This is a genomic window from Kitasatospora sp. NPDC048286, from assembly GCF_043201735.1.
Taxonomy (GTDB): Bacteria; Actinomycetota; Actinomycetes; order Streptomycetales; family Streptomycetaceae; genus Kitasatospora.
The window spans coordinates 1-56,588 of the sequence record NZ_JBICZE010000025.1 but is presented as its reverse complement, the minus strand read 5'-3'; the positions used below and the strand labels follow the sequence as shown (position 1 = coordinate 56,588).

At 73.3% G+C, this 56,588-nt stretch carries 51 protein-coding genes and 1 riboswitch (1 of these 52 running past the window's edge); of the genes, 32 read left to right on the top strand and 19 right to left on the bottom strand.

The window, feature by feature from the left end; genetic code table 11:
- The 3 genes from ACGF13_RS38125 to ACGF13_RS38115 all read right to left on the bottom strand — a co-directional run.
- Positions 1–77, bottom strand: partial view of a FecCD family ABC transporter permease gene (locus ACGF13_RS38125; RefSeq protein ID WP_392884041.1) — the start only. The gene continues 1,003 nt to the left of window position 1, outside the view; only the first 77 of its 1,080 coding nucleotides appear in the window; its start codon is at positions 75–77; its stop codon lies beyond the left edge, outside the window.
- Positions 74–1,018, bottom strand: coding sequence for an ABC transporter substrate-binding protein (locus ACGF13_RS38120; RefSeq protein ID WP_392884039.1), 945 nt, complete (start codon positions 1,016–1,018; stop codon positions 74–76). Before ACGF13_RS38120 ends, ACGF13_RS38125 begins: the two co-directional genes overlap by 4 nt.
- Before the next feature lie 139 nt (positions 1,019–1,157).
- A riboswitch (cobalamin riboswitch) is annotated at positions 1,158–1,363 on the bottom strand.
- Positions 1,364–1,484: 121 nt separating this feature from the next.
- The gene (locus tag ACGF13_RS38115) at positions 1,485–2,972 is read right to left on the bottom strand and encodes an alpha/beta hydrolase (protein WP_392884037.1); all 1,488 of its coding nucleotides are present in this window, start codon (positions 2,970–2,972) and stop codon (positions 1,485–1,487) included.
- 352 nt (positions 2,973–3,324) lie between these two features.
- Between ACGF13_RS38115 and ACGF13_RS38110 the strand changes: the two genes are divergently transcribed.
- The 3 genes from ACGF13_RS38110 to ACGF13_RS38100 all read left to right on the top strand — a co-directional run bounded on the left by ACGF13_RS38110 (position 3,325) and on the right by ACGF13_RS38100 (position 7,118).
- Positions 3,325–4,509, top strand: a complete 1,185-nt coding sequence (locus tag ACGF13_RS38110) for a hypothetical protein (RefSeq protein ID WP_392884035.1) — start codon at positions 3,325–3,327, stop codon at positions 4,507–4,509.
- 139 nt (positions 4,510–4,648) lie between these two features.
- On the top strand, positions 4,649–5,296 hold the full coding sequence (locus ACGF13_RS38105) for a hypothetical protein (RefSeq protein ID WP_392884034.1): 648 nt from the start codon (positions 4,649–4,651) through the stop codon (positions 5,294–5,296).
- Between the two features lie 148 nt (positions 5,297–5,444).
- Positions 5,445–7,118, top strand: a complete 1,674-nt coding sequence (locus ACGF13_RS38100; protein ID WP_392884033.1) for a phospholipase — start codon at positions 5,445–5,447, stop codon at positions 7,116–7,118.
- Positions 7,119–7,225: 107 nt separating this feature from the next.
- Here ACGF13_RS38100 and ACGF13_RS38095 read toward each other — a convergent pair whose 3' ends face one another.
- On the bottom strand, positions 7,226–7,816 hold the full coding sequence (locus tag ACGF13_RS38095) for a nucleoside deaminase (RefSeq protein ID WP_392884032.1): 591 nt from the start codon (positions 7,814–7,816) through the stop codon (positions 7,226–7,228).
- Between the two features lie 180 nt (positions 7,817–7,996).
- Complete coding sequence (locus ACGF13_RS38090) at positions 7,997–8,992, bottom strand: helix-turn-helix domain-containing protein (protein WP_392884031.1); 996 nt, start codon at positions 8,990–8,992, stop codon at positions 7,997–7,999.
- A gap of 161 nt (positions 8,993–9,153) precedes the next feature.
- On the opposite strand from ACGF13_RS38090, the gene ACGF13_RS38085 reads away from it, so the two are divergent.
- The 4 genes from ACGF13_RS38085 (at position 9,154) to ACGF13_RS38070 (ending at position 12,944) form a co-directional block, all read left to right on the top strand.
- On the top strand, positions 9,154–9,507 hold the full coding sequence (locus ACGF13_RS38085) for a hypothetical protein (protein WP_392884030.1): 354 nt from the start codon (positions 9,154–9,156) through the stop codon (positions 9,505–9,507).
- 154 nt (positions 9,508–9,661) lie between these two features.
- Positions 9,662–9,820: a hypothetical protein gene (locus ACGF13_RS38080; RefSeq protein ID WP_392884028.1), complete on the top strand. Its 159-nt coding sequence runs from the start codon at positions 9,662–9,664 to the stop codon at positions 9,818–9,820.
- Between the two features lie 209 nt (positions 9,821–10,029).
- Positions 10,030–11,367: an FG-GAP-like repeat-containing protein gene (locus tag ACGF13_RS38075; RefSeq protein WP_392884026.1), complete on the top strand. Its 1,338-nt coding sequence runs from the start codon at positions 10,030–10,032 to the stop codon at positions 11,365–11,367.
- Positions 11,368–11,396: 29 nt separating this feature from the next.
- On the top strand, positions 11,397–12,944 hold the full coding sequence (locus ACGF13_RS38070; protein ID WP_392884025.1) for an FG-GAP-like repeat-containing protein: 1,548 nt from the start codon (positions 11,397–11,399) through the stop codon (positions 12,942–12,944).
- A 130-nt stretch (positions 12,945–13,074) separates the two neighbouring features.
- On the opposite strand, the gene ACGF13_RS38065 is transcribed toward ACGF13_RS38070, so the two are convergent.
- Positions 13,075–13,995 carry a Rieske 2Fe-2S domain-containing protein gene (locus ACGF13_RS38065; RefSeq protein ID WP_392884023.1) on the bottom strand — a complete coding sequence of 307 codons (921 nt, stop codon included), beginning with the start codon at positions 13,993–13,995 and terminating at the stop codon, positions 13,075–13,077.
- Positions 13,996–14,697: 702 nt separating this feature from the next.
- Between ACGF13_RS38065 and ACGF13_RS38060 the strand changes: the two genes are divergently transcribed.
- From ACGF13_RS38060 to ACGF13_RS38050, 3 genes are all read left to right on the top strand, one after another.
- On the top strand, positions 14,698–15,072 hold the full coding sequence (locus tag ACGF13_RS38060) for a transglycosylase SLT domain-containing protein (RefSeq protein WP_392884022.1): 375 nt from the start codon (positions 14,698–14,700) through the stop codon (positions 15,070–15,072).
- 226 nt (positions 15,073–15,298) lie between these two features.
- A complete protein-coding gene (locus tag ACGF13_RS38055; protein WP_392884021.1) occupies positions 15,299–16,363 on the top strand; it encodes an ATP-binding protein in 1,065 nt (354 codons plus the stop codon).
- On the top strand, positions 16,360–18,150 hold the full coding sequence (locus tag ACGF13_RS38050) for a hypothetical protein (protein ID WP_392884019.1): 1,791 nt from the start codon (positions 16,360–16,362) through the stop codon (positions 18,148–18,150). The genes ACGF13_RS38055 and ACGF13_RS38050 overlap by 4 nt, the downstream gene beginning before the upstream one ends.
- A gap of 94 nt (positions 18,151–18,244) precedes the next feature.
- Here the strand turns inward: ACGF13_RS38050 and ACGF13_RS38045 are convergent, their stop codons facing one another.
- From ACGF13_RS38045 to ACGF13_RS38025, 5 genes are all read right to left on the bottom strand, one after another.
- The gene (locus ACGF13_RS38045; RefSeq protein WP_392884018.1) at positions 18,245–19,663 is read right to left on the bottom strand and encodes an alpha/beta hydrolase; all 1,419 of its coding nucleotides are present in this window, start codon (positions 19,661–19,663) and stop codon (positions 18,245–18,247) included.
- A gap of 346 nt (positions 19,664–20,009) precedes the next feature.
- Positions 20,010–20,651 carry a dihydrofolate reductase family protein gene (locus ACGF13_RS38040; RefSeq protein WP_392884016.1) on the bottom strand — a complete coding sequence of 214 codons (642 nt, stop codon included), beginning with the start codon at positions 20,649–20,651 and terminating at the stop codon, positions 20,010–20,012.
- Positions 20,652–20,780: 129 nt separating this feature from the next.
- On the bottom strand, positions 20,781–22,160 hold the full coding sequence (locus ACGF13_RS38035) for an erythromycin esterase family protein (RefSeq protein ID WP_392884015.1): 1,380 nt from the start codon (positions 22,158–22,160) through the stop codon (positions 20,781–20,783).
- Positions 22,161–22,513: 353 nt separating this feature from the next.
- Positions 22,514–22,837, bottom strand: coding sequence for a hypothetical protein (locus ACGF13_RS38030; protein ID WP_392884013.1), 324 nt, complete (start codon positions 22,835–22,837; stop codon positions 22,514–22,516).
- 154 nt (positions 22,838–22,991) lie between these two features.
- Positions 22,992–23,564 (bottom strand): hypothetical protein, encoded by a 573-nt coding sequence (locus ACGF13_RS38025; protein WP_392884011.1) that lies wholly within the window; start codon positions 23,562–23,564, stop codon positions 22,992–22,994.
- A gap of 155 nt (positions 23,565–23,719) precedes the next feature.
- Between ACGF13_RS38025 and ACGF13_RS38020 the strand changes: the two genes are divergently transcribed.
- The 5 genes from ACGF13_RS38020 (at position 23,720) to ACGF13_RS38000 (ending at position 27,914) form a co-directional block, all read left to right on the top strand.
- Positions 23,720–24,037, top strand: a complete 318-nt coding sequence (locus ACGF13_RS38020; protein WP_392884009.1) for a DUF6191 domain-containing protein — start codon at positions 23,720–23,722, stop codon at positions 24,035–24,037.
- Positions 24,038–24,325: 288 nt separating this feature from the next.
- Positions 24,326–24,742: a peptidase inhibitor family I36 protein gene (locus ACGF13_RS38015; protein WP_392884008.1), complete on the top strand. Its 417-nt coding sequence runs from the start codon at positions 24,326–24,328 to the stop codon at positions 24,740–24,742.
- Between the two features lie 292 nt (positions 24,743–25,034).
- Complete coding sequence (locus tag ACGF13_RS38010) at positions 25,035–26,237, top strand: cytochrome P450 (RefSeq protein ID WP_392884007.1); 1,203 nt, start codon at positions 25,035–25,037, stop codon at positions 26,235–26,237.
- A 241-nt stretch (positions 26,238–26,478) separates the two neighbouring features.
- Positions 26,479–27,687 (top strand): cytochrome P450, encoded by a 1,209-nt coding sequence (locus ACGF13_RS38005; protein ID WP_392884005.1) that lies wholly within the window; start codon positions 26,479–26,481, stop codon positions 27,685–27,687.
- Positions 27,681–27,914: a ferredoxin gene (locus ACGF13_RS38000; RefSeq protein ID WP_392884003.1), complete on the top strand. Its 234-nt coding sequence runs from the start codon at positions 27,681–27,683 to the stop codon at positions 27,912–27,914. The genes ACGF13_RS38005 and ACGF13_RS38000 overlap by 7 nt, the downstream gene beginning before the upstream one ends.
- Before the next feature lie 50 nt (positions 27,915–27,964).
- Here the strand turns inward: ACGF13_RS38000 and ACGF13_RS37995 are convergent, their stop codons facing one another.
- The gene (locus tag ACGF13_RS37995; RefSeq protein ID WP_392884002.1) at positions 27,965–28,579 is read right to left on the bottom strand and encodes a TetR/AcrR family transcriptional regulator; all 615 of its coding nucleotides are present in this window, start codon (positions 28,577–28,579) and stop codon (positions 27,965–27,967) included.
- A gap of 212 nt (positions 28,580–28,791) precedes the next feature.
- On the opposite strand from ACGF13_RS37995, the gene ACGF13_RS37990 reads away from it, so the two are divergent.
- Both ACGF13_RS37990 and ACGF13_RS37985 read left to right on the top strand, forming a co-directional pair.
- Positions 28,792–32,154 carry a hypothetical protein gene (locus ACGF13_RS37990; RefSeq protein ID WP_392884001.1) on the top strand — a complete coding sequence of 1,121 codons (3,363 nt, stop codon included), beginning with the start codon at positions 28,792–28,794 and terminating at the stop codon, positions 32,152–32,154.
- A gap of 189 nt (positions 32,155–32,343) precedes the next feature.
- Positions 32,344–33,465 carry an NADAR family protein gene (locus ACGF13_RS37985; RefSeq protein ID WP_392884000.1) on the top strand — a complete coding sequence of 374 codons (1,122 nt, stop codon included), beginning with the start codon at positions 32,344–32,346 and terminating at the stop codon, positions 33,463–33,465.
- A gap of 60 nt (positions 33,466–33,525) precedes the next feature.
- On the opposite strand, the gene ACGF13_RS37980 is transcribed toward ACGF13_RS37985, so the two are convergent.
- Positions 33,526–34,026, bottom strand: a complete 501-nt coding sequence (locus ACGF13_RS37980) for an HIT family protein (protein WP_392883998.1) — start codon at positions 34,024–34,026, stop codon at positions 33,526–33,528.
- Positions 34,027–34,207: 181 nt separating this feature from the next.
- Here ACGF13_RS37980 and ACGF13_RS37975 point away from each other — a divergent pair, with 181 nt between their 5' ends.
- Positions 34,208–34,918 (top strand): hypothetical protein, encoded by a 711-nt coding sequence (locus ACGF13_RS37975; protein WP_392883997.1) that lies wholly within the window; start codon positions 34,208–34,210, stop codon positions 34,916–34,918.
- Positions 34,919–34,922: 4 nt separating this feature from the next.
- Here the strand turns inward: ACGF13_RS37975 and ACGF13_RS37970 are convergent, their stop codons facing one another.
- The 3 genes from ACGF13_RS37970 to bla are packed head-to-tail and all read right to left on the bottom strand — an operon-like array spanning position 34,923 to position 38,107.
- Positions 34,923–35,936 carry a hypothetical protein gene (locus tag ACGF13_RS37970; RefSeq protein WP_392883996.1) on the bottom strand — a complete coding sequence of 338 codons (1,014 nt, stop codon included), beginning with the start codon at positions 35,934–35,936 and terminating at the stop codon, positions 34,923–34,925.
- A 36-nt stretch (positions 35,937–35,972) separates the two neighbouring features.
- The gene (locus ACGF13_RS37965; RefSeq protein ID WP_392883994.1) at positions 35,973–37,100 is read right to left on the bottom strand and encodes an MBL fold metallo-hydrolase; all 1,128 of its coding nucleotides are present in this window, start codon (positions 37,098–37,100) and stop codon (positions 35,973–35,975) included.
- A 32-nt stretch (positions 37,101–37,132) separates the two neighbouring features.
- Positions 37,133–38,107 (bottom strand): class A beta-lactamase, encoded by a 975-nt coding sequence (gene bla / locus ACGF13_RS37960; protein WP_392883993.1) that lies wholly within the window; start codon positions 38,105–38,107, stop codon positions 37,133–37,135.
- Between the two features lie 147 nt (positions 38,108–38,254).
- Here bla and ACGF13_RS37955 point away from each other — a divergent pair, with 147 nt between their 5' ends.
- The 3 genes from ACGF13_RS37955 (at position 38,255) to ACGF13_RS37945 (ending at position 41,905) form a co-directional block, all read left to right on the top strand.
- Positions 38,255–39,202, top strand: coding sequence for a LysR family transcriptional regulator (locus tag ACGF13_RS37955; protein WP_392883992.1), 948 nt, complete (start codon positions 38,255–38,257; stop codon positions 39,200–39,202).
- Positions 39,203–39,288: 86 nt separating this feature from the next.
- Positions 39,289–40,152, top strand: a complete 864-nt coding sequence (locus ACGF13_RS37950; protein ID WP_392884063.1) for a serine hydrolase — start codon at positions 39,289–39,291, stop codon at positions 40,150–40,152.
- Positions 40,153–40,411: 259 nt separating this feature from the next.
- A complete protein-coding gene (locus ACGF13_RS37945) occupies positions 40,412–41,905 on the top strand; it encodes an SDR family oxidoreductase (RefSeq protein ID WP_392883990.1) in 1,494 nt (497 codons plus the stop codon).
- Positions 41,906–41,979: 74 nt separating this feature from the next.
- On the opposite strand, the gene ACGF13_RS37940 is transcribed toward ACGF13_RS37945, so the two are convergent.
- A complete protein-coding gene (locus tag ACGF13_RS37940; RefSeq protein WP_392883989.1) occupies positions 41,980–42,351 on the bottom strand; it encodes a winged helix-turn-helix transcriptional regulator in 372 nt (123 codons plus the stop codon).
- Between the two features lie 92 nt (positions 42,352–42,443).
- Here ACGF13_RS37940 and ACGF13_RS37935 point away from each other — a divergent pair, with 92 nt between their 5' ends.
- Positions 42,444–43,283 (top strand): SDR family oxidoreductase, encoded by an 840-nt coding sequence (locus ACGF13_RS37935; protein ID WP_392883988.1) that lies wholly within the window; start codon positions 42,444–42,446, stop codon positions 43,281–43,283.
- Positions 43,284–43,616: 333 nt separating this feature from the next.
- Here ACGF13_RS37935 and ACGF13_RS37930 read toward each other — a convergent pair whose 3' ends face one another.
- Positions 43,617–44,564 carry an SDR family NAD(P)-dependent oxidoreductase gene (locus ACGF13_RS37930; RefSeq protein WP_392883987.1) on the bottom strand — a complete coding sequence of 316 codons (948 nt, stop codon included), beginning with the start codon at positions 44,562–44,564 and terminating at the stop codon, positions 43,617–43,619.
- A gap of 295 nt (positions 44,565–44,859) precedes the next feature.
- On the opposite strand from ACGF13_RS37930, the gene ACGF13_RS37925 reads away from it, so the two are divergent.
- The 3 genes from ACGF13_RS37925 (at position 44,860) to ACGF13_RS37915 (ending at position 47,617) form a co-directional block, all read left to right on the top strand.
- On the top strand, positions 44,860–45,444 hold the full coding sequence (locus tag ACGF13_RS37925; RefSeq protein ID WP_392883986.1) for a DUF6434 domain-containing protein: 585 nt from the start codon (positions 44,860–44,862) through the stop codon (positions 45,442–45,444).
- A gap of 199 nt (positions 45,445–45,643) precedes the next feature.
- Positions 45,644–46,093 (top strand): helix-turn-helix transcriptional regulator, encoded by a 450-nt coding sequence (locus ACGF13_RS37920; RefSeq protein WP_392883984.1) that lies wholly within the window; start codon positions 45,644–45,646, stop codon positions 46,091–46,093.
- A gap of 666 nt (positions 46,094–46,759) precedes the next feature.
- The gene (locus ACGF13_RS37915; RefSeq protein ID WP_392883983.1) at positions 46,760–47,617 is read left to right on the top strand and encodes a choice-of-anchor K domain-containing protein; all 858 of its coding nucleotides are present in this window, start codon (positions 46,760–46,762) and stop codon (positions 47,615–47,617) included.
- Positions 47,618–47,783: 166 nt separating this feature from the next.
- Here the strand turns inward: ACGF13_RS37915 and ACGF13_RS37910 are convergent, their stop codons facing one another.
- Entirely contained in the window at positions 47,784–48,002 is a 219-nt protein-coding gene (locus tag ACGF13_RS37910; protein WP_392883981.1) for a hypothetical protein, read from the bottom strand.
- A 414-nt stretch (positions 48,003–48,416) separates the two neighbouring features.
- Here ACGF13_RS37910 and ACGF13_RS37905 point away from each other — a divergent pair, with 414 nt between their 5' ends.
- From ACGF13_RS37905 to kdpB, 7 genes are all read left to right on the top strand, one after another.
- Positions 48,417–50,804: a DUF4118 domain-containing protein gene (locus ACGF13_RS37905; RefSeq protein ID WP_392883979.1), complete on the top strand. Its 2,388-nt coding sequence runs from the start codon at positions 48,417–48,419 to the stop codon at positions 50,802–50,804.
- A 521-nt stretch (positions 50,805–51,325) separates the two neighbouring features.
- The gene (locus ACGF13_RS37900) at positions 51,326–52,147 is read left to right on the top strand and encodes an SDR family NAD(P)-dependent oxidoreductase (RefSeq protein WP_392883978.1); all 822 of its coding nucleotides are present in this window, start codon (positions 51,326–51,328) and stop codon (positions 52,145–52,147) included.
- 751 nt (positions 52,148–52,898) lie between these two features.
- Positions 52,899–53,045 carry a hypothetical protein gene (locus ACGF13_RS37895; protein WP_392883977.1) on the top strand — a complete coding sequence of 49 codons (147 nt, stop codon included), beginning with the start codon at positions 52,899–52,901 and terminating at the stop codon, positions 53,043–53,045.
- 99 nt (positions 53,046–53,144) lie between these two features.
- Positions 53,145–53,300: a hypothetical protein gene (locus ACGF13_RS37890; RefSeq protein ID WP_392883976.1), complete on the top strand. Its 156-nt coding sequence runs from the start codon at positions 53,145–53,147 to the stop codon at positions 53,298–53,300.
- Complete coding sequence (locus ACGF13_RS37885) at positions 53,297–53,386, top strand: potassium-transporting ATPase subunit F (RefSeq protein WP_392883974.1); 90 nt, start codon at positions 53,297–53,299, stop codon at positions 53,384–53,386. Before ACGF13_RS37890 ends, ACGF13_RS37885 begins: the two co-directional genes overlap by 4 nt.
- A 1-nt stretch (position 53,387) precedes the next feature.
- On the top strand, positions 53,388–55,052 hold the full coding sequence (kdpA, locus tag ACGF13_RS37880) for a potassium-transporting ATPase subunit KdpA (RefSeq protein WP_392883972.1): 1,665 nt from the start codon (positions 53,388–53,390) through the stop codon (positions 55,050–55,052).
- Positions 55,053–55,099: 47 nt separating this feature from the next.
- The coding region (gene kdpB / locus ACGF13_RS37875) for a potassium-transporting ATPase subunit KdpB (protein WP_392884062.1) at positions 55,100–56,588 on the top strand (1,489 nt) is incomplete at its 3' end.

Genomic DNA, 56,588 nt, shown 5'->3' with positions numbered 1-56,588 from the left:
GCCACACCGATGGCCAGCGCCGCCGTCGCGCGGCCCGGACCGGAGGACCGCACGACGGGGTGGGGCGCGGTGGTCATGAACCCGGGTGCAGCCGGCCCAGCCCCGCGGACACCCGGGCGGCACCGTCGGCGAGCAGCACGCCGGGAGTCGACTCCGAGAACGGCACCACCACGAAGGCCTTGCGCTGCACGGCGCCGAGCTTGCTCAGCACCGGGTCGTTCTCCAAGTAGTCGATCTTGGACTGGGCGGTGTCCCAGCCTGCGTCCGCGAGCACGATGGCGTCCGGGTCCGCCGCGACGACCTTCTCCCAGCTCACGTTCTGCCAGCCACCGGGCAGGTCCCCGAAGACGTTGCGGGCGCCCACGGCATCGAGTACGAGTTGAGGTCCGCCGTGGCCGGCACCGACGAACGGCGTCTTGGTGTCCGAGTCGTACCACAGGACCTTCAGGCCCTTGCCCGCGGCCGTCGCGGTGAACCGGGCAAGCTGCTGCTCCTGCTGCTGCTGGATCGCGACGGCCCGCTCCGGGACACCGAAGACCTTGGCGACGTCGTTCAGTTCGCCCCACATCGCCTGCCAGGTCGTCGGCGGTACCTTGCTCTTGTCCGAGCAGCCGAACGGGGACACGTACGACGGGATGCCCTGGTTGCGCAGTTCCTCCCGGCTGCCCGCGACCTTGTCGGTGAACGCGCTGGCGTAGGAGGCGTACAGGAAGTCGGGACGGGCCGCGAGGAGCTTCTCCTTCGTCGGGTACTCCTTGGAGAGCACCGGGACGGAGTCGTAGGCCGCCTTCCACTTCTCCGGGACGGAGTCGTCGAGGTAGGCGGTACCGGCCATGCGGGACTGCAGGCCGAGGGCCAGGGCCACCTCGGTGGCACCCTGGTTGAGGGTCACCAGCCGCTCGGGCGGCGCGCCGACCGTCACGGTGGTCCCGCAGTTGTCCACGCCGACCGGCGCGGCACTCCCGGCCGTCCCGCCGGACGCGACGGGAGCCGGGGCGCCCGCGCAGGCGCCGAGCATGCCGGTGAACAGGACGGCCGCGACCGCCCGGCCGACACGTATCGGCCCTCTGGGACGTGCGGAATGTACGGAATGTGCGGAACGTATGGATCGAAACGGGTACGGCAGACCGCTGGGCACGTGTTCTCCAAAACCCTCGTGGAACATGTCGCGCCGTGGCCGGTCTCCTGGCTTCCGCATCGACGCGCCGCGGCCGACCTTCCCAAGCGGCTCTTCCAGCCCGCCCAGTGGCCCTGACCGGCGGCAGAGCCGGTCAGCGAGGGCCGCGGAACTCCGCGGCAACAGTGGCGAGGGCCGCACCGGAATTCGACCGGTTTCCCGAACACCACGGCGCTGGCAACATATCAGGGCTCGCGATCCCGCCGGCGAGCGGCCGGGCACCGCAGGGCGCGGACGGGGGAGCCGCGACGACCTGCGGATTCCCGCCGACGCAGCGCGGGCGGGGCCGCGCCGCGGTGGCGGTGGTTCATCGGGCGGTCGGCGCCTGGCAGGTGAGGTCGCCCCCCGGGAGCTTGCCCGTGGTCAGGTAGCGCGTGGCGGACTCGTCCGCGCAGGACCCCCTGCCGTAGACGCCGTGCCCCTCTCCTCCCAGGACGGTGATCATCCGGGAGCCGCGCAGGGACCGGTGCATGCCCTGGGCGGCGGTCAGGGGCGTCTGGGAGTCCCACTCGTTCTGCAGGATCAGCGCTTGGACGTCGTTGTCCACCGTGGTCGGGGCTTCGGCGCCGGGCTTCCAGAAGGCGCACGGCTTGATGCCGTACGCGAAGTCCCCGTACAGCGGGTACCGGGCCCTGCCGCGCACGGTGTCGCGCCGGTACTGCCCGGGGTCACGCGGCCACGATGCGGCGGTGTCGCCGCACATGACCGCCCAGAGGCCCGCGAGCTCGTTCTCCGGGGGGAGTTCGGGGGCGGGCGCCGGCGCGGCGGGCTTGTCGTCCTCGGCGGCCTTCTTCAGTTCGGCGATCCAGTCGGCGGCCTTCCGCTCCGTGAAGAAGATGTCGCGCACGGCGCGGATGTCGTCGCCGGTGAGGGGGCCGTCGCCGGTGTCGACGGGCTTGCGATCCGCCCGGGCGACGATGTCCCAGAAGGTGTTGCGGACTTCGGCCGGGGTTCGGCCCAGGTGGTACGTGGTGTCCCGCCCCGCGGTCCACTCGCTCCACCGCGTGAAGGCGGGCTCGGTCGCCTGCGCCATCTGCTGGAAGGTGCCCCGCCCGTACTGGGTGGGGTCGACCGCGCTGTCCAGCACGAACCGGTCGGCCCGCTGGGGGAACATCTGCAGGTAGACGGCGCCGAGATAGGTGCCGTAAGAGCCCCCGTAGTAGGAGATCCTCTTCTCGCCCAGGACGGTGCGGATGAGGTCCATGTCGCGGGCGGTGTTGCGGGTGGTGATGTGACGCAGCTTGTCGCCTTCCGCGGCGGCGCACTTGTCGGCCACTGTTCGCGCCCACCGCACGTCCTTCGCGAAGGTCTCGGCGTGGTATGGGCGGTCGATGTTCAGCTCGTCGGGCGTCAGACCGCAGCTGACGGGGGAGCTCTGCCCGATGCCCCTCGGATCGAAGCCGACGAGGTCGTACCGGTCCTTCACCTCCTGGGGGATGACCGGCTCCATGGCGACCGGCAGACCCAGACCCGACGCGCCGGGACCGCCGGGGTTGAACAGCAGCACGCCGCGGCGTTGTTGCGCACTGCTCGCCTTCAACCGGTTCACCACGACGTCGAGCTTCTCGCCGTCGGGGTTGCCGTAGTCCAGTGGCACCTTGACGGTCGCGCACTGGAAAGCGGCCGGCGTGTGCTCGTCGCAGTGCCCCCAGCGGAGCGTCTGCTGGGTGTACGGCCGCATCGGGTCCTCGGCGACGGTGCCGGACGTGGCGGAGGCCGTCGCCGGTGTCAGCGTCGCGGCCAGAACCACCGCAGCTCCGACGGTCACGAGAGAGGATATGGGTGTGTTTCGCATCGTCATGCTGATCCTTCGAATGATCGGATGATGAGCTCTCCGCGTCTCCGCGTCTTCGCTGAGGCCGACGAGCCCGGGAACGGGAGTGGGGGCCGGTCAACGCCCGGCGAGGAATCGGTGGGCCGGGCAGGACACGATCATGGCTTTCGGGTGACGGTCACACATCACGCGAAGTAGGGAAGGGTTCCTCCCCCGATCGGGGGAGGAACCCGGCGTGCTGAGGCCCTCGCGCAGGTGAGATCGGCCGGGCGCCGTCCCGCATCGCCCGCCGTGCGTCACCGCCGCCCGTACCGGTGGCCGAAAGCGAACGGCAGGATGCCGGGCAGACGGGGGCTGTGGAATGTTCGTGGCCATGGACGATCAGTGGCCGTCGGGCCGGTTCGAGTTGCGGTTGATGGAGTACGAGGTCCGGAGGGAGCTGGTGGTCGGCGGAACGGCCGCGGGGCTGCCGGTGACGCTGTCGCCCGACCGGGGCGTCGACGAGCAGCAGCGCTGGTACGCGGACCGGTACTCCTCGCGGCAGGCGCGGATCCGGCACGCGGCGAGCGGGCTGTGCCTGACGGCGGAGAGCGATGCGACCGGGGCGCGGTTGCGGCTGGAGCCCGCCCGCCGGGAGGGCGAGGAGGGTTGGGGGCTGCAGCTGTGGACGGTGGAGCGGCGGATGTTCGGCGAGACACTGGACGGAAGCGTCGTCGACCGGTGCCGGCTGCTGCACCTCGGCTCCGGCTCGCAGGTGGGGGTCCGGGGCCGTGACCTGATCCTGACGGCGGTCCCGAAGGAGGAGCCGGCCACCGCCTGGGCTCCGCTCGTGGACGATCCGAAGCTCGCGGGCCAGGCCTGGGCGCCGCCGGCGATCGGCTGGGAGGACCCCGAGGAGGTGTTCCAGGCCCGGGCGGCGCGGGACACCCCGGTGTACCGGCAGGTCACCGGTTCGGACGGCTGGCGGATGGAGGCGCTCACGACCACCAGTGGCGAGGTACTGGAGGAGCACGTCTTCCCGAAGGACATCGGGCTGACGACGGTGGACCAGAACAAGCCGATCCGCGGCTGGTTCACCGAACGCGGTCGGGACTGGATCCCGGCGAAGCCCGACACCGGAGGCGCCGTCGTCAAGACCTTCTACCGGGCGTCGGCGAGCCGGCGCGGCGGCTGGGTGGACGCGGACGCGCTGCGCGATCTGGTCGCCAACGCCGACTTCGACGCCGAGATCATCCGGCCGGGTGCCCGCCGCTGGGGCGCGGACGTGCGCGCCTACGGCTGGCCGGACCTGTCGATGAAGGTGTGGGTCGTGACCTGGAACGAGATCAACGGCTTCGTCCACACCGAACTCGACGGCCACTTCACCCAGGGCCACGGGGTGAAGCTCACCCGCCAGGGCGCGGAGGGCAAGTTCGCCCAGCGCACCCTGCCGAAGCAGAGCTGGTGGCAGCGCGGCGGCTCGACCCGCAAGACGTTCTACGAGACCACCGACTCCAGCGGAGGCCGCCGCTACTGGGTTGACGCCGACGACATCGAACTGCGCAACCCGCCGAGCTGACGGATCGGACACCTGGCGACCGGCGACGCACGGGCGCACGAGGGTCACGTACTCGGTCGGCAGGTCGGCAGGCCATCCCGGTTCGGAAGCCCCGGGGAGGCGTGGTCGGGTGTCAGGGGCCGCTCCTACACTCCGGCCCATGGGACTTTCGATATCAGTGGGACTCCTCTACGACCAGGCGCGCAATGACGCCGAGGGGCTCGACCACCACCGCTCCGCCTTCGCCCGCCTCAGCCGGGCGCTCATGGCGGAGGGGATCGGCTGGCACGAGCCGGAGATGACCGATCCGCCGCGCACCCGTACCTTCTCCGCCGGCTTCCCCTACGGGTATCTGACCCAGCTGCGCCGCATCCTGGTGCTCACGGACTTCGGCGAGCCCGTCACATCGGCTCTGGAGGTCAGCGAGAGCCAGTACGAGCGCGACTGCGAGAAGGTCCGGGACGAGATGTCGAGGTTCGACTCTCATCTGCTCTGTCACTCCGACAGTTCCGGCTACTACGTGCCGGTCGACTTCGAGGATCCGCTCTTCCTCCCTGACGAGGCGGACGTCGACGGCGCCGGCATCGTCGGTTCCAGTCAGCGCCTGCTGGCCGAACTGTCGGGTATCGCGTCGTCGATCGGCATCGAGCTCGACGGTGAGGGCGTTCCCTTCGATGTCGGGGCGGTCGGGCCGGCTGTGGATCCCGCGATGGACGGACCGTTCGAGACGGAACGTTTCGCCTGGCGTCAGCTCCATCGGGCGTGCCTGGCGAGCATCGAGGGCGGCCACGCCATCGTCTTCCACTGAGGCCCGGGGCCACCGGACCTCCAGTGGATGGCACGTCAGGCCGGATGCGCGGCCTTGATGGGACCCTGACAGCACCTCAGGTTACTTTGAGGTAATTTAGCGGTGTCGTCCGGGTGAACGTCCCCGGCCCCGCATGAAGGACTCGCACGTGCTCTCTCCCCAGTCCCGCCGTTCCGGCCGCCGTCTGGCCGGTTCCGCACTGGCCCTCGCCGCCGCCGTCGGTGTGCTGCCCGTCGCCCCCGCGTTCGCCGACCCGGCTCCGGCTCCGGCTCCCGCGCCGGGGGCGGCCCAGGCCGACGGTACTCCCCACCTGGACGCGGTGGAGCGGACCCTGCGCCAGGTGTCGCCCGGGCTGGAGGGTGTGGTGTGGCAGCGGACGGCGGGCAACCGGCTGGACGCACCGGCCGGGGACCCGGGCGGGTGGCTGCTGCAGACACCGGGGTGCTGGGGGGACGCCTCCTGCGCCGAACGGCCTGGGACCAAGCGGGTGTTGGACCGGATGCGGGAGAACATCTCGAAGGCCACCCGCACCGTCGACATATCAACTCTCGCCCCGTTCCCGGACGGTGGTTTCCAGGACGCCATCGTGGACGGCCTCAAGGCGTCGGTGGCCGCAGGGAACGCGCCGCACGTGCGGATCCTCGCCGGGGCCGCTCCGCTGCTCAACATCACCGCGCTGCCGTCGAAGTACCGGGACGACCTGGTGGCCCGGCTCGGCACGGCCGCCGACCGGGTGACCATCGAGGTGGCCTCGATGACCACCGCGAAGACCGCGTTCTCCTGGAACCACTCCAAGTTGCTGGTCGTCGACGGGCAGAGCGTCATCACCGGCGGCATCAACAACTGGAAGGGCGACTACCTGGACACCGCCCACCCGGTGACGGACGTCGACCTCGCGCTGAACGGTCCGGCCGCCGCCTCCGCCGGCGCCTACCTGGACACCCTGTGGGACTGGACCTGCCGCAACAGCGGTGTCTTCTCGGCCGCCTGGTTCGCCTCCTCGAAGGGCGCCGGATGCACCCCCGACCTGGAGAAGCGGCTCAACCCGGCGGCCGCGCGGGTGCCCGCCGCCGGCAACGTGCCGGTGATCGCGGTCGGCGGCCTGGGCGTCGGGATCCGCGACAGCGACCCCACCTCCGACTACCGTCCGGAGCCGGCGGCCGGCGCCGACGACGTCACGTGCGGCCCGGTCGGCCTGCACGACCGTACCAACGACGACCGCGCCTACGAGACGGTCAACCCGGAGGAGAACGCGCTGCGCTCGCTGGTCGCCAGCGCCACCAGCCGGATCGACATCTCCCAGCAGGACGTGACCGGCACCTGCCCGCCGATGCCCCGCTACGACGCCCGGCTCTTCGACCTGCTCGCGGGCAAGCTCGCCGACGGGGTGAAGGTCCGGATCGTGGTCAGCGACCCCGGCAACCGGGGCACGGTCGGCAGCGGCGGCTACTCGCAGATCAAGTCCCTGAACGAGATCAGCGACACCCTCGCGGCCCGGCTCACCGCCCGCCTCGGCGACCCGGCCCAGGCCCGGACCGCGATGTGCCGGAACCTCCAACTCGCCCCGTTCCGCGCGGCGTCCACCCCCACCTGGGCCGACGGGCACCCCTACGCGCTGCACCACAAGCTGGTCTCGGTCGACGGCTCGGCGTTCTTCATCGGCTCGAAGAACCTCTACCCGGCCTGGCTGCAGGACTTCGGCTACGTCGTGGAGAACCGCACCGCCGCCGCCCAGCTGGACGCCCAACTGCTCGCCCCGCAGTGGCAGTACTCGCAGGCCGCCGCGACCTTCGACTACAGCAGCGGCCGCTGCCAGGGCTGACGCCGCGAGAACGCCGTGAGCGCGTCGTGAGAACGCCCTGAGAACGCCCTGACCACACCGCGGGCCGCCGCGCCGAACCCGGCGACGGCGGCCCGCGGGGACCCGCCTCAGTAGTAGTGGTGGTTCGGCTTGTCCATCCACGCCCTGTAGGCACGCACACCGAGCTTGCGGTGGAGCTGCTCGATGTGGATCCGTCGATCCTTGTAGGGCTTCTCGAAGTCCTCGTACTGGAAGGAGTCGTCGAAGCCGATGGCCCGGGTGTCCTCCAGGGAGCAGCAGAAGTAGACGCTGTCGATCCGGGCCCAGTAGACGGCGCTCATGCACATGGGGCACGGAGCGCCGCTGACGTAGATGGAGCACCCCTTGAGCATCCGGGCGCGCTCCGGCACGGGGTCGCAGGACCCGGGGTCCCGCGGGACGTACTGGAGGGTCCACTCGTTCTGCCGGTCCTCGGCGATGGACGGCGACTCCGGGTTGAGGATCTGGCTCGCCTTGCGGATGGCCTCCACCTCGGCGTGCGCGGTGGGGTCTCCGGTGAGCAGGACCCGGTTCTGGCCGCGTGCGATGATCTCCCCGTCCCGGGCGATGACGGCACCGAAGGGGCCGCCCCAGCCGTTCTCGACGGATTCTCGGGCCAGCCGTACGGCTTCCTTCAGGAAAGCCTTGTCGTGATTCGGGAAAGCCTCACATCTGTCCATGAGATGACCTCTCAGCGGCCTGGCGTGGAGCTGAATGTCACATGCGGGCGATTGTCGGCTTTGCCCGATCGGTCCTGTCGGACCAGCGTAGCCCGGGCGGAGGCTTCCGCAAGCCGTGGGGGAGTTGGTCCAGCCGTGGGGGGAGTCGGCCCGGGCCGCCGCGCAGATCACTCCCGTCGATCAGACACCGGCCGGGAGCCAGCCGTGCTGGACGGCGCGCACCCCGGCCTCGAAACGGCTGCGGGCGCCGAGCCGCTCCATCAGCTCGGTGGCGATCCGCCGCGCCGTCCGCGGCGAGACGCCCAGCCGCTTGGCGATCGCCTCGTCGGTGTGCCCCTCGGAGAGCAGTCGCAGGGCGGCCGACTCCTGGCCGCTGAGGCCCCGGGAGTCGCGCACGGCCTGGCCCCCGAGGGGCTGCGCGGCGTCCCAGACGTTCTCGAACAGCGCGCAGAGGGCCGTCAGCGTGCCGTGGCCGGTCAGCACCACGGCCGCCGCCGCCGTGTCGTCGCTGTTCACCGGGATGACGGCGGCGGCACGGTCGACCACGATCATCCGCGTCGGCAGCGACGGCACGACCCGCACCTGCCCGCCCCGCGCGGCGAGCCACCCGGTGTACGCGACGGTCGGCGCGCTGTTGCACACGCTGTCGAGGTAGACGGTGCGGATCTTCACGCCGCGACCGAGCAACTCCTCGTCGAGCGGGCGGGCCGCCTCGATGCTCTCCGGCGTGTGCCCGCCGTCCGGGGCGAAGGTCATCACCTCCTCCTTCACCTCGCGGGTGAGGGACGCCAGCCGGTCGCGGATCGCGTCCAGGCCGACCAGTTGCTCGACCCCGGAGTGCGCGGCGGCCGGACGAAGGTCCGAGAAGTCGGCGATGAGCTGCGCCGCCGCGACGCGGGAGGCCTCGATCCGCTGCCGCTGGAGCGCCAGTTCGGCCTGCTGGCGGGCCATCAGGACCTCCATGCCGACGTCCGGCGAGACCGCGCGCAGCGCTCCCTCCCGTTCGTGCGAGGGCCGGACCAGGGCGAGCTCGCTGAGCGTGTCCAGTGCTGAGCGCACCTGCGCCTCGGGCAGCCCGACCGCTGCGCAGAGTCCCGCCACGCCGTCCTGAGGACGGGCCAGCATGGCCCGGTACACGGCTTCGGAAGTCGCGTCCAACCCCAGAATTGCCAGCATTCCTACCCCCCGGTAGCAGTACTGCGAAAGATGCGCGCATGATCATCGCACGGAGATCGGAAGCTGGACCAGGGGTGTGCGGTGGACCGTTCCGGCCATGGCCCGAACAGTCCCGGTCGACCCCCTGTGCGCCGCTCGCGCGGCCTGGGAGTCTCGTGCGCATGTACCTGATCCACATTCACCTGCGTTCCCCGGACCAAGCACCCCTGCCGGGCGGCGTCGCCGACCTCGTCCGGTCCGTGGCGACCCCTGCGGACCGGCTTGAGCACGTCGCCGTCCACCCGGACGCCGCCCCCGACCCGGTGCTCGGCCTGTACCTCCTCGCCGACGGCCTCGCCGACGCCGAGTCCCGGGCCGCCGCGCTCTGCGGGCGGGCCCTGGCGTCCGCCGCAGCGCTGCACGGCTGGTCCGTGGCCCGGGTCGGCGCCCCGCTCGTCTCCCCGTTCTACGAACTGGAACTGTCCCGATCAGGCCTCGCTGGACGGAACCGGCAGGGGACGTTTCCGTCCACCTGACATCCCTTCCATCCGCCCCGGGCCTCGACGAAGGTAGTGATCGCCGGCCGGGACCACCGACCGGCAGGGCCACCAGGACGAAGCGTCACCGCGGGACGCACGGTCCGGCCGCCCCTCCTCGCGCCGTCCCTCCTCCGTCGAAGGATCAACCACCATGCTGCGCACCCGTCTCGCCGAGGCCGCCGCGGTCGTCGCCCTCGCCCTCGCCGCCGTCCTGCCCGCCGTCGCCCTGTCCGCCGCCGGGCACGCCGGCGCCTCCGTCTCCCGCGTCGAGGCCGCCGACGTGCACGACGACAACATGATCTGGCAGTAGCCGGCACCGCGCCGCAGGCCCACGACCGGCTGCTCCTGCAGGGCAGCCGTTGCCGCCCCGTGCCGCCCGGCGGCGGTCCCGCCCCGTGCCGGCCCCCGCCCCGGCACCGGCCCCGGCACCGGTCCCGCCACGTCGCGTGACCCGTGGGCCGTACCTCCACCACCTCACCACGCCTGTCCCAGCCATGCCCGAAACAGGAGAACCCCACCATGCCCAAGCGCTCCCTCCGTACCCTGCTCACCGCCGCCTTCGCCACCGCCGCGGTCACGCCCGTCCTCATGCTGACGGGGGCCCAGGTCGCCGCCGCCGGCGTCGGGTCGAACATCGTCGGCATCGCCGAGGCCAACCTCGGCCACGGCGCCTGCGACACCAACAGCGCCGGCGGCAGCGGCTACTACGGCAGCTGCGGCGAGAGCTGGTGCGCCGACTTCGCCCGGTGGGTCTGGGCGCAGAACGGCGTCAACATCTCGGGGCTGACCGCGGGGGCCGGCAGCTTCGCCAAGTACGGCTCCGGAATGCACTCGACCCCCCGCGTCGGTGACGCCGCCGTCTTCAACTACAACGGCGTCGACTACGCGGAGCACGTCTCGCTGGTCGTCGCGGTCAACTCCGACGGGACCGTCAGCACCATCGGCGGCAACCAGGGCAACAGCCAGGTCACCCGCGGCACCATCACCGCCGGCGGGATGTACGGGTCCAAGCACGTCAGCGGCTACGTGTCGCCGATCGGCGGCCGCGGATCCTCCGCCGGTACGGAGTCGGGTGGGGCGAACCGGGTGCGGTGGGCGGACTTCGACGGTGACGGCCGTGCCGACTACGTGATCGTGAACGACAACGGTTCGGTGCGGGTGTTCCTGAACAAGGGTGGTGACGGCCACGGCGGTTGGAGTGACCTGGGTCAGGTCGCCACCGGGATGACCAGCGACCGCGGCCGGGTCCGCTTCGCGGACTACGACGGTGACGGGCGTGCCGACTACATCATGATCAACGGTGACGGTTCGGTGCGGGTGTTCCTGAACAAGGGCGGTGACGGCCACGGCGGTTGGAGCGACCTCGGTCAGGTCGCCACCGGGCTGACGGCCAACGCGGCCCAGGTCACCTTCGCCGACTTCGACGGTGACGGGCGTACGGACTACGTGATCACCCAGCCCGACGGTGCGGTGGGTGTCTTCCGCAACAACGGCATCGGCAACTGGACGGACCTCGGCAAGGTCGCGAGCGGCGTGACCAGCGACCTCAGCCGGATCAAGTGGGCCGACATCGACGGTGACGGGCGGGCCGACTACAACATCGTCAACCCGGACGGCAGCATCACCAGCTACGTCAACCACGGTGGCGACACCGGTGGCGGCTGGACCCTCCGCTCCAAGATCACCACCGGCATCACCAGCAACCAGAACACCCTCGACCTCGCCGACATCAGCGGCGACGGCCGCGCCGACTACCTGGTCACCACCGGCCCGACCACCGCCTTCCTCAACAACGGCGGCGACGACCAGAACAACCCCGGCTGGATCGACTACGGCCAGATCGCCGCCGGCGCCTGAACCGCGACCCGAAACAAGGAAGGAATCCCGTGAAGCGCACCACCACACTCGCTCTCGCCGCGGTGACCGCGGCGGCCGCGCTCGCCGCCGCCGTCCCCACGGCGTCCGCCGCCGCGCCGACGCCCGCCCCGGTGCTGCGGGTGATGCCGCTCGGCGACTCGATCACCTCCGGGTGGCGGAGCACCTCCGGGTGGCGGAGCACCTCCGACGCCGGGTACCGCGGACCACTCGCCGACCTGGTGGCCCAGCAGAACCGCTACACCATCGACCTGGTGGGCTCGCTGCGCAACGGCGCCACGGCCGACCCGGACAACGAGGGACACGGCGGGTCCATGGTCAACGATCTCCTGGCCGGAGTCGACGGCTGGCTGGCCGCCGCGCAGCCGGACGTCGTACTGCTCCACATCGGCATCAACGACCTGGACCGAGGTACCGACAAGGCTCACGCCGCGGACCGGACGTCGGCGCTGATCGACCGGATCCTGGCCGACCGGCCGGGCGTGACCGTCCTGGTGATGGGTCTGATCCCGACCACACCGAGCCTGACCACCCAGGTGGCCGACTACAACGACAGCCTGAGCCGGGCCGTCCTCGCCAAGCAGGCCCAGGGGCGCAAGGTCCGCTACACCGCCGCACCCGCGCTGACCCCGGCCGAGATGGCCGACGGGCTGCACCCGGACGACCTGGGCTACCAGCGGATGGCGCAGACCTTCGACCAGGCCCTGGACCGCGCCTTCACGGACGGCCTGGCCGCCCCGGCCCCGGTGCACCACGCCGGTACGGAGTCGGGTGGGGCGGGCCGGGTGCGCTGGGCGGACTTCGACGGTGACGGCCGTGCCGACTACGTGATCGTGAACGACAACGGTTCGGTGCGGGTGTTCCTGAACAAGGGCGGTGACGGTCACGGCGGTTGGAGTGACCTGGGTCAGGTCGCCACCGGGATGACCAGCGACCGCGGCCGGGTCCGCTTCGCCGACTTCGACGGTGACGGGCGTGCCGACTACATCATGATCAACGCCGACGGTTCGGTGCGGGTGTTCCTGAACAAGGGCGGTGACGGTCACGGCGGTTGGAGCGACCTCGGCCAGATCGCCACCGGACTCACCACGGACCCCACCCAGGTCACCTTCGCGGACTTCGACGGCGACGGCCGCGCGGACTACCTCATCACCCAGCCCGACGGCGCCGTGGGTGCCTTCCTCAACCGGGGCGGTGACGGTCACGGCGGCTGGATCGACGACGGCAAGGTCGCCGGCGGACTCACCTCCGACCGGAGCCGCGTCCGCTTCGCCGACTTCGACGGTGACGGCCGCGCCGACTACAACGTCATCAACCCCGACGGCTCCGTCACCACCTTCCTCAACAAGGGCGGCGACGGCCACGGGGGCTGGACCGACCATGGCCGCACGGCGACCGGGCTCACCACCGACCAGACCACGGTGGCCCTGGCGGACATCGACGCCGACGCCCACGCCGACTACCTCGTCACCACCGGCCCCACCACCGCCTTCCTCAACAACGGCGGTGACGGCCACGGCGGCTGGATCGACGACGGTCGGATCGCGGCAGGCGTCTGAGCGGGCGTCGGGCAACCGACCGACTGCTTCGCGCGACGCGCCGGCGGTGGTCATCGCGGTGGGGGATGCCCGCGATGACCACCGCCAGGTGCGTTCCGGGGGAGGCCGCGGCCGACACCGACGTAACCGCTCAGCCGGCCTCGGGCAGGCGGACGTGCAGGACGCCGTCACCGTCGGTGCGGGTTTCGAAGCGGGGCTGCGGGGCGGTGGCGGGCCCGCCGACGTTCCAGCCGTCGGCGAGCCGGAACAGGCTGCCGTGCCAGGGGCAGCGCACGCACCCGTCGACGATCTCGCCCTCGGTGAGTGGTCCGGCCATGTGGCTGCACCAGGCCGCCAGGACGTGGACGGTGTCCTCGGACTCGCGCACCACGAGCAGGGGGACGTCGCCGACGGTGCGTCGGGCGGGCAGGCCCACCTGGAGGTCGGCCAGTCGGCCGAGCGGGTGCCAGCCGGGCCCGACCAGGTGTGCGACGGGTTCGGTCTTGTTCGTTCCCGCGCCCTGTCGGTAGGCGACGTGGCCGCCGAGGTAGGCCCCGGCGGTCGCGGCGGCGGCGCCGGTGAAGCCGAGCAGTCGGCCGAGCCCGTGGTGGCCCCGCCCCCGGGCGGCCCACGAGCCGCCGTACAGGGCGATCGCCGCGCCGACGCCGAGGGCGTGCACCAGGCCGGTGCGCATCTGCTGTTCGTGCTGTTCGGCCCAGTCGACCCAGCCGCTCCAGGCGGCGGGGACGGCGGTGATCACACCGAGCGCCACCAGGAGGTGGGCCGGTCGGCGGGCGCCGGGTGTCAGGTCGAGGACGGCCGCGCAGGTCCAGGCGCCGATGGGGATCTGGACCAGGGCGGGGTGCAGGGGATGACCGAGCGGGAGCCCGTGCAGCACGTCGCGTGCCCGGCCCAGCGGCAGCGCCCGGATGATCCGTCTCAGCGGCTGGGTCACGGAGTCGAGTCCGTCGGCTTCCGCGAGCGCGTCGATCGCCTTCAGCAGGCGCTCGGTGGCGCCCCGGGAACGGTGGTCGGCGGTGTCGCCGACGCAGGTGAACAGGCTCCTCGTCATGGACCTCAGCCTGCGGGCGGGCCCGGCCGCGGGCACGGCGGCGTGGGCCGTGCGGAGCAAGCTCCGCCGGCCGGACGTCCCGGCGGATTGCCGGGCCCGCCGATCCGAGGCGAGCCGGCGGCCGGCGTCCCACTCGCCGCCGTACAGGGCACCGGTGCGGTGGACGAGCGGCCGCGGCACGCCGTCGCGCAGGCCCACGCCCTGTGTCCCTGGGTGTCGTCACCGCGTCGGCACGGTGTGACCGCGCTCTCAGTGACGGCCTGGTCGGCGGTGACTCGGCGTGATGGGGGTGGGTCGGGTGGTGATGCTGTCGGGGTTCAAACGGTGAGTGCGCTCACATGCGGTTGCGGGGCACGACGACGGCTAGGAATGTCCGTTTTGCCCGCTTTTTGCCAGGGGGTGGGTGGCGTTTGCACAGGTCGGAAGGGGGTGGTGCGCTCGGCATGGCCCCTCCTTCGAATCGGAGCCGCCCTCCTCGCTACGACGGCGGGTCGTAGCGAGGGGGTCTTGGCGGGGCCCGTTGCGGTCTGGCAACTTTGCATTCGTCGCCAGCCACACCGGCTCCTGTCCCGCCGGATGCGGCTTACCGCCGAGTCACATCCCGCGACCGTTCGGCCCCTGTCCGGCCACGGTCGGGGCGGGGCGTGACACCGGCCCAACCCGATTGAGGTCCTGCTCTACATGCCCGCTTTCAAGCTCCGTATGCGCACCTCTGCCGCGATCCTCGCCGGCGCCGCCGGCCTGACCGCCCTGGGTGCCGCCGTGGTCCCCTCCGTCGCCTCGGCCGCCGACGCCTCCCCGCAGGCCCTCGCCGCCCAGATCGTGCCGGCGGACCAGCTCGCCTCGTTCAGCCAGATCATCTCCCACGAGTCCGGCTGGAACGTGACCGCGACCAACCCGAGCTCGGGCTCCTACGGACTGGGCCAGGCCCTGCCGGCCTCCAAGATGGCCTCCGCCGGTGCGGACTGGAAGACCAACCCCACCACCCAGATCAAGTGGGCGCTGGACTACATGAACACCCGCTACGGCAGCCCCAACGCCGCCTGGAACTTCTGGCAGTCCCACCACTGGTACTAAGCCGACCCCTCGGCTTCCCCCACACCCCGGGGGCCGGACAGGGACCACCGGAGTGACCCACGAGGGCCCGTGCCGCGCAACCGCGCGACACGGGCCCTCACCCCGTTCCCGGCCGCCCCGGTCATGCTCGGCCCCGGGCCACTCGGCCCGCCGAAAAACCGGGTGCGCCCGGCCAGGGCGCGCCGCACACTGGGCCGGTCACGCACCGTCGCCGCGAAGGAGCCCCGTGCAGGGAGCAGTCAGCGTCTCGCCCGCCCAGATCCCCGAGCTGCTGCTCGGCCTGGCCACCGTCCGCCCGGTGTTCCTCTGGGGCGCCCCCGGGATCGGGAAGTCCTCCCTGGTCAGGGCGTTCGCCGAGTCGCTCGGCCTGGAGTGCGTGAGCCTGGTCGGCACCCAGCTCGCCCCGGAGGACCTGATCGGTGTCCCGCAGCTCACTCCCGAGGGCCGCTCCCGGTTCTGCCCGCCCGAGCAGATCGCCCGCGACGAGCCGTACTGCCTGTTCCTGGACGAACTCAACGCGGCCTCGCCGGACGTCCAGAAGGCCTTCTACTCACTGATCCTGGACCGCCGGATCGGCTCGTACGAGCTGCCGCCCGGCTCGATCGTGATCGGCGCAGGGAACCGCGCCACCGACGGCGCGCTCGCCCGTCCGATGGCATCCGCGCTGGTCAACCGCATGGTCCACGTCCATCTCCGGGCCAGCGCCGAGGACTGGCTGCGCTGGGCGGCCGGGGCCGGCATCCACCCCTGGATCGTCGACCACCTCACCGACCGACCCGACCACCTGTGGTCCGCCCCGCCCAAGACCGAGGAGCCGTTCTCCACGCCGCGGGCCTGGCACATGCTCTCCGACGCGCTGCACTCCTTCGGCCCCACCCTGGACGAGGGGACGCTCAAGGTCGTCGCCCACGGGCTGCTCACCGCACAGCACGCGGTCGCCTTCTGCGGCTACGCGAAGATCGTCCGCAACTCCTACGGTCTGGAGGCGATCCTCAAGGGCGACGCCCGTTGGCCGCACCGGCTGGAGGACCGCGACCTGCTCTACTACCTGGCCGACGCTTTCCGCGGCCGGCTCGTCAAGGAACTGCCCGCCCGCAAGGAGCACGCCTCCGGGGCGCAGCGGCAGACCGCCTTCCGGGCCAAGTCGCTGCTGGTGCAGCTGGCCGAGATCTCGGTGGAGGTCGCCCAGACGGTGATAGCCGACGGCCAGGACGGCAACCCGGTGCTGCCCTCCTGGTTCCTGATCGAGGCCGCCCGGGACATGCCCCGCCTGGTCGAGGCCCGCCGGTGAAGCACGCCCCGGCCGAGCGGAAGAAGCCGGATCCGGGCGCGGAGGCCTTCGCCGAGGGCCTCCACGTGCTGCGCCGCAACCCGGCCCTCGCCGCCCTGCGCGCCGACGTCTGCCGTAGTGAGGACTGCACCGTCGCCCCGCCGGACGGCTGGGCGGTGGCCGACTCCAACGGCACCCTGCACGTCAATCCGCGCCGCCGGGCCGAACCCGAGGAGTGGGCCTGGGTGCTGGCGCACTGCCTGCTGCACCTGGGCTTCGGCCACCTCCCGGGCGCCCGCGGAACCCGGACCCAGCCCGACGCCCACCTGGCCGCCGCCCGCTGCGCGGTGGTCAACCGCTTCCTCGCCACCTTCCCGGTCGGCCGCGCCCCGGTCGCCCTCCCGCAGGAGTACCCGGGCGGCGACGAGGAGGAACTGGCCGCCCGCTGGCGCCGCGACGGCCTGCCGCCCACCAGCGCCGGGACGGCCGGCACCGCCGAACGCGACCAGCTGCTCGTCGAGTGGCGCGGCCACGGCCAGGCCCGCGAGGACTGGCCGACGGCCTTCGCGGCCGCGCTCACCCGCACCATGTCCGCCGCGATGGACCGGGCCGGCGGCCGGATCGACGCCGAGACCGGCGAACGCCTGCCCGAGCGGTCCTGGGACCGGGCACTCAACTGGTTCGTCTCCTCGTACCCCCTGCTCGGCGGCATCGCGGCCGGCCTCACCGTCGTCGCCGACGCCGAACTCGCCCGCGCCCACGACATCGCCGTCGCCGCTGTCAACGCCGAGGCCGCCGAGATCTACGTCAACCCGCTGCGCCACCACACCGACGAGGAGTGGCGGTTCATCCTCGGCCACGAGATCCTGCACGCCGCCCTGCGGCACGGCGAGCGCCGCGGCGGACGGGACCCGTTCCTGTTCAACGTCGCCGCCGACTACGTCATCAACGGCTGGCTGCTGGAGATGGGTGTCGGCGAGATGCCCGACGGGCTGCTGCACGACCCGCGGCTGAAGGGCCTGTCGGCCGAGGAGGTGTACGACCGGATCGCCCGCGACCAGCGCCGGATCCGCCGGCTCGCCACCCTGGCCGGGAAGAACCGCCCGGACGTCCTCGGCGAGCCGCTCGGGCCGCCCCGGGACTACGTGGACCTCGACGACTTCTACCGGCGCGGCCTCCAGCAGGGCTTCGAACTGCACCGGCGCGGACGCGGCCTGCTGCCGGCCGGGCTGGTCGAGGAGATCCGTGCGCTCGCCCACCCGCCGCTGCCCTGGGACGCCCGACTGGCCCGCTGGTTCGACGAGTTCGTGCCGAGGCCGGAACCGGTGCGCAGCTACGCCCGCCCCGCCCGTCGGCAGTCCGCCACCCCGGACATCCCCCGGGCCGGCCGCCACCACCCCGAGGAGGAGGTGCCGCGCTGCACCTTCGGGGTCGTCCTGGACACCTCGGGCTCGATGGACCGGACACTGCTCGGCAAGGCGCTCGGCGCGATCGCCTCCTACGCGGCCGCCCGGGACGTCCCGGCCGCCCGGGTGGTGCACTGCGACGCCGCCCCGCAAGACGCCGGGTACCTCCCGGTCGAGGAGATCGCCGGGCGCCTGCGGGTGCACGGACGCGGCGGCACCGTCCTCCAGCCGGGCATCGACCTGCTGGAACGGGCCGAGGACTTCCCGCCCGGGGCACCCGTCCTGGTGATCACCGACGGCGAGTGCGACGTGCTGCGGCTGCGCCGCGAGCACGCCTTCCTCGTCCCGCGCGGCGCCGCGCTGCCGTTCACCCCGCGCGGACCGGTCTTCCGAATGAGCTGAGCGCCCCGGCCCGTGCGGTCGGCCGACCGGTTCCCGCGCCCCGCCCCCGCCCCGGCCCCGGTCGCGGGGACGCGCGCCGCCCGGCGGAAGCGGCCTAACCGCCGCAGGTCAGGTCCTTGGCGGGCAGTCGACCCGTCGTCAGGTAGCGGGTGACGCTGCCGTCCGCGCAGGACGGGCCGGCCACCACCACGCCGTGGCCCTCGCCGCCGGCCACCGTGACCATCCGCGCGCCGTGCAGTGCCCGCCGCATGCCCTGGGCCATGGCCGGCGTCGCCTGCGGGTCCCACTGGTTCTGCACGATGAGCGCATTGACGTCGTTGTTCACCACGGTGGCTGGCTCGCCGCCCGTCGGCTTCCAGAACGCGCACGGCTGGATGTTGGCCCCCAGGTCTCCGGCCAGCGGGTACGCGGCCCGGTCGCGGACCGCGTCCCGGCGGTACTGCTCGGGGTCGCGCGGCCAGCTGCGGGAGTCGCCGCAGAAGACGGCCCAGACGGCGGCGGTCGTGTTGTCCGTCGGGACGACCGACGGCACCGCCGGTGCGGCGGGCCCGCCCGCGGCGGCGGCCTTCAGCGCGACGATCCAGGGGGTGACGGCCTCGACGTGGACGAACGCGGCGTACCCGGCGCGGATGGCGTCTCCGTCGAGCGCCCCGTTCTCCGTCGGGACGGGCGTGCGGTCGGCGTGGGCGACCAGGTCCCAGTACGTCCTGCGGACCTCCGCCGCGGTGGCACCCAGCCCGTACGTGGCGTCGCGGGCGGCGGCCCACTCGGTCCAGCGGGTGAAGGCCAGTTCGGCCCCCGGCGCCGCCTCCCGGAGCGTCCCCCGCCACGCCAGCGCCGGGTCGAGCGCGCTGTCGAGCACGAACCGGTCCGAGCGCTGGGGGAACATCTGCGTGTAGACGGCGCCCAGGTAGGTGCCGTACGAGTGCCCGAAGTAGGAGATCCTCCGCTCGCCCAGCGCCGCCCGGACGACGTCCATGTCCCGCGCCGTGTTGCGGGTGGTGATGTGCGGCAGCACGTCCCCCGCCTTGGCCCAGCACTTGTCGGCCACCGTCCGGGCCCAGGCCACGTCCTTCGCGAACGTCCCTGGGGCGTACGGGTGTTGGAAGGTCCGCTGGTCGGGCGTCAGGTCGCAGCCGATCGGCGAGCTCTGCCCGACTCCGCGCGGGTCGAACCCGATCAGGTCGAACCTGTCCCGTACCTCCGCCGGCAGCAGCGGCTCCATCTCGACGGGCATGGTCAGCCCCGGGCCGCCCGGACCCCCGGGGTTGATCAGCAGCACGCCGTGCCGCTGCTTCGCGCTGCCCGCCCTGACCCGCGAGATCGCGATGTCGATCGTCCGGCCGCCGGGGTCGCGGTAGTCCAGCGGCACCTTGACTTTTGCGCACTCGAACGTCGCCGGGTGGTCCACATCGCAACGCTCCCAACGGAGTTGCTGCTGTGCGTAGCGCTGGAGCGGATCGCCCGCCGCGAACGCCGTCACGGGGGTGAGCGCCGTCAACACGGTCGTCACCGCGCCGACCGTCAGCACGGAAATCGTCCGTCCGTCTCGCAGAACCATGTCAGTCCTCTGTGCAGAATCGGTACCTCGGAATTGCCTCCAGTCTCCGTTCCGCCGCACCCGCGCCAGGTACGGCGCGGGGATGGGCTCGAGATCCAACCTGCGGCGTACGCCGCCGCGCTGACGTCGTGCCGAAGTCCCATGCCCCGGCATCCACGGATCAGGGTGGCGGGGCTGCTGGCCCGCTGCCGGCAGCCTGCGGGTGGGTGCGGTCACCCTCCCACCGCGGGAGGGTCAGCGATGGGCGCGTGCGAGACCAGGACGACTTCCTCACCGCCGGGTGACGGCGGTCAGCGGATCAGCGGCCGTCGTCGTGCCCGAGACCGCGGTCGGGGGCGCTCATGTCGCCCGTCCTGGGCGTGCCGTCCGCGAGCCCGTAGCGCAGGAAGACGGTGCCCTGCGGAGCGGCCACCGGCGGTTCGAGGAGCGTGAGGTTCGTGGGCACCGCGCCGCCGTCGAACACCTTCTTCCCGACGCCGAGCGTGATCGGGTGCACCCACAGGTCGAGCCGGTCGAAGAGCTTCTCCCGCAGGAGGGTCTGCACCAGGTCCAGGCTCCCGACGACCTTCACGTGCTCGTGCCGGTCACGGACCTCGCGCACCGCGGCGGCCAGATCCGGGCCCAGCAGGGTGGATCCCGCCCACGGGAGGTCGGGCGTGCCGCGGGAGGCCACGTACTTCGGGACGCGGTTGAAGAGTTCGGCGATCTCGCCGTCCTTCTGGTGCGGCCAGTGGGAGGCGAAGATGTCGTACGTCCGCCGGCCGAGCAGCAGGGCGTCCGTGCCCTCGTACGCGGAAAGGATCTGCGCCCCGGTGACCTCGCTCAGCAGGGGTGCCTGCCAGCCGCCGAACGGGAACCCCACCGGGTCCTCGTCGGGCCCGCCGGGCGCCTGCCCGACGAGGTCGAGGGTCGCGAACAGTTCGATGTGGATGAGGCCCATGTCTGTCTCCCGATGAGTCGGTCGTTCCCGTCGAGGTTGTAGACCCGCGGGGGCCGAAAAACTCATCGCCGCGCCGAACTCCGATGATCCGTACCCGCCGCCTGCCCCGGCGGCGGCATGGGCGCGCGATCAGAGCTTGCGTGCCTGGGTGACCTGGTTCAGGTGGATGAGGACGTCGTAGGCCCGGCCGATCGCGAGCCGCGGCATCGGGTCGCTGACGTAGACCGAGCCCGCGTCGTAGGTGGGGCGGCTGACGTCCAGCCAGTCGCGGGCCGCCCGGGGTGCGGTGCGCAGATCGACGTAGTAGTCCCGGTAGCGGACCTGGTCGAGGGTGTACTCGTTCATGTCCGGCGTGGCCGCCGGGACGGTGACGGTCTTCCAGTCGCGGGTCAGCGCCTCGTCGTTGGTGAGGAAGGAGCCGCTGTCGAAGGTGAAGCCGATGGCCACGTAGCCGCGGCCGTAGGTGTCGCGCAGCTGGGAGCCCTGCGGCCGGGGGTACAGGAAGGTGTCGGTGGCCAGGTAGCCGGTGTGCCCGTTGTGCGCCGACAGCAGCACCTTGCCGCCGGTGCGGCGCTGCCACCACGCGGTGTTGTCCGCCATGGCCCGGTCGCGCAGCTGCTCGGAGGCGGAGACGGAGGCCGGGTCGGCGAGGTCCAGGGCGGCGAAGGCGAAGGTCTCGGCGATGTTCCGGGCGTGCTGAACCGCCCACGCGTGGGCGCCGCCGTCGGAGGCGCCGGTACCGCTCGCGGTGACAAGGTCGAGCGCCCGTTGTGCCTTGGCGGCGTTGTCGCGGCGCTCGGCGGGCGGCTTCTGCAGGTAGGCGAACGCGTCGTCGAACGGCCGCAGGCCCGCGTAGAGCTCGTCGAGCTGCGGGAGGACGTCGGGGCGGGCCCCGCGCACATAGGAGGTGACCCGCTCGAACATCCGGTCGCCGAGCCTCGGGAGGCCGAGGTCGTCACCGACGAAGTGGACCGGGTGCTCCGGGTGGCTTCGGTTGTGGGCCCGCATCCAGGCGATCAGGTCGGCGAACTCCTCACGCTCCCACGGGCTTTCGCCCAGGGCGTCCTTGACGACCTGCCGCGCGTCACCCGGACCGCCCTGGACGTACTCGTCGATCTGCAGGCCGCTGCTCCAACTCGTCTCCAGGGCAAAGGTGGTGAAGCCCTTCTCCTCGACGAGGTAGCGGAACACCCGCTGCTTCATCGCGAAGAACTCGTGCGAGCCGTGGGTGGCCTCGCCGAGGCCGACCACCTCGGCGTCGCCGATCATCGAGCCCAGGGCACGCAGGTCGGTGGTACGGCCGCCGGGTTCCGTCGTCCGCAGCGGCCGGGCGACGCTCTCCAGCGCGCGCACCACGGCGGAGCGCTGCACCGTCCCCGGGTCCGTGGCCGCGCCGGTGGCGTCGGGGTCTACCGGCGCGGCGACCGCCGCCACCGGGACCAGCAGCGCAGCGGTGGCCACCGCCGCCGTCAGCAGTCCCCGCCGTCCGATCCGCTTGTCGTCCGTCATCGTTCCGATCACTCCTCACTTAGGCGGTACGCCGATGACCTCGGCGTCCGGTGAGTCGATCCTCGTGTCGGCGGGCCCGCGGCGCGCTGGGGAGGACCGCCGTCTTCGCTGGGGGTAACCCCCCGTTCGGATTCGGTGGCCGGCCCCCCGGCCGACGGCGGCCCGCCGGCCGTTACGGCGCGCGGCGCGCCCGCCCGGACCCGGGGTCACCCTCGGTCCGAATCGTGCGATGCCTCCAACAGCACTGCCGCGACGGCGACTTCGGTACCAGCCAGGCCGCCCCCGCGGTGAACACCAGTCGTCCGTCGCCGAGGTCGGCGTGCAAGCGGACCGCCGTCGCCTTGCGTCACGACTCAGATGAGGGCGATGAGCAGCACGGCGGCCGCCGCCAGGAGGAGGACCGTCAACGCCGGCGCACCGGGGCGCCCACCGGGTTCGGAGGTGACGGCGACGAACGAGACGGCGGGGACCGCGAGCGAGAGGACGATCGCCGGCCACCCGACGATGCCGGTGGGAACCCCGGCGACCATGGCCCCCCAGACGGTCGTGAACATCACCGCAAGCCAGGCCGTCGCGGTCAACACCGCCCAGGCCGCTCGCGCGGTCCACCGCTCGACCGGGTCGGCCGCGCGGAAGTTGGTGCGGGTCGTCGTCCAGATCCGGGTCAGGCTCGCCACTGGTACATCCTCTCGAACGACATCCTCGGGCGCCGGCGACGGACACGTGTCGAGCACGGCTGGACGACCGCCGGGTCCGCCGCCGCCGAGGCCGATACCGGCACACGCCCGCCGCCGGATCCGGGCCGACGCGTCCAGCCGACCACAGCTACAGCTACAGCACCACGGTGACGACGAAGAGGACGACGGCGAAGACCACGGTGCCCACCACGGCGAACTTCGTGGGGGTGATCCGGTCCCGGAACTGCTTCTCCGGCCGGACGCGCCGGCTCGCACTGGTGCTGTGCTTCCACCAGCCGACGACCCGCCGGAAGTCGCCGTCGAAGTCCTCCAACGGGTTGAAGCCGCTGGTCACCAGCGTCGACAGCCAGTGGCGCCGGCCGTCGGTGGTGTGGATCCGCGCCACGCGTGTGGTCGTGCCGCGGCCCTGGATCTCCGACGCGTCGATCCAGGAGATCTCTTGCCAGGAGTGCGTGCGGCCACGGCCGAGCCCCCAGCTGATGGTGACCCCGTCGGCGTCGACCCGGACCAGGTACCGCATGGCGATGAGGCGGCTCGCGGCGACCAGCAGCACCGTCCCGCCGACGAGCAGGATCACGGGGCCGGGGCCGAAGTGGAACTTCATGCGGCCGGCGAGGAGTTCGGCCGTGACGACCACGAGCAGGAGCGCGACATCGGCCGCGTCGGGGCCGAACCTGTCTTTCCCCCGGAAGATCAGTTCGTTCACACCGCGCACCCTAAGCCTGCCTCGCCCCGGCCCTACAGGGAGGTTGGATTGACGGTTCGTCATGATGGCGGGGCGTGCTGCGGGATCCCGCTCCGCCCGGAGGCCGCGCGGGCCGGCCCCTGTGCGACCGTGGATCGGCCGACGATACTGGCCGGATGGGGCTTCTCATCTTCATGACGCTGCCGGGGCTGGTGCTGCTGCTCACCGCGCTCGCGCTGGTCGACCAGGTGCTGTTGCGGGCCGGCCGGGCCGGGTTGCTGCCCTGGCGGACCGGCGCCCGGCAGGGGCAGGTCTCCGCGACCGGCTTCGAGCAGTTGCACGCCAGCTTCTCGGCGGGCAAGCAGCACGAACTCAAGGAGCGGCAGTCGGCGTTGATGCTGCGCGACGAGGACGAGGACGGCGCTCCGCCGAATCGCACCGGGGTGGACCTGGCGCGCGGTTCGGCGGTGATCCGGCTGCCGAAGGCCTCCTGACAGGGGCACAGGGCATCGACGGGGTGGAGCGCGGATCCGGGCGAGTGCGTCGAGGATGTGCTCGGAGGGTTCGGTCGCGCGGCCCTGCGCCAGGCGCGCCTCGGTCGCGTCGGTCGTTGTGGCCGGGCTGTCCCGGGAGGTGGCGGGTCGGTGTCCGTGCGGGGCGGCATCGCACGGATGTCCGGCAGCCTGCGCCGTCCAGGTGACATCGGCTCATGGTTCGCCGGCGAAGCGGCAATATTCACTGCGCACGATCCGTGTACGAGCCACGAGCTTCGAGGAGCCCCCATGAAGACGCGAGCACGACTCGCCGCCGGTGTGGCGGCCCTGGCAACCGGACTGCTGATGGTGCCGGCGCACGCCGCCCCGACGGTGCGGTCGCAGGACCGGGCCGCGGACACCTACCTCACGTCCGGGCAGGGCAGGAGCGGCTGTCCGACGGGCCGGTTCTGCCTCTACGAGAACGACGGCTACAACGCGGGCGGCAGTGCCCAGATCCTGGTCACCCGCTCGAGCGTGTCCTCGCTGGGCACCTATGGATTCAACGACAAGGCCAGTTCCTACTACGACAACACCAGCCAGCCGGTGGTGCTCCACGAGAACGCGGACTACGGAGGCGGCCAGTTGTCGATCCGGTCGCAGGGCTCCGGAAACCTCGCCGGTTCCTGGAACGACAAGGTGTCCTCTCTGAGGTTCCTCTCCTAGGTATCCGCTGCTCCTGCCGCACCGTCCCCGCGGCCGGCGCGGCAGGAGCAGCCGCGGGGGAGTGTCGTCGCTTCGCCGCGACCGCTGCCGAGGACGGGATCCGGGGGCTTGCCTTTCCATGTGGTGACCGACAGCCACTTCCACGGCGGCGTCGGAGAGGAGGCGGACGCCCGAGCGCACCACGCCCTGGTCGGCGAGCCCGGCGGCACGGCCGAAGTGGGGAAGCATCCCCGGTTTGGTAGGGTCGGGCCATCACCGGGGATTGCTCCCCGTTTTCCAGGGGGGAAAGAACGTGCCGGCTCCGACGCTTCAGGAACTGTCTCCCGCGGGCCTCGACGTCACCATCGACCCGTACCCCGCCTACGCGGCACTGCGCGAGAAAGGGCCGGTCCACCGGGTACTCGTCCCGGGATCCGGCGAAGCATGGCTCGTCGTCACCCGTGACGAGGCCCGCACCGCCCTCACCGATCCCCGGCTGAGCAACGACATCAGGCACTCCTCCACATGGACCGACGACGGCGGCCACGCCCTCGGGGTCAACATGCTCCAGAGCGACCCACCCCAGCACACCCGGCTGCGCGAGCTGGTCGCCGGCAAGTTCACAGCCGGCCGGATCCGGGCGCTGCGCCCCCGCGTTCAGGAGATCGCCGACAACCTGCTCGACGCCCTGCCCGACGCGGGTTCCGTCGACCTCGTCGCCTCCTACGCCCTGCCGCTGCCGATGACCGTCATCTGCGAACTGCTCGGCGTACCGGCGGCGGACCGCGCCGACTTCCACGCCTGGTCCACCGAACTGGTCGCGCCCAGCTCCCCACAGGCCGCCGGCGCGGCGGCCGGCGCCATGACCGGCCACCTCACGGCCCTCATCGAGGAACGCCGGACCAGCCCGCGCCAGGACCTGCTCAGCGCGCTCGTCACCCCGACCGCCGACGGGCTCTCCGCCGAGGAACTGCTCGGAATGGCCTTCCTCCTCCTCGTCGCGGGGCACGAGACCACCGTGAACCTCATCTCGGGGACGGTCCTCTCCCTGCTCGCCCACCCCGAGCAGCTCGCCGCCCTGCGCGCCGATCCCGGCCTCGTCGACAGCGCGATCGAGGAGACCCTCCGGCACGACGGCCCGGTGGAGTCCGCGGCCTTCCGCTACGCCACCGAACCGGTACGGATCGGCGACACCACCATCCCGGCAGGCGACAGCGTCCTCGTCTCCCTGGCCGCGGCCTCACGCGACCCGCGCCACTTCCCCGACCCGGACAGGTTCGACATCCACCGCAAGCCCGCCGGCCACCTCGCGTTCGGCCACGGCATCCACCACTGCCTCGGCGCCCCCCTCGCCCGGGTCGAAGCCGCCATCGCCCTGCACACCCTGATCGAACGTCGCCCGCACCTCGCCCTCGACGCCGACCCGGCAGGCCTCGTCCGGCGGCCGAGCGCCATGCTGAGGGGACTGACGAGCCTGCCGGTGCGCTTCCACGACGCGAGCGACGCCGCAGGCTGACGTGCTCCCGTGGGCGCGCCGGTCGCGGTGCCGCCGGGCCTGAGTCCGACGGGCAGCGCGCCGACGCCCTCCGGATGGCTGACTGTGCGTGCCGACGGTGTTACTCTCCAACCAAGAGAGAGCTGACTCTCACTTGTCGGCCGGATCGCCACGTCGCTCGTCCTGGCCCGGACCTGCAGGGGAGAGCGGTTCCGCTCAGCGTTCGCTGCTCTTGTGGCCCTTCGGCCGGTGAGGAGAGACCATGACCGCCCCCGCACCGCAGTTACCCTTCGAGCGCCCCAACGCCCTGGACCTGGCGCCGCTGTTCGCGCGCCTGCGCGAGGAAGGCCCGATCACGCGGGTGACGACACCCGCCGGCGACCCGGCCTGGCTGGTGACCCGCTACGAGGAAGCCCGGGAGATCCTGAGCGACACCCGGTTCTCCCGGCTGCGCCCCGACGTCGAGGGCGCCCCGAGGATCTCCGCCTCGGCGCTGCACACCCGCCCCGCCCCCACGCCCGAGGAGGAGGACCGCGAGCACACGCGGATGCGCCGGATGCTGGCGCCCGCGTTCAGCGCGCCGCGGATGCGCCGGATGGGCGAGAGGATCGCGGAACTCGCCGCATCCTGCCTGGACACGATGGAGAAGGAGCGTTCCCGGGATCCGCAACGCCCCGTCAACCTGCACGACCACCTGTCGTTCCCGCTGCCGGTCATGGTGATCTGCGAGCTGCTGGGCGTGCCGGTGGAGGACCGGGGCCTGCTGCGCGGCTGGTCGGAGCGGATCGCCGCGCTGTACGGCGGCGCCGACGGGGCCGCCGCCATGGCCGAGTTCGAGGCGTACGTGGCCGCGATCGCCGAGGAGAAGCGCCGGCACCCGGGGCAGGACGTGATCAGCGACATCCTGGCCGTGCAGGCGCAGGACCCCTCGTTCACCGAGGAGGAGATGACCCGCCTGGCGGTGGGGCTGCTGTTCGCGGGCCACGAGACCACGTCGACCCGGATCGACCTGGGGGTCCTGTTCCTGCTCAGCGACACCGGCCGCCGCGACCGCTTCGCCGCCGACCCCGACGGGTCGGCCCGCGCCACGGTGGAGGAGGTCCTGCGGATGGCCGCGCCCGGCGCCCTGGGCCTGACCCGCTACGCCCGCGAGGACGTCACCGTCGGCGGGGCGGCGATCGCGCGGGGCGAGGCGGTGCTGGTGTCGATCAACGCCGCGAACCGGGACGGGCGGGCGTTCGAGGAGCCGGACGCCTTCGACCCGTCGCGTTCCCCCAACGCGCACCTCGCCTTCGGGTACGGCGGCCACTACTGCATCGGCAACGCGCTGGCCCGTACCGAGATGCAGATCGCGCTGACCGGGCTGTTCCGGCGCTTCCCCGGCCTGCGGCTCGCGGTGGACGCGCGCAGCCTGCGCGACCACTCCGAACGGCTGGCGGGCGGCATCGGCGAGGTGCCGGTCCTGTGGTGAACGGGGATCAGCCGCGAGAGCGGCCGGCCGCGCGGGTGACGGCGGACGCCTCGCGGTGCGTGTCGTCGGGGCAGTGTGCGGTGACCGCGCCGTCGGTGTTCGACCAGGACGAGGCCGGGCAGGTCGTCGTACTGGCCGCCGAGCCCGTCGGGCCAGCGGCGGAACAGGCCCGCGAGGCGGCCGCCAGGTGCCCGGTCACGGCGCTCCGGTGGCATCCGGCGGGCTGACCGGCGGCGGTGCCGGCCGCCCGGCGGGGCGGCCGGCACCTGCCTCGGCGTCAGGGCGTGCGGGGGCGCAGCGCGGGGGCGGGGCAGGGCAGCGGACGGGCCCCGGCGGGGGAGAGGCCGTCGAGGACCAGGGCCAGGTACCGGCGCCAGCCGTCCTCGCCCGGGTCGATCGTCCACAGCACCGAGACCAGCATGACGACGATGCGGTGCAGGTCGTCGGGCACGAGGTCGGCGCGGATCGCGCCCGCGCCCTGACCGCGCGCCAGCAGGTCGTCGAGGGCGGCGAAGAACTCCTCGCCGGTCGCCGGGGTCAGGACGCCGGCGGCCCGGGCGGCGGTCAGGACGTTGAAGTCGCCGGCCACCGATTCCAGGGCCGCCGCCAGCACCCGGGCCAGCCCGGCGGCGGGGTCGGGGTCGTGGGCGGCGGCCTGGATGACGGGCCGGACGTTCTCGCCGAAGCGCTGGTCCAGCACGGCCCGTAGGAGCGCGGCCTTGTCGGGGAAGCGTCGGAAGAGCGTGGCGGCCCCGACACCGGCCCGGCGCGCCACCTCGTCGAGGTGGGCTTCGGGGCCCTGTTCGGTGAAGACCTCCCGGGCAGCCCGGATGATCTTCTCAGCGTTGCGGGCGGCGTCGGCGCGCAGCAGCCGGGGAGCGTCGGGGACCATCCCCGCACCCTATCCAAGGGCCGCCGGTCGGCTCCCGTCGAGCCGCCGGGCAGCTCAGCCGTCGAGCCGTCGAGCCGCCGGGCAGTTCAGCCGTCGAGCCGTCGAGCCGTCGAGCTGCCGAGCCGCCGGGCGAACCGGCCCCGCGGCCACGTCCGACCACGGAAGCGGAAATCCATTGGGAGACACCAGCCCCGACCAGCCACACTGACCGCATGCCGCACGAAGCCGATCAGTTCCTCGCCGACCTCGACCCGCTCTCCCACGCGGAGCGCCAAGAGCTCGTCGCCCGCACGGCCCGGCAGCTCGCCTCCGACGGAGAGCTCCCCGGGCTGCTGTCCGACCTGGAACGCTCCGGCGTGTACGGCCGGCGGCTGGCCGCGCTCGCCGCGTCGGCCGGCCGTGCCACCGGCTACCTCGCCGAGCGGCTGACCGACCCCGACCCGGTGGTCCGCGGGTACGCCCTGCGCGCCGCCCGCACCCACGGCATCCCGGACGAGGCGATCGAGGCGGCCTTCACCGGAGCGTCCTGCGCCCTGCGCCGGCAGCTGGCCCGGGTGGTGCGGCAGGGCCGCCGGCACCGGCTCGCCGAGCGGCTGGTGGGCCGTCTGCGCGCCGAGTGGGGCGACGCCGAGGCCGCCCGGCTGCTCTCCGCCTGCAGCCCCGCGTTCGTCGCCCGGGCGCTGCCCGACCTCGCGCACGCCGCGCCGCTCGCACAGCTGGCCGCACGCTTTCCGGACGAGGTCCTCGACCACCTGGAGCAGGCGCTCGCCGAGCGCCCCGAGACACTGCGGCTCGGTCAGTGGCCCGCGCTCGCCGACGTCCTCGGCACGGCCGCGCGAACCCGCCCCGAACGGGTCCTCGGCCTCCTGGAGCGGTTCGACCCGGACCTCCCGCTGCGCCGCCACCACCTGCCGGCACTGGCCGCCGCGGACGCCGAACGCACCGTCCGCATCCTCGCCGACCCGCGGCGCGGCGCGCTCGGGCCGTACACCGCACCGCCCACGAGCGGCACACTGCGCCGACTGGTGCGCGCCGACCCGCCCTCGCTGCCCGCCCTCGGCCGCCACTGGCTGGCCGCGCCCCGCTGCTTCGTCGCCCTGCTGCGCACCCTTCCGCCGGGCCGGCGCGACGCGTTCCTCGACCTCGTGTACGACGGCGCCCTGCCGCGGGAGGGCGAACTGCCCGCTCTGCTACCGCTGTTCCCGCACGCCCGCCGCCACGCCGAGGCGCGGCGGCAGGCCGCCGCACGCCTCGCCGAGGGCCGCCCCTGGGCCCGGATCGCCCCCGTCCTGGCCTACCTGCCCACCGAGGAGGCCCAGCCGCAGCTGCGGGCGGCTCTGTCCCGCCCGGACGCAGACGACCGCGCCGCCGCCTGGACGGGCCTGCTCGCCAACGCGGCCGCCTCCGACGACCGGGCCGCCGTCCAGGACGCGCTCGCACTGCTCCCGCGGCTGCGCAACGAGCAGGACCCGGTGCGCTGCGCGGCGCTGACCGCACTGGTCCAGGTGCCCGCCCGGTTGCTGACCCCGGCGGCGGTGCCCCACCTCGACGCCGCCGTGCAGGACGCGGTCGACGCCCGCGACTGCTCGTACGCCACCCGGGCCGCCCTGCAGCGGCTGGTCGCCGAGGTGCTGCGCGAGCACGCCCTCGCCGACGGGGCCGAACTGGTCGACTGGGCGCTGCGGAGCCTGCGGCGGATCGCCGGGCAGAGCGGCACGGTCGAACTCGGCCCACTGGAGCACCGGCTGCGGCGGGGCCAGGAACACTCCGTGTTCGCGACCCTGCGGCCGTGGCTGGACACCATGGCCGACACCGCGGAGTACTGGCTGCTGTTCACCCTGACCCGCTCGCTCGGCCGCCGCGCCCGGGGCATCCCCGAGCTGCAGGAACTCCTCCTGCACGCCCTCCAGTTCGGGTCGGACGCCGCGTTCACGAAGGCCGCCGGCCTGTGGCTGGACGACCCGCGCACCCGCGGCGCCCGGGTCGCCGAGATCCTCGAACTCGAGCCCTCCGCCGCCGTCCTGTCGCCGGTGTGCGAGGTGCTGGTCGAACAGCGCACCGACCTCCTCGACCCGCTCCTCGCCCCCGAACCGCCGTACGGGAGGTTCCTGAAGCACCCGCAGCGGGCGGTCCTGCCCCCCACCTGGTCGGCGAGCCGCTGGACCCCGCGCCAGTGGCGGGCCACCGCCCGGCTCGCCGCCGCGGCGGCCGGCGACCCGACCCTGCCGCTGCACGCACGGGCCGCGGCCGTCCGCGCCGCCGCCGCGATACCCGAGTACGGCGAGGCGGTCGTCCGCGCCCAGCTGGACTCCGCCGAGGTGGTGCTCGCCGAGGCGGCGCTCGCCGCACTGGTCTGGACGGACCGGCCCGCCGACGCGCTGCGCGACCTGCTCGCCCACGCGGGCGGCGACCGCGCCCGGGTCGCGGTGTACGCGGCCACCCGGGCCGCCCGGTTCGCCCCGCCGCACGAGCTCGCCGAGCAACTCGGCGCCCTGCTGTCCGGAACCCACGGCAGCAAGGTGACCAGCCGCAAGGAGGCGGTGCGGCTGGCCGCCGAGCACCTGCCGCCGCGGACCGCCGCAGACCTGCTGGTGGCCGCCTGCCGCGTCGAGGGCCAGCACCACGACGTACGCGCCGCGGCGGTCGCCTTCGCGGCCGGCCTGCTGGACGCCGAACCGGTCTGGGACCTGCTCGCCGAAGCCGCCGAACAGGCCCCGCCGCCCGTGCGCCGCGCCGTCCTGCGGGCCGACCCGGCGCACCTGCCCGAGGCCCACCGCGCCCGCTACGCCCGCCTGGTGGCCTCCGTCGCCGCCGCGGCCGACCCGGAGGTCGCGGCACCGGCCCTCGCCGCGCTGCCGCGGTGGGCCGTCTGGGCCCCGGAGACCGCCGACGTGGCCCGACGGGCCGTCACCGACCCGGCGAACCGCGGCGGCTGGCAGCAGGCCGCGGGCGCCGTCCGCGCGCTCGCCGCCTCCGGCCTGCCGCACCCGCTCGGCGGCGCCGCCCCCGGCAGCCTGCTGCACCGCACCCTCACCGAACTCGCCGCCGCCACACGGACGGACGACCTCCACGCCGCCGACGACCGGGACCTCCCGGCCCGCCGGAGGCTCAGCCACCTCGCCGACCTCCCCTCCGACGACCACTACCGGCCACTGCTCGCCGGCACCGCCGACCTGCTCGCGGCCGAACCCGACCTGGCCGGCGTCCGAGCGGCCGCGCTGCGCCGCCTGGTGGACCCGGCGGCCGGCCCCCAGGCACTGGCAGACGCGCTCGGCGCCCTCGCCGACGCCCACCGGGGCCGCCCGGCGGCCGCCGCGCTCACCGCGCTCACGCTGCTGCGGGAACACGCCTCCGGCCCGCTGCCGCCGCCCGGGACACTCGACGCGCTGGCGCACACCGCCCGCCGCGACGACACCGACCCGGCCGCCGGACTGTTCGCAACGGCGCTGACCGAGGCGTTCGGGGACCGCCTCGGCTGGCCCCGGGAATGGCGGGCCCTGCTGCGCGAACTGCGCGGCCACCCCTCGGCGGACGTCCGCGAGCGCGCCCTCGCGGCCGTCATCCACCGGGAGTGACCGCCGGCCGGCCCGCCCGACGTACGGCCACCACCTGCGACGGGGCTCCTCCCGCGTGACGTACTCCCGGCCCCGGCGGCTCGACCGCCGGGGCCGGGCGACCACCACGGCCCGGTTCCCCGAAGGTGACCACCGGGCCCGGAGGAAAATACACGGACTCCATGGCGGCCACTGCGACACAATCCCAGGATGATCGGCAACCGGATCACCCATCGCACCGCGGACGGCGTCCGCATACCCGGGACCTGGCGGCACGCCTTCATCCGCAACGGCGGCCACTACTTCCTCACCGACCTCTTCATCTACGCCGACGGGATCGTCGACTGCTGGGAACTGGTCACCGTCGAGGAGTTCGAGGAGAAGCTGCGCACCGGCTGGGTGGCGACCACCTTCCCGGAGGGCGGGGAGGCGTCCGCGCACGACCTGGCGCACTGGAAGTTCAGCGAGCCGGAGAGCTGGCTCACACCTGACCTGCTGGTCGCCGAAGTCCGCGACACCATCGACCAGTTGAACGGCCGGCCCGACTCGACCGGCCGTTGCCTGGCCGCCGTCGACGTGTTCCTCGCCGACCGGACCGAGGAGAACCGGGCCGTGGCCCGGGCCGCCTTCCTGGCCGTCCCGGAGTCGCAGCGCCGCTACGCGCTGGGCGACATGGACAGCAAGGACCGGCCGCTGCGGATCCTGGTGGCCGGGCCCGGAGCCCGGACCTACCTGCCGTTCGACGGAACGGTCACGCAGAAGGACTACGACAGCGCCCTCGCGTACTTCGAGGAGCGGGCCCGCTGGAGGGCCGAGCGGTCCGAGCGCGTCCCCGCGGACGGACCGGTGGCGTCGCACGCCCCGGCGGTCCAGCTCTACCACTCGTACCCGAACAAGCCGGTGGACGATCCCGGCAAGCTCGGCCTGCGCAACGACTACCCCGCCCCGATCACGGTGGGAGAGGTCAGCTACCCCTCCGTCGCCCACGCCTACTGGGCCCTGTCGGTCGTCGAACCCGAGGTCCGTAGCGCGATCGCGACGGCCGAAACCGCCACTGCGGCGCGCAAGCTCGCGGCCGAGGCGCCCCGCCGCGAGGGCTGGGAGCAGGCCCGGACCGCCGTCATGACGCGGCTGCTGCGGGCCAAGTACGACCAGCACCCCGAGCTGGCCGAGATCCTGTTGGCGACGGACGACGCCACGGTGATCTACGACGACATGCAGTCGGCCTTCTGGGGCGACAACGCCGGCCAAGGGCGCAACTGGGCGGGCCGTCTCCTCGAACTCGTCCGTTCCGAGCTGCACGCGCGGAGGGCCGGGATCCCGGGGCTGTGACGGGACCGGGCGAGGAGGCTGTCCTCCGTCGACCGTCAGGCCGCCCCTCCCCGACGTGTCTCAGCCCGCGCCGGCCGCCCCGGCGTCCGGCGCGGACAGCACATCGAGTTCGTGGCCGATCGCCTTGCGCAAGGCGTCATGCTCCGGTCCGAGCGCGCTCGCGGGATCGTGCCAGTTCTCCGCGGGATACCGCCACACCGGGTGGCCGACGAGATCCGGGCTCTCCCACTCGAACCGGGGCCAGACATGTGCGTGGAGGAAGTCGTCGGTGTTTCCGAGGATCTCCAGGTTCACGCGCCGGAACTCCGGGTCCAGACGCCGGCAGGCCCGCTCCACGGCCTCACCCAGCCGGTCCATGTCCGCCAGGAAGGCCATCCGCTTGCCCCGGGGAAGATCGGACAGGCGCCGCACATTGGGCTCGTCCACCAGGAGAACCGAGTACCCGGGCAGGAACTGCACGTCACCGATCACCGCGAAGCCGGCGTCGAGCCGCCGGAGCACAGTGGGGTTCACGCCTCCCAGGGCACTGCCGATCCTGTCGTCCCGCCAATCGCCGCCCATGACAGCGCACCCTACACACGCGCGCCGTCGGTCGCTCCCGATGCCCGGCGACTCCGAACGGGTCCCCCTCGCCGCTCGTACGAGTGACGACTCGTGGCGTGGAAGCGAGCTGAGGCCGTCCTGACGCGCCAGTACGCAAGGGTTCGGCCACGACTTTTTTCTCGCGGACGCGGAGGCGATCGTGACTGCCGGACGGAATGTTGGTGTGGGGCGGCTGGTTCGGGTGGCCGCGCCGGTTGTGCTGCTGGCGCTGGCAACGGGGTGTGGCGGTGGCTCGTCCTCCGGCACGACGCCCGCGTCGACAGGGTCGACCGCGGAGACGCCCGCGCCGACAGCGTCGTCCGGCTCGAATCCGAGTCCGAACGCGATCGCCACGCTCTTTCCCGGCAGCAAGGCCGCCCCGGCGGTGACCAAGGCGCAACTCCCGGCCACGCAGCTCGGCGGGCAGACCACCGAACCCGTGGTGCTCGCCGGACGTCCCAGCACCCCCGAAAGCGGCACCGACGCTGTCGCCGCCTCCGCAGCCGGCACGACGATCGGGGCCGTGCATCTGTCGGCAGGAAGCTTCTCGGTGGTCGACAACCCGTGTACCGGAAGGACTCTTCACTCCGGGGACACCTGCACTCTGACGGTCGCGTTCCTTCCGGCGACCGTCGGCACGCAGAGCGCCGAACTCACCGTCTACACCTCGGTGACCGACGCGGTCTACCGCGTCGAGCTGGTCGGTGAGGGGCTGGAGCCGGGCGCACCTTCACCGTCACCTTCACTGTCACCTTCGGGGAACTCGCCCACGCCCGAGACCACATCCTCGGCCGCGTCGCCCTCGGCCGCGTCGCCCCCGGTTACGTCGCCCCGGGCCACGTCGCCCTCGGCCGGAGCAACGGGGAGCTGAGGCGTCAGCCGAGCGTCTCGATGCGGATGTCGTCGTCGTCCCGCAGGATCACGGTCACGTCCTCGGGCTGGCGGCGGTCGTACGAGACGAGGTAGTAGCGGGCGCTGGACTTGGCGAGCAGCATGAACCCCCGGTACTGGTAGCGGTACGGCCCGCCCGAATCGCCGAGGTCCCTGAAGTCGATGCCGCTGGCATCGTGGGTGATGAGGGAACGGGAGTAGATCAGGACGCTGACCCGTCCCGCGAATCCGGCTTCCGAGTCGCGAATGGCCTGGCCGTCCCCGGCTTCGTCCGCGTAGTGCGCCAGGGAGAAGAACAGGCTCATCGTCAGCAGCCCGATGAGCACCGCGCCGGCGAGCAGCGGGATCCGCCCGCCGGCCAGCGGATTGCCCCGCTCCCGGAGGCCGGCCCGGTAGAGGCGCAGTGAGAACAGCGCCAGCGCGGCGCCGAGCGCCACCACCAGCGGAGGAATGACCGTGCGCGGCCAGCCGGCCTTCAGAAGTGACAGGACGCTGTCGAGCCACCAGGGTGGCTGGGTGAAGACGAGGAATCCCGTGAGGAGCAGCAGGCCGCCGGCGAGTCCGAACGCGACAGCGGCTCGTTGCCGCAGCGGCTTTTCCCGCGGACGCGCCAGCCAGTGTTCGACCAGGGCGAAGAACGCCAGGACGAGGAGCGCGCACCACAGCAGCGCCCAGAGCGGGAGGAACAGGGCGGTGGGGCTGACGGTCAGGTAGCTCTCACGCGACAGCTCCAGGTCGCTCGTCGGGACGCCGAGGTGGCCGTAGTACGACGTCGTGTAGGTCCTGCCGATGTAGTACAGCAGGCCCACGACGACCGATCCCGGGGCCACGACGTAGGCGGCCTTCTCCAGGAACGCCCTGCTCCGGTCGTCCGGCGGCTTGGCCGCGGGTTCGGGGGCGGCCGCGGTGTCGTCGGTACCGCGGGCGGCCCCGGCGCGCGCCGCCGGCCGGCGGACACGGCGAGCCGCGCCCCTGGCACGAGAGGGACGCTCGGTCACCGGTCATCCAGTTTCATGCCCCCACAACGAGACACCTCATGCTTCGGTCACGGACGGCCCGACGCCGGTGCGGGCGTCACGCGCGGGCCGACCCGGAGCGGGGACGCGGGGGCCGGCTCCTGTCCCGGCCGCTTCCGCCGCTTCCGCTTCGGCGATGCGGCCGCGCAGCATCGCGTCCATGACGGCCGTGTACCGCTGCGTGCGGGGGCCGCCGAGGAGGAAGGGGTTCGCGGCGCCGGGCGGTTGGTGCCGCAGGTGTTCGACTCGTTCGAGGTCGTGGTCGTTCGGGTGGTTGGCGAGCTCGACCTCCACGTTCGTGCGGCGCATGACGGCCCGGAAGGAGTGGACGGAGGCGAGGTAGGTGCGCAGTTCCGGCACCGTGGAGGGCGGGTTGAGGCCGCCCCACAGCATCGCGCTGTGGTGCCGGCGTCCCGCCCGGACCGGGATGACCGGGGAGACGGTGCCGGGGGTGTGGCCCGGGGTGTGGTGCAGCTCGATCGTCGTACCGCCGAGGGTGAGCTGGGCGCCGTCCGTGATGTCGAGGTCGCGGACGGGGGCGTCGCAGGGGCGGGTGCGGGTGAGCAGGTCCCAGTCGGCCGGGGACATGTGCACGCGGGCGCCGTAGCGGTCGGCGAGGGCCTGTGCGCCACCGAAGTGGTCCGCGTGGCCGTGGGTCACGACGACGTGCCGGATCGCCGCCGGGTCGGCGCCGACCGCCCGCAGCCCGGGGATGATCACGTCCTCGGTGTCGGAGGGTGAGGTGAGTGCGTCGATCAGCACGATGCCGTCGTCCGTCAGCACCGCCGTCGCCGAGACCCGGCCCGCGCTCAGTAGCACGAGGTTGTCGAACAGCTTGACGGGCTCGGGCACGGGCAGCGGCAGCGGGGGAGTACCGGAGCCGGGTGCCAGCGCTGTCACCAGGGCCCGCAGCACGGGGTCGTCGGCGGCGAGGCGGCGGGCGCGGTCGTAGTGCGCGCGGGCGGCGGGCGGTGCTTTCGGTGGAGCGGGCGTGGGTGTCTTCGGGGGAGCGGGCGTGGCGGCCGAGGCCGGGCCCGGCGGGGCGGCCGGCGGGGCTTCGTCGGTGAGACCGAGGACGGCGAGCTGGGCGAGGCGGCGCCGGGTGAAGTCGGCTTCCGTGGCGGCCCGGCGGGTGGGGCGGATCATCGCGGTCGGGGCTCCTGGTCGGTCGGGGAGGGTCAGCCGAGGGCGCTGACCACGGTCTTCGTCGCCTGGGCGATCAGGGCGTCGTCGGAGGTGGCGCCCGCCTTGCCGCGGTCGGACAGGACGACGATCACGATCGGGCTGCGCCCGCCCGACGGCCACGCCACGGCGACGTCGTTGCGGGTGCCGTAGCCCGCGTTGCCGGTCTTGTCGCCGATCCTCCAGTCGGTGGGCACCCCCGCGCGGACGTACGGGCCGCCGGTCGTGTTGCCGACCAGCCAGTCCGTCAGCAGCCCGCGCCGGTCCTCCGGGAGGGCGTCGCCGAGCACGTAGCGGCGCAGGTCGGCGGCGAGGACGCGCGGCGTGCTGGTGTCGCGGGTGTCGCCCGGGGTCGCCTCGTTGAGGGTGGGTTCGGTGCGGTCGACGTTGGTGGTCGAGTCGCCCAGGTCGCGCAGGGACCGCTGGACGGCGGCCGGGCCGCCGAGCTCGGCGATGACGAGGTTGGCCGCGGTGTTGTCGCTGTACTGGATGGAGGCGGCGGCCAGGTCGCGCAGCTTCATGCCGGTCGCCACGTGCTGCGAGGTGACCGGTGCCCACGCCAGCACGTCCTCCTGGCGGTAGGGGACGACCTTGTCCAGGTCCGCGTCGGATGCCTTCCGCAGCAGGGCCCCGGCAGCGAGCGACTTGATCGTGGACGCGAACGCGAACCGCTCGTCGGCCCGGTGGATGACCTCCCGGCCGCTGCCGGTGTCCACCGCGAACACGCCGAGCCGGGCGCCGAACTGCTGCTCCAGTGCCGCGAAGGAGGCGTCCGCCGAGCCGGTCGCGGGCGCGCTCGCGGCCGACGCGCCCGGGGCCGCTGCGCCTGGGGCCGCCGCGCTCGCCACCGTCGCGCCGGGGGCCGACGCCGTCGAGGCGCTGCCCGCCCGCCCGCACCCGCCGACCAGCGCGGCCACGAGCAGGGCCACCGCGGGCAGCGCGGTGCGGGGGCGGTGGAGGGCGTGCGTCATCGGTGGTCTCCCAGCTGGTTCGTGCGGTCTCGGTCGCGGTCAGGGTTGCGGTCGCGCCGTCGCGCTCAGCTAAACAGGCCGCCGACCTCCCAGTCCAAGACCGCAATCGTGAAGCGGACGATAAGAAAACACCTATGATTACTGGCCATGGACCTGCTGGGGCACCTCCGCCACTTCCGCGCCGTCGCCGAGGAACGGCACTTCGGCCGCGCCGCCGAGCGCCTGCGGATCGCCCAGCCCTCGCTCTCCCAGCGGATCCAGCGCCTCGAACGCGAACTCGGTGTGACCCTGTTCGACCGCGGCCCGCGCGGCGTCGACCTCACCCCGGCGGGCCGGTTGCTGCTCGCCGAGGCCGAGGAGACGCTGGACAGCGCCGCCCGCCTCCTCGCCACCGCCGCCGACCTGCGCAGCGGACGGGCCGGCACCCTGCGTGCGGCCGTCCCGCCCGAACTCGGGCCGGCCGCCCTGGCCGCGCTGCTCACCGGCTTCGAGACCGCCTCCCCGGGCACCCGGCTCGAACTGCGGGAACTGCCGGTCGCGACCGTGGTGCGCGAACTCGCCCAGCACACCGTCGACGTCGCCGTCGTCCGTCACCCCTGCCCGGCCGACGGACTGGCCTTCGGGCCCGTCCTGCACCAACCGCTCGGTGTCCTGCTCGCCGCCCGCGGTCCGTACGCCGACCGCCCGGAGCTCGCGGTGGCCGAACTGACCGGCCTGCGGCTGGTCCTCTTCCCACGCGCCGCGGCCCCGGCCCTGTACGACGAGGTCCTCACCACGCTGACCAGGCACGGCTGCACCCCCGAGGCCGTCGTCGATCCGCCGGGACCGGACGTCGCGGGCGCGCTCGTGCTGACCGGCAGCGCCATCGCCCTGGTGCCGCGCACCACACCACCACCGGGTACGGTCTGGCGTCCGCTCACCGGCACCCCGCTGGCCTGGCGGACCTCCACGGCCTGGCCGGCCGGGCGGGGCGGGCCCGCCGTCCGGCTGTTCGCCCAGGCCGCCCACGAGGCGCTGACCGGACCCGGCGGCCTGCTGCCCCAGCCGCCCAACCGCCCGCTCTACCCCCGGCCCGCAATGGAGTTCCCGCTGTGACCAGCGACCGCACCGCAGCCGACCGTACGGCGGCTGACCGGACCCGAGCCGACCGGACCCCGCACAGCCGGGCCGCGCGCACCCGCATCGCCGCGGCCTTCGCCGACGCGGGCGTCACCGGCTGGCTGCACGCGCGCGACCTCGACACCGGCGCCGAGATCGCCCTCGGCGCGGACACCGCCGTCAGCACCGCCAGCGTCCACAAGGTCTGCCTGCTCGTGACGCTGTACCGCGAGGCCGCCGCCGGACGGATCGACCTGACCCGGCAGGTCGACGTGCCCGCAGCCGGCCGCACCCCCGGGAGGACCGGCCTCGGCGCCATGCTCGACCCGGCCCGCCTCTCCCTGCGCGACCTCGCCTACCTCACCGCGGCCGTCAGCGACAACACCGCCGCCGACACCCTGTGGGACGAGATCGGCCTCGACACCGTCAACCGCACCATGGCCGACCTCGGCCTGAGCCGCACCGTCGCCGTCCACAAGCTCCGCGACCTCATCGCCGCCCTCGCCGAGGACACCGGTCCGGACTCCCCGGTCGACCCCGCGGTCGTCGCCCGCCTCAGGGTCCTCGACCCCGCCTTCACCAACCACAGCACCCCCCGCGACATGACCACCCTGCTCGCCGCCCTCTGGCACGGCGACGCCTGCCCCGGCGACCACGGCGCCGCCCTGCGACGCCTCCTCGGCCTCCAGGTCTGGCCGCACCGCCTGGCCTCCGGCTTCCCCTACGACGACGTCCGCGTCCACGGCAAGACCGGCACCCTCCCCACGCTGCGCCACGAGGTCGGTGTCGTCGAGTACCCCGACGGCGGCCGCTACGCGCTCGCCGTCTTCACCCGCGCCGCCTCCACCGCCATCACGCTGCCCGCCGCCGACGCCGCCATCGGAACCACCGCCCGCCTCGCCGTCGATGCCCTCCGGGCACGGGCGGCAACCGGGGCGGCGGGCTGACCGCGGCGGTGGTGCCGGGCACGGGCGGCTGCCGATGATCCGCGGCCCGCCGAAACGCCCGTGCCCGGCGCTGGAAGGCACCAGGACCGGCCACGCCACGCCGTGGCCTTGGCCGCCGAGTCCTCGAAGCCCGCCGCGGCACGCTTCGACGGTGCCAACCGGGTCGCGGGCTCCGACGAGGATGCGTGATCCTGATCCCGCTGCTCCGGTCCACCGCAGGACCCGGCGGGCCGGGCCGGCCTTCGGACGAGGAGTCGAGATGGACACAGAGCGGGCCGCAGCGAGGCACTGCCTGGTGACCGGTGCGAGCGGCTACATCGGCGGCCGCCTGGTGCCCGAGCTGCTCGCCCGGGGACACCGCGTCCGCTGCCTGGTGCGCAACCCCGCCCGGCTGCGGGACCAGCCGTGGCGGGCGGACGTCGACATCGCCCCCGGCGACGTGAGCCGGCCCGAGACCCTCGCAGCGGCTTTCGACGGCGTCGACGTGGCCTACTACCTGGTGCACTCCCTCGGCACCGGACCGGCCTTCGAAGCCACCGACCGGGCGGCGGCCCGTGCGTTCGGAGCCGCCGCCGCGGCCGCGGGCGTCACCCGGATCGTCTACCTGGGCGGTCTCGTCCCCGCCGGGGTGCCCGAAGCGGACCTCTCGCCCCATCTGCGGTCCCGCGCCGAGGTCGGTCGGATCCTGCGCGGCAGCGGTGTGTCCACGGCCGAACTGCGTGCGGCCGTGATCATCGGCTCCGGCAGCGCCTCGTTCGAGATGCTCCGCCACCTCACCGAACGCCTGCCCGCGATGGTCACGCCGCGGTGGGTCTCCACCCGGATCCAGCCGATCGCCGTCCGGGACGTCCTGCGTTACCTGGCCGGCGCCGCCGGTCTGCCACCCGGAGTGAACCGCACCTTCGACATCGGCGGCCCCGACGTCCTGACGTACGCGCAGATGATGCACCGCTACGCTCGGATCGCCGGACTGCGACGGCGGCTCATCGTCCCCGTGCCGGTCCTCACCCCCCGCCTCTCCAGCCACTGGGTCGGCCTCGTGACCCCGGTGCCGAACTCCATCGCCCGTCCGCTCGTCGAGTCCCTGCGCCACGAGGTCGTCTGCGGCGAACACGACATCGCCCGGTGGGTGCCCGACCCGCCGGAGGGCCTGACCGGTTTCGACCAGGCCGTGGCCCTCGCCCTGCGCCGGATCAAGGACGCCGACGTCGTCACCCGCTGGTCCTCGGCCTCCCTGCCCGGCGCCCCCAGCGACCCGCTGCCCACCGACCCCGACTGGGCCGGCGGCAGCCTCTACCAGGACCTCCGGGAACGCACCGTGACCGCGTCACCCGCGGCCGTCTGGCGGGTGATCGAAGGCATCGGCGGCGACAACGGGTGGTACTCCTTTCCGCTCGCCTGGGCCCTGCGCGGCTGGCTCGACCGGCTGGCCGGCGGCGTCGGCCTGCGCCGGGGCCGGCGCGACCCCGCCCGGCTGCGGGTCGGCGACTCCCTCGACTTCTGGCGGGTCGAGGAGATCCAGCCGGGCCGGCTGCTCCGGCTGCGCGCCGAGATGCGGCTGCCCGGCCTGGCCTGGCTCGAACTGTCCGTCACACCGGACGGTGAGCACCGCACGCGCTATCGCCAGCGGGCGCTCTTCCACCCACACGGCCTGGCCGGCCACGCCTACTGGTGGTCGGTCGCGCCGTTCCACACGGTGGTGTTCGGAGGAATGGCCCGCAACATCACCGAACGCGCCCGCCAGGAGCCGTGACACCGCCAGGAGCGGTGACACCGCCAGGCCACCCGGCCACGCCGGATCCGCCGTCGAGGCCGACCACCACCGCACTATCCCGCGCCGCGCGGCGGTAGTCGCCGGGTGATCCGGTCGAACAGGTCCGTCAGCGGCTCGCTGACGTCCCGACCGAACTCGGACAGCCCGTAGGTGACCTGGGGCGGCGTCGTCGGCTCCACCTTCCGCCAGACCAGGCCGTCCTGGACCAGCGCGCGCAGGGTCTGGGCGAGCATCTTCTCGCTGATGCCCCGGATGCTGTCGCGCAGCTCGTAGAACCGAAGGTCGTTGCTCCGCAAGGAGATCAGCACCCAGATGCCCCACCTGCTGGTGACGTGGTCGACCACGTCGCGCGCGGGGCAGGCGGTGTGAAACACCTCATACCGGCTACTCGCCTCGGCCTGCGCGGGCTGCGCACCTTCCGTCATGTCCGGAGCTTACCTCCGGGTATGTCCTTACGAAACGCAAGCCCGGCTCCTAGTGTCAACGACCGCAGCGCACAACCGACTTGGAGCTGAACATGATCGTGGTGACCGGGGCTACCGGGAACGTGGGCCGACCTCTGACGCAGGCCCTGGCCGAGGCGGGCCGGCAGGTGACGGCGGTGTCGCGGCACGCTGCGGCGATGCCGGACGGAGTCCGGCACGTGGCCGCCGACCTGGCCGAACCGACAAGCCTCACACCCGCGTTGGACGGGGCGGAGGCCTTGTTCCTCCTGCTGTCCGGCGATCTGCACGCCCTCGGAGCCAGGCCCGCCGACCTCATCGACCTGGCCGCGGCCAGTGGGGTCCGCCGGGTCGTCCTGCTGTCCTCGCAGGGCGTGGCGACCCGGCCGCTCGGCCGGTCGCGGGTCGCGATGCGCGCGGTCGAGGACGCGTTGCGGGGGTCAGGCCTGGACTGGACCGTCCTGCGACCGGGCGGCTTCGCCTCCAACGCCCTGGCCTGGGCGGAGTCCGTCCGCACGCGAGGGACGGTCGCCGCGCCCTTCGGCGACGTGGGGGTGCCGGTCATCGACCCGGTGGACATCGGCGAGGTCGCGGCGGCCTGCCTGCTGGACGACCGGCACAGCGGCGGGGTGTACGAGTTGACCGGGCCGGAGGTGATCACGCCGCGTCAGCAGGCGGAGGCGATCGCCGCCGCGCTCGGTTCGCCCGTACGGTTCCACGAGCTCACCCGCGGCGAGGCCAAGGCCGAGATGACCCGATTCGTACCGGTGGAACTCGCCGACGACACCCTGGACATCATCTCCGCCCCGAACCCGGCCGAACTGCGGATCAGCCCGGACGCGGAACGGGTCCTCGGCCGCGCCCCCCGCCCCTTCGACGACTGGGTCACCCGCAACATCGCCGCCTTCCGCTGAGGCACGACTCGACTGAGGCACCCCGGGAGCCCGACTGTCCGGTGTCGGACGGAAGCCACACGCGGGGGACGGCCCGTCAGAGCCGTAAACGCGGAGATGCCGGCGGTCAGGCGTTCCTTGCCGAGGCGCTCGTGGAACTCGAAGGCCTCGGCGAGGGCCCAGCGGTCGTCCGGGCGGCTTCCGGACCGAGAGCGGTGCGCCCTTGACCGCGTCGGGCGGGGCGACGCGGTCGCCCCGCCCGACGGGGTGCCGGCGCTCGTGCGTCGGCACCCCCGGGGAACGGACGTCAGCTCCGGCGGCGCTGGGCGAGCCGGACGTCGACCACCCGGCCGGCTATCCGGCGAAGGACGGATCGGTGCCGGTCAGTTCGCGGCTGGCCGCCCACAGCCGGGCGGCGGTGGCGGTGTCCTTGAGGTGGTCCCACAGGGGTTCGGTTCGCGGGGTGCCGCGCAGTCCGAACACGCGGGGGCTCCACATCTGGCCGCCGCGAACGCCCGGGTCGAGCACGGCCCGGACGGCGGGCCACGCGGCGGCGTCCTTGCCCTGCACGACGAGGCCGAGCGGCAGGTGGCGCAGCCGTGCGCCGGTGGTGCGGACGTGGACGCGCGGGCGCGAGGGGGTGAGGGCGTCGAGTGCGCCGCCGGGGTGGACGAGGACGCTCAGCGTGGTGCTGCGGGCGGCGCGCAGGCGGCGGTCGAGTTCGAGGGCGAAGAGCATCTGGGCGAGTTTGGAGCGTGCGTAGGTGCGCTTGGGCCGGTAGTCGCGGGTGCTCTGGAGGTCGTCGAGGTCCAGGTGCTCGGACTTGGCGGCGAAGCTGCCGGTGGTGACGACCCGGCTTCCGGGGGTGGCCGCGAGCAGGGGTGCCAGGTGGTGGGTCAGGGCGAAGTGGCCGAGGTGGTTGGTGGCGAGCATCAGCTCGTGCCCGTCGGCGCTCTCGCGGCGCGGTGGGTGGTCGAGCGCCACGCCGGCGTTGTGGACGACGGCGTCGAGCCGGTCCGGCCCGAGCGCGTCCACGGACGCGCGGAGCGAGGCGAGGTCGGCCAGGTCCAGGGGCAGGTGCCGCACGTCGGCGCCGGGGACGCGCGAGCCGATGGAGGCGATCGCCGCCCGCGCCTTCGCCGGGTCGCGGCTGCCCAGCACGACCGTGGCCCCGGTGGCGGCGAGCTGCTCGGCGACGAAGTACCCGATGCCCGCGTTGCCGCCGGTGACCAGGAAGCGCCGCCCCTCGGCGCGGGGCAGCCGGTGGACGTTCCACGGTGGGGTCTCGGATACGGAGGGCATGGCGGGCTCCCGATGGTTCGGCATCGTTCGGTTCAGCGCGGTTCAGCGCGGTTCAGCGTGGTTCAGCGCGGTGCGGTCGGTGCGGCCGGTGCGGTTCGCGCGGTCCGTACGCTCGCAGGCTCCGCTCACAGGTCACCGGCAGTCGGCTGTTCCCCTGCTGACAGCCGGTCGGTCCGGTACTCGGGTTTCGGCGGCCCGCAGCGCCGATGCCGTCACTCCGGGGCAGCGGAGTGGGGGAGAGGGGGGAACAAGGCCGGGACGAACCCCTGGAACACGATCCGGCAGAATCACAGCCGTGATCGAGAACCGGAACACCGGCACGGCAGCCACCGAGTCCAGGCCCCCACTGACGGCCGGCCTCACTGGCTCCGAACTGCTGCGCTGGTACTGGACACTGGACGAGCTGACGGCTCTCGCCCGATCGATGGGCGTCGCGCGGCACGGCGGCAAGGCAGCGCTCACCGCCCGGCTCGCCGCGGCGCTGGACGGTACGCCGCCACCGGCCGCCCCGGCCCGCCGTTCCCCGGCGACCGCGCAGTTGGCCGCGCCCGTCGACGGCGACACGGTGATCCCGCCGGGCCAGCGGTGCGGCCAGGTCCTCCGGAGGTACTTCGTCGAGACGATCGGCCCCGGCTTCCACTTCGACGCCTTCATGCGCGACTTCATCGCCCGGAGCGCCGGCCGGACCCTGACCGATGCCGTCGCCCACTGGCACGCCACCCGCCCGGAGACGGTCCGGCCCCGCGAGATCGGGGAGCAGTTCGAGTTCAACCGCTTCACCAGCGCCTGGCACCGTGCGAACCCGGCCGGCACCCGAGCCCAGGCCCGCGACGCCTGGTACGCCCACCGCGCCCTCCCCAAGCACCCCGCCGGCGGCTGACACCGGTCGAGCGCCGGCGACTCGAGTTCCGCATCCGCACCGGCGGGGAACGGGCCGGTCGGGTGTGGATCCGACCGCCCGCAGCGCCGCCGCACCGGGATCGCGTCCGTGACCTGGTGAGGAGGGGGCTGCCGCGCACAGGTGGGCGAGCGGCCCTCGATCAAGACGCCGAGGCGCGCCGACGGCGGCCGGAGCGGGGGTGTCAGGAGGCTTCGGCGCCGAGGAGACCGTGATCACGCTCGATCCGGCCGTGCTGGACGTACCGCTTCCCCAGGCCAACGAGCACACGGCGGCCCTCGCACTGGACCAGTGCCGGGAACTGCTGGCCCGGCGGCGGGCCCGGACGGGGCTGGCAGGGCAGGTCCGGGACGTTCTGGTCTCCCGGCTGGTCGACCCGCCCGACGCCGACGAGGTCGCCCGGCTCCTCCACGTCGGCAGCCGTACGCTGCGCCACCGGCTCGCCGCCGAGGGCACCTCCTACCGGGCCCTGCTCGCGGAGGAACTGCTGATCACCGCCGGCATGCCCGTCGAGCAGATCGCGCGCAGGCTCGGCTACGCCGAGGTGTCCAGCTTCTCCCAGGCGTTCCGGCAGTGGAAGGGCGTCGGCCCGCGCGAGTACCGCAAGCGGTACCCCGCGCTGAGTCGGTAGCCCTCGCCGACGTCGGCATCCCGGTACTGGTGCGTCTCCATGTCCCGGGGCGTGCCCGGCTTACGGGCGGACGTTGCCGTCGGCTGCCAGGCCGGACAGCGCGGGAACCCGCGCCACCCTGGTCGCCACGACGACCGCCTCCCTGCTCGCCTGGGGCGCCGTCCACGCAACCGCCCCGGACGCCGACCTCCGGCCCGGTGCGCACGGACCCGTGGCAGCCTTCGGGCTCGAAACGCTCAGGCGCGGCGCCGCAGGGGCCGGCATCCGCGAGGTCGGGGAGGGGCTGGGCGGATAGTCGGAGAGGGAGAGCGGTCCCTCGAACCCGTACCGGCGTGCCCGACGCGACACCGCCCGCTCCTGGTGGGCCCTGCACGCCCACACGGAGCGCGCCGTCCCGCACATCGAACCCGCCCCTGACGGCGACGCGACCGTGATGCGGGACGGCGGTGCGCGCGGGGGCGAGAGGCTGCTCCACGGACAAGTGCCCCGTCACCCGGACGAGTGGTGCGTGGGCATCCTTGCCCAGGATTCGCCTGAGCTGTTGGGAGAGTGGGGGCGTCGGTCGGCGAAGGCCCCTCAAGGCCGGCCGCAGCGCCGGCCGCCGACGAAACGCACTCAGCCGTTCGTTCGTGCGGCGTGCCCATCAGAGCGAGGAGTTGTCCGAGCATGTCCAAAGTCACGACGTCGGGAACCTGGACCGCCATCAACCCGACCCCGTCCAACGTCTCGGGCCTCGACACCGGCCACGTCACCTGGGGCACACCCGTCGAGGGCGGCAAGAGCGGTTACTCGTTCTCCGGCGGCACGGTCGAGATGAAGGCCGACGGTTCGGAGGCGACCCTGGGCACCTTCACCCACCGGAACTTCCCCATCCTGGGCGGCGGCGTCGACCAGTTCGACGTCGATCTCGTGGTGCGCATCCGGTTCGAGGAGGACGACAAGGACCGCGAGTTCAGCTTCAGGTTCCACCACTTCGAGACGCCCAACGACGGCCCCACGCCCGACGACGAGGTCGATCTGCCCACGCGGGTGTCCCCGGAGAGCGTGACCATCGACGGCGAGGAGTACGCCGCCGTGATCACCGGCTTCAAGCGGAGCGGCGAGATCGTCAACAAGTTCTTCAGCCCCGAGAACGGCTCCAACAGCGCCGACATCGTCGCCGTGCTCTCCCGCGTGGGCGTCCCGGAGGTGGTCATCACCGACGTCTGCCAGAAGGGCAAGGTCAAGTACACCCAGGCCGACGAGTACGTCGAGATCGTCAACCAGGGCACGGCGCACGCGGACATCTCCGGCTGGAACCTCCACGCGGACGACCCCGGCCAGAACTTCACCTTCCCGCCCGGCACCACGCTCAGGGCCGGCCAGCGAATCCGGATCTACACCAACGAAGTCCACGCCGAGTGGGGCGGCTACTCCTTCGGCAGCGGACGCGCCATCTGGGCCGACAAGGGGGACACCGCGCACCTCTTCGACGCCGAGGGTGAAGCCGTCTACTACTACAGCTACGGCACCGAGGCGTCCTGAACTGCCGGCCCCGGCCGGGCCGGGGCCGGCCAACGGTGGGGCCCGGACGCCTCGGCCGGCCCGCGCGGGGGAGAGGCGCGATGAGGCACCAGCCGAAGCGCTGGTGCCCGCTTCTCCGCCACCCGAGGTGACGCCACCGCTCTGGCGCCACCTCTGGGCGTCGCGTTCAGATCACGAGGTGGTCCTTGAATTCCCCGTCGGTGCAGAACAGTTGGCGGGTGCGGAGGTCGGCGGCCACCCAGCCGCCGCCCTCCTCGCACTGCTCGACGGTGACGGCGGGCGTGAGGTGCCGGGCCTGTCCGGTAGCGGACGCCGGACCGGTACCCAGGGAGAGGACGGCGGCGGCCAGGACGGTGAAGGCGGCGATGCGCCTGGTATTGGTCATGTCCGGCCAACGAACTTTACCTTGCCCGGTCACCCTCGTTCACCTGTTCACCGGCAGCCACTGCGGGCAGCGCCGCGAAGTACGGGCTGTCCAGGGCCGCTGGGCCGACGGGGCGAATCCGCGCCGGCGGTTGCCGGGAGCGCGGCGGCTGGTCGCATAGCCTTGCGCCCTGCGCCGAGGTGGCGCCGGCCGAGGACGCGGACAGGGGCACAGGGTGAGTTCGTCGGGTGCCGCCGCGTCGACGCGGCGGACGAGGTGTCGGGCATGGCAGCCGGAGGGCGTGTCCGTGGTCGCTCCGGTCACCCGCGCGGGGCTGCGTGAGGCCGAGCCGGATCGCTCCTGGCGCCCGCGCGTCCGCGTCGGGTAGGGCGGGGCGTGGAACCGGAGGCGGGGAGAGGCGGTGGGGCGGCGGCAGTGGCCGGGAAACTGCGGGTGTTCCTGGGCGCGGCGCCGGGGGTGGGGAAGACGTACGCCATGCTCCGGGAAGGGCGCCGGCTGCGCGACGAGGGGCTGGACGTGGTGGTCGGCCTGGTCGAGACGTACGGTCGGCGCGGGACCGAGGAGCAGTTGGGGGACCTGCCGGTGCTGCCCCGCAAGCCGGTCCCGTACCGCGGGGTGGAGCTGACGGAGCTGGATGTGGACGCGCTGTTGGCGCGCCGCCCGGCGCTCGCGCTGGTGGACGAGCTCGCGCACACCGACGCGCCCGGCGGGCGGCACGGGAAGCGCTGGCAGGACGTGCGGGAGCTGCTGGACGCGGGGATCGACGTGGCGACCACGCTCAACATCCAGCACCTGGAGAGTCTCAACGACGTCGTCGAGCAGATCACCGGCGTCGCCCAGCGGGAGACGATCCCGGACGAGGTGGTGCGCGCGGCCGACCGGATCGAGCTGGTCGATCTGAGCCCGCAGGCGCTGCGGGCGCGGATGGCGCACGGGGAGGTCTATCCGCCGGACCGGATCGACGTGGCGTTGGACCACTACTTCCGGGCCGGCAACCTCGGCGCGCTGCGGGAGCTGGCGCTGCTCTGGCTCGCCGACCGGGTGGAGGAGGAGCTGGCCGACTACCGGGCCCGGCACGGCATCCGGGCGCCGTGGGAGACCAAGGAGCGGATCCTTGTCGCCCTGAACGGTGCCGCGCAGGGCGAGCACCTGATCCGTCGGGGAGCCCGTACGGCGACCCGGGTGCACGGGGACCTGCTCGGCGTGCACGTCCGGCTGGACGACGGCACGGCCGAGCACGAGCCGCCGGGGCTGGCGGCGCAGCGGGACCTGCTCCGGGAGCTGCGCGGCGGCTACGTCGAGGTGAGCGGCGGCGACGTGGCCCGGGTGCTGGTGGACTTCGCCCGCTCGGAGAGCGCCACGCAGATCCTGCTGGGGCCGACCAGCCGCAGCAGGTTGCGCGAGCTGCTCTCCGGTTCGGTGATCAACCGGGTGATCCGGCTGGCCGGTCCGATCGACGTGCACGTGCTGCCGCCGCCGGAGCCGGGGCTGCTGACCGTGCCGCCCTCGCCGCGGCGCCGGCGCCCGGCGCTGCTTCCGGTCCGGCGGCGCCGCCTGGCGTGGCTGCTGGGGCCGGTGGGGGCGGTCGCGCTGACGTGGGCGTTGTCCCCGTCGCGGCACTCGCTCGGGCTGTCCGGGGTGCTGCTGTGCCTGTTGTTGGTGGTGGCCGGAACCGCCCGGCTGGGCGGGCTGCTGCCGGCGGCGGGCAGTACGGCCGCCGGGGCGCTGGCGGCGGACTGGTTCTTCACCGCGCCGCGGCACAGCCTGACGGTGGAACGGGGCGCGGACGCCGCGGCGCTGCTGGTGTTCCTCGCGGTGGCCGGAGTGATCTCGCACCTGATCGACGGTCTGACGCGCCGTTCGCAGCAGGCGGACCGGGCACGGGCGGAGGCAGCGGTGCTCGGTCGGCTGGCGGGGGAGACGGTGGAGTCCGGGCCGCGGGTGCTGTCCGATCTGGTGGCGGAGCTGCGGCAGGTGTTCGGTCTGGACGGTGCCGCCGTGCTGCTGCGTACGGGGGATGCGCTCTGGCAACCGGCGGCCTCGGCCGGGGTGGAGGCGCCGTCGGAGCCCGACGAGGCGTCGTTCTCCGTCGGCTTGGGCGACGGCGCGGTGCTCGCGCTGCGCGGTGCACCGCTCACCGAGGAGGACACCCGGCTGCTCGGGCCGTACGTCACGCAGTTGAGGCTGGCCCGGGAACGGGAACGGCTGGCCGCGCAGGCAGCGGCGGCGGAGGTGCTCGCGCACACCGACGCGATGCACACCGCGCTGCTGGAGGCCCTCGGGAAGGACCTGCGGGCGCCGCTGGCGACGGTGCGTCGGGAGGCCGGGCGGCTGCCGGAGCAAGCCGGGGAGCGGATCGGTGCCGAGGTGGAACGGATGGAGCGGCTGGTCGCCAACCTGCTGGACCTGAGCCGGCTGCGAGCCGGGGTGATGCCCGTGGTGCTGAGGCCGACGGTGCTGGCCGAGGTGGTGCGGGCCGCCGCCGACGGGCTGCCCGGCGTCCGGGTCGACCTCGGAGCGGCTCTGCCGCGGGTGCTCGCGGACCCGGGGTTGCTGGAGCGGGCGATCGCGGACGTCCTGGTCTCCGGTGGGACGGCGGTGGTCGTGGTGGACGCCGGCGTGGTGGCCGGGCGAGTGGACGTCCGGGTGACCGTCCACGGCCGCGAGGCCGGTGCCGCGGAGCCCACGGGTCCGGCGGTGGTGCGGGGCTTCGTGGAGGCGATGAACGGTGAGCTGGCCGTCGAAGAGGCGGCCGGTGGTGGTACCGCGTACGTGATCAGCCTGGCCCGCGCGGTGGCGTGATGCTTGTCGAGCACCGGTGTCAGCGGGAGAGGGCCGGGCCCACCCGGTAGGTCGGCTTCGGTGGGGTCCGGAGCCGCTGCGTCGTCGAGGAGTCGTCGGCGGGGCGTCGTCGGCGGGGCGTCAGGAGACCGTCAGGGGTTCGTCAGGGAGGGTGGAGCAGCTTGCTCCGGGCCTCGGGGAGGGCTTTGATGGGGGGCATGCACCGCTCGACACGTCACCACGACCGCCCGCCGCATAGTCGGCCGCGGATCGTCGCTGTCGCTGTCGCGGTCGCCATCGTCGTCCGGTAGGCCGAGCCCCTTCCCGCTCTCCGCCGGCCGCGCGCACGGGCCGGGTGCCGTTCGTCGTGCCCGTGCGGGTCACCGCCGTCCGTTCCCCTGTTCCGGAGGGCTCCGAGGGCAGGGGAACGGACGGCGGTCCATCGCATCAACCCCCTTTTCGCACCGGCGGCCCGGAGGCGTACGGCTCCGTGCCGTACCTCCTCCGCACCCCGCCGGTGCCCTTCCACCCTTGGATGGGTCATGTCCGACGCTGTTCTGTCCGCCCACATCGCCCTCGTCACCGGCGCCTCGTCCGGCATCGGCTGGGAGACCGCCCGACTGCTCGCCGGCCACGGCGCGACCGTCCTCGTGCACGCGCGCACCACCGGTGAGGCCGAGGCGGCCGTCGCCCGGCTGGTCGACGCGGGCGCCCGGAGGGACCAACTCGTCGAGCTGGCCGCCGACTTCACCCGCCTCGCGGAGATCGCGGTGCTGGCCGGCACGGTCGTCAAGCACTACCCGGCGCTGGACCTGCTGGTGAACAACGCCGCCGCGATGGCCCCCGAGCGCTGCACCCTCACCGAGGACGGCAACGAGGTCTCGCTCCAGGTCAACTTCCTGGCCGCGCACCTGCTGGCGAAGCTGCTGCGCGCACCGCTCTCGGCGGCCGGAGACGCCCGGATCGTCAACGTCTCCTCCTCGCTGCACCGCACCGCCTCGATGAACTGGTCGGACCCGCACCGGACGAAGAGGTACTCGCGGGTCGCCGCGTACGCGCAGTCGCAGCTCGCGCTCACCATGGCGACCGCCGAGATGGCCCCGGCCGGCTCCGGCATCACCGCCGTCAGCCTCAACCCGGGCCAGTGCGCCACCGCGCTGCTGCCGCTCTACGGGCGCGCCGGCGCGCCGGCCGCGGAGGGGGCGGCGGCCGTCGTGCGGCTCTGCCTGCCGGAGACGGTCGTGGCCAACGGCGCCTACTACGACGGCGGTTCGGTCGCGCAGACGGCGGCGGCCGCCCAGGAGGAGCGCTCGCTGAAGCGGCTGGCCAAGCTCGCCGACCAACTGGTCGCCCAGGCCGCCTGACCCGTACGACCCGAGAGCGCGGAGGAACCGCGTTGTCCAGGCGTGCCCGCAAGAAGAAGGCCCGCCGGAAGAAGAAGGCGAACCACGGCCGCAAGGCCGGGCAGTAGCCGGACGGACCCACCCGGTGCCGCGTGCCACCGGCACCGGGTGCACCACCCCGCCCGCCGAGGCCCTCGTCGGGCGGTGCGGCCGGACCGATCCCGCGCCAATGCCCCGTCAAGACGGGCCTCGGAGGCGTCAAGGGTGCGTCAGGGCGGGCGGCGGAGCGCCGGAGCGCACCTAGCGTCATCTGCGAGGAAACGATTCGCCGCCCGGGCATGGGCCCAACGGCGGACCGTTTGCCGAATCCCGACCCCCGGCCGGTTCGTCCGGGGAAGGTTCGGCGGCCAGTGAAAACAGGGGGAGGGGGCGCGCGGCGATGCCAACGGGTACGTCGGGCAGTACGGCGGTCGTGGGGAACACGGTCACACCGGAGACGGTGCGCCAGGAAGCCGCCCTGCCACCATCCGCGCCGCGCGCCTCCCGCCATCGGTTCGACCGCTCCTGGTTCAGCCGGGCCTGGTGGAACACCCCGCGTCTGGTGCGCGGGCTGACCGGACTCTGTCCGGTCGTGCTGCCGGCCGCCGGCACGGTGACCGGTACACGCCCTGGGCGGGGCCCGGAACGGCACGGACGTGATCGGTCACGAGGCCGCCCCACAGGTGGTGCAACCGACCTCCTGCGCCAGCGGCTGCTGCCCGCCGTCGACGGCGTGACCCAGGCCGATGCCTCCGTGGTGGAGCGGGGCCACGCCGACCAGCGCCACGCCCTGGCCGACGACCGGTGGGGGATCCTGGCCGGCGGTCTGCTCGCCCTGACCGTGCCGGGCGTGCGGCCGTGCCCGCGCGAATTCGCCTGACTTCCCGACCCGGGAAGCAGGGGTGAGCGACCACCCGCCTCGACCGCACCCCGAAGCCCCTGTCGTCCGCAGGGACTCCTGATGGCCTAGGAGAGGTCGGTGCTGTGGGGCGCCCCGGTCGAGAATCGGTTCACCGGATGGGTGGCCGATCGGTTGCGGAGGGTACTCGACATGGCTGACCTCGCCTTCATCGGCGTGACGATCCTCGCGTTCGCGCTGCTGGCGCTGGTGGCGAAGGGGGTCGAGCGGCTGTGACGGCCGACAACGTCCTCGGGTTGGCCGTCGCCGGGGTGATCGTCGTCTACCTGGTCCTGGCGCTGGTCTTCCCCGAGCGGTTCTGACGTGGATCCCGCGCTCGCGGGTCTCCTCCAGGCCCTGGCCCTGGTGGCGGCGCTCGCGCTGTCCCACCGCCCGCTCGGCGACTACCTGGCGCACCTGCTGACGAGCCGGCGGCACCTACGGGTCGAGCGCGGCGCCTACCGGCTGATCGGGGTCGACGCGGACGCCGAGCAGACCTGGACGGCGTACCTGCGCGGCGTGCTCGCCTTCTCGGCGGTCTCGCTGCTGTTCCTCTACGCCTTCCAGCGCGTGCAGAACCACCTGTGGCTCTCGCTCGGTTTCCCGGCGGTGCCCGTGGCGACGGCGTGGAACACCGCGGTCTCCTTCGTCACCAACACCAACTGGCAGTCGTACGCGGGCGAGTCGACGATGGGTCACCTGGTGCAGATGGCCGGCCTGGCGGTGCAGAACTTCCTGTCCGCGGCGGTGGGCATCGCCGTGGCAGCCGCGCTGATCCGCGGCTTCGGGCGCAGCCGGACGGACCGGGTGGGCAACTTCTGGGTGGACGTGACCCGGGTGACGCTGAGGCTGCTGCTACCGGTCTCGGTGGTGTTCGCCGTGGTCTTCGTGGCCTGCGGGATGGTCGAGAACCTGCACGCGGTCGACGAGGTCACCACGCTGGGCGGCGGCACCCAGGCCATCCCGGGCGGGCCGGTGGCCACCCAGGAGGTGATCAAGGAGCTGGGCACCAACGGCGGCGGCTTCTACAACGCCAACTCGGCGCACCCGTTCGAGAACCCCGACCCGCTGACCAACTGGCTGGAGCTCTACCTGCTGCTGGTGATCGCCTTCTCGCTGCCCCGTACCTTCGGGACGATGGTCGGCGACCGGCGTCAGGGCTACGCCATCGTTGCCGTGATGGTGCTCTTCTGGACCGCGTCCGCGGCGCTGCTGGCGCTCTTCGAGTGGCAGCACCACGGCAGCGCACTGCGGGCGGCCGGGGCTGCGATGGAGGGCAAGGAGGTCCGCTTCGGGATCTCCGCCTCCACCCTCTTCGGGGCGTCCACCACCCTGACCTCGACCGGGGCGGTGAACTCCGTCCACGACTCCTACTCGCCGCTCGGCGGAGGCGTGCTGCTCTTCGACATGATGCTGGGCGAGATCGCCCCCGGCGGCACCGGATCGGGCCTCTACGGCATGCTGGTCCTCGCCGTGGTCGCCGTGTTCGTGGCCGGTCTGATGGTCGGCCGCACCCCCGAGTACCTGGGCAAGAAGCTCGGCGGCCGGGAGATGAAGTTCGCCTCCCTGTACATCCTCACCACCCCGGCGATCGTGCTCGTCGGTACGGGGACGGCGATGACGTTCACGGCGGAGCGGGCCGCGATGCTCAACAGCGGCCCGCACGGCTTCTCCGAGGTGCTGTACGCCTTCACCTCGGCGGCCAACAACAACGGCTCCGCCTTCGCCGGCCTGACCGCCACCAGTACCTGGTGGAACACCGCGCTCGGCCTCGCCATGCTGTTCGGCCGCCTGCTGCCGATGGTCTTCGTGCTGGCCCTGGCCGGATCGCTGGCGGCGCAGAGCCCGGTGCCCGCGACCGCCGGGACGCTGCCCACGCACCGGCCGCTGTTCGTCGGGATGCTCTCCGGCGTCGTGCTGATCGTCGTCGGGCTCACCTACTTCCCGGCGCTGGCGCTCGGTCCGCTGGCGGAAGGACTGCACCGGTGACGGCGCCGGCGCCCGTACAGCAGGCCCACCGCGTCGCCGGCGGGCTGATGGAGCCCGGGCAGCTGCTCCGCGCCCTGCCCGACGCCCTGCGCAAGCTCGACCCACGCGTCCTGGCCCGCAACCCGGTCATGTTCGTGGTCGAGGTCGGATCGCTGCTGACCACCTACTCGGCGATCCGCCACCCCGGTGTGTTCGCCTGGCTGATCACCGTCTGGCTCTGGCTCACAGTACTGTTCGCCAACCTGGCCGAGGCCGTGGCCGAGGGCCGGGGCAAGGCCCAGGCGGACACCCTGCGCCGGGCCAGGACCGAGGCCGTCGCCCGGCGGATCACCGGGCCGTGGCGTCCAGGCCTGACGGACGTCGCGGAGGAGACCGTACCGGCGGCCGAGCTGAGGCTCGGCGACCACGTGGTCGTCGAGGCCGGGGAGCAGATCCCCGGCGACGGGGACGTGGTCGAAGGCGCCGCCACGGTGGACGAGTCCGCCATCACGGGCGAGTCGGCACCGGTGATCCGCGAGTCCGGCGGGGACCGCTCCGCCGTCACCGGCGGCACCAAGGTGCTGTCCGACCGGATCGTCGTCAGGATCACCTCCAAGCCCGGCGAGACCTTCATCGACCGGATGATCGCCCTGGTCGAGGGCGCCGCCCGGCAGAAGACGCCGAACGAGATCGCGCTCGACATCCTGCTGGCCTCGCTGACCATCGTCTTCCTGCTGGCCGTCGTCACGCTCCAGCCGATGGCGGCCTACGCGGGAGCCGAGCAGAGCATCGTGGTGCTGGTGGCCCTGCTGGTGGCGCTGATCCCCACCACGATCGGCGCGCTGCTCTCCGCGATCGGCATCGCCGGCATGGACCGTCTGGTGCAGCGCAACGTGCTGGCGATGTCCGGGCGCGCGGTGGAGGCGGCGGGCGACGTGTCGACGCTGCTGCTGGACAAGACCGGAACGATCACCTTCGGCAACCGGCAGGCGGCCGGGTTCACCCCGGTCGGAGGCGTGGGCATCGGTCGCCTGGCCGACGCCGCGCAGCTCTCCAGCCTCGCCGACGAGACACCGGAGGGCCGCTCCGTCGTCGTCCTCGCCAAGGAGAAGTACGGCCTGCGGGCGCGGACCCAGCGCGAGATCGGGCAGGCCGAGTGGATCGAGTTCTCCGCGCAGACCCGGATGAGCGGTGCCGACCTCCACGAGGACGGCGGCGTGCGGCGGATCCGCAAGGGCGCGGCCGGTGCCGTTGTCCGGTGGGTGGTCGAGAACGGCGGCGCGGAGGGCGGTGAACTCGGCCCGCTGGTCGAGGGGATCTCCGCCTCGGGCGGCACCCCGCTGGTGGTCGCGGAGCAGCACGGTGCCGGGCCGGCTGGTGTCCTGGGGGTGATCCACCTCAAGGACGTGGTCAAGCACGGCATCCGGGAGCGGTTCGAGGATCTCCGGGCGATGGGCATCAGGACCGTCATGATCACGGGCGACAACCCGCTGACCGCCAAGGCGATCGCGGAGGAGGCCGGCGTGGACGACTTCCTCGCCGAGGCCACGCCCGAGG

What these genes read in the sequence shown, in the direction of transcription:
- ACGF13_RS38060 (WP_392884022.1), top strand. Translation starts at nt 14,698, where the DNA reads ATGCGCACCTCTGCCGCGATCCTCGCCGGCGCCGCCGGCCTGACCGCC.
- ACGF13_RS38035 (WP_392884015.1), bottom strand. Translation starts at nt 22,160, where the DNA reads ATGACGGACGACAAGCGGATCGGACGGCGGGGACTGCTGACGGCGGCG.
- ACGF13_RS38080 (WP_392884028.1), top strand. Translation starts at nt 9,662, where the DNA reads ATGCTGCGCACCCGTCTCGCCGAGGCCGCCGCGGTCGTCGCCCTCGCC.
- ACGF13_RS37935 (WP_392883988.1), top strand. Translation starts at nt 42,444, where the DNA reads ATGATCGTGGTGACCGGGGCTACCGGGAACGTGGGCCGACCTCTGACG.
- ACGF13_RS38105 (WP_392884034.1), top strand. Translation starts at nt 4,649, where the DNA reads ATGGGACTTTCGATATCAGTGGGACTCCTCTACGACCAGGCGCGCAAT.
- ACGF13_RS38075 (WP_392884026.1), top strand. Translation starts at nt 10,030, where the DNA reads ATGCCCAAGCGCTCCCTCCGTACCCTGCTCACCGCCGCCTTCGCCACC.
- ACGF13_RS38120 (WP_392884039.1), bottom strand. Translation starts at nt 1,018, where the DNA reads ATGCTCGGCGCCTGCGCGGGCGCCCCGGCTCCCGTCGCGTCCGGCGGG.
- ACGF13_RS37915 (WP_392883983.1), top strand. Translation starts at nt 46,760, where the DNA reads ATGTCCAAAGTCACGACGTCGGGAACCTGGACCGCCATCAACCCGACC.
- ACGF13_RS37910 (WP_392883981.1), bottom strand. Translation starts at nt 48,002, where the DNA reads ATGACCAATACCAGGCGCATCGCCGCCTTCACCGTCCTGGCCGCCGCC.
- ACGF13_RS37945 (WP_392883990.1), top strand. Translation starts at nt 40,412, where the DNA reads ATGGACACAGAGCGGGCCGCAGCGAGGCACTGCCTGGTGACCGGTGCG.
- ACGF13_RS38115 (WP_392884037.1), bottom strand. Translation starts at nt 2,972, where the DNA reads ATGCGAAACACACCCATATCCTCTCTCGTGACCGTCGGAGCTGCGGTG.
- ACGF13_RS37900 (WP_392883978.1), top strand. Translation starts at nt 51,326, where the DNA reads ATGTCCGACGCTGTTCTGTCCGCCCACATCGCCCTCGTCACCGGCGCC.
- ACGF13_RS37955 (WP_392883992.1), top strand. Translation starts at nt 38,255, where the DNA reads ATGGACCTGCTGGGGCACCTCCGCCACTTCCGCGCCGTCGCCGAGGAA.
- ACGF13_RS38095 (WP_392884032.1), bottom strand. Translation starts at nt 7,816, where the DNA reads ATGGACAGATGTGAGGCTTTCCCGAATCACGACAAGGCTTTCCTGAAG.
- ACGF13_RS37965 (WP_392883994.1), bottom strand. Translation starts at nt 37,100, where the DNA reads ATGATCCGCCCCACCCGCCGGGCCGCCACGGAAGCCGACTTCACCCGG.
- ACGF13_RS38110 (WP_392884035.1), top strand. Translation starts at nt 3,325, where the DNA reads ATGGACGATCAGTGGCCGTCGGGCCGGTTCGAGTTGCGGTTGATGGAG.
- ACGF13_RS38005 (WP_392884005.1), top strand. Translation starts at nt 26,479, where the DNA reads ATGACCGCCCCCGCACCGCAGTTACCCTTCGAGCGCCCCAACGCCCTG.
- ACGF13_RS38040 (WP_392884016.1), bottom strand. Translation starts at nt 20,651, where the DNA reads ATGGGCCTCATCCACATCGAACTGTTCGCGACCCTCGACCTCGTCGGG.
- ACGF13_RS37980 (WP_392883998.1), bottom strand. Translation starts at nt 34,026, where the DNA reads ATGGGCGGCGATTGGCGGGACGACAGGATCGGCAGTGCCCTGGGAGGC.
- ACGF13_RS37930 (WP_392883987.1), bottom strand. Translation starts at nt 44,564, where the DNA reads ATGCCCTCCGTATCCGAGACCCCACCGTGGAACGTCCACCGGCTGCCC.
- bla (WP_392883993.1), bottom strand. Translation starts at nt 38,107, where the DNA reads ATGACGCACGCCCTCCACCGCCCCCGCACCGCGCTGCCCGCGGTGGCC.
- ACGF13_RS38065 (WP_392884023.1), bottom strand. Translation starts at nt 13,995, where the DNA reads ATGACGAGGAGCCTGTTCACCTGCGTCGGCGACACCGCCGACCACCGT.
- ACGF13_RS37995 (WP_392884002.1), bottom strand. Translation starts at nt 28,579, where the DNA reads ATGGTCCCCGACGCTCCCCGGCTGCTGCGCGCCGACGCCGCCCGCAAC.
- ACGF13_RS38085 (WP_392884030.1), top strand. Translation starts at nt 9,154, where the DNA reads ATGTACCTGATCCACATTCACCTGCGTTCCCCGGACCAAGCACCCCTG.
- ACGF13_RS38090 (WP_392884031.1), bottom strand. Translation starts at nt 8,992, where the DNA reads ATGCTGGCAATTCTGGGGTTGGACGCGACTTCCGAAGCCGTGTACCGG.
- ACGF13_RS37940 (WP_392883989.1), bottom strand. Translation starts at nt 42,351, where the DNA reads ATGACGGAAGGTGCGCAGCCCGCGCAGGCCGAGGCGAGTAGCCGGTAT.
- ACGF13_RS38015 (WP_392884008.1), top strand. Translation starts at nt 24,326, where the DNA reads ATGAAGACGCGAGCACGACTCGCCGCCGGTGTGGCGGCCCTGGCAACC.
- ACGF13_RS37985 (WP_392884000.1), top strand. Translation starts at nt 32,344, where the DNA reads ATGATCGGCAACCGGATCACCCATCGCACCGCGGACGGCGTCCGCATA.
- ACGF13_RS38020 (WP_392884009.1), top strand. Translation starts at nt 23,720, where the DNA reads ATGGGGCTTCTCATCTTCATGACGCTGCCGGGGCTGGTGCTGCTGCTC.
- ACGF13_RS37990 (WP_392884001.1), top strand. Translation starts at nt 28,792, where the DNA reads ATGCCGCACGAAGCCGATCAGTTCCTCGCCGACCTCGACCCGCTCTCC.